Genomic DNA, 45,153 nt, shown 5'->3' with positions numbered 1-45,153 from the left:
CGAATGAACGTCGACAACCTCGCCGACTGGATCGCCACCCGCGGCTACACCTCCTGACCCACCAAACCGCACCACCCACGACAAGGGCCGACCCCCACAAGGGGTCGGCCCTTTCGTCGTCTCCGCCATGATCGCGGTGAGGGCAGGGTCGCGGCGGGGGGCAGGGTCGCGGCGAGGGTCGCTGATCGGGGCGCGGGCAGGGTCGCGGTGGGGCAGCCATACCGCTGGCGCCCCGGCGCGGGGGTCAGTCGATCGGGGCGAGGAACTCCAGGCGGTTGCCGTGCGCGTCCTGCGAGTGGAAGCGACGCATCCCGGGCAGTTCGTCGTCGCCCCAGATGACCGGGTATCCGGCGGCGGCCAGCCGGGCGGCGAGCGCGTCGAGGTCCTGCCTGAGCAGGCCCGGGTGGGCCTTGCGGGCGGGGCGGAAGTCGTCCTCCACGCCCAGGTGCAGTTCGGCGCCATGACCGGTGAACCAGCAGCCACCACGGGCCACGAGCGCAGGCGGCTTGGGCTTCTCGGTCATCCCGAGCACCCCGACGTAGAAGGCCCGGGACGCCTCCTCGGAGCCGCGCGGGCAGGCGAGCTGGACGTGATGGATCATGGTGTTACCTCCTCGTCCCGAACGATGGCACGAGGTTGCGAAGTTAGCAAGACGGACGTACGGTTTTGTTGACGACGAGAATCGGCGGTAAGTGTCCCCTAACCACGGCGGCACCCCGACCGGTGCGACAGACTGCTCAGGACTACTCACGGTCGCTGGTGTGAAGGAGTACGACGTGGCGAGCCTCGACACCTTCGGTGCGAAGACCCAGCTACGCGTCGGAGACGCGAGCTACGAGATTTTCAAGATCAGCAAGGTGGAGGGGCACGAACGGCTCCCCTACAGCCTGAAGATCCTCCTGGAGAACCTGCTCCGGACCGAGGACGGCGCGAACATCACCGCCGACCACATCCGGCAGCTCGGCGGCTGGGATTCCGACGCCGACCCGAGCGTGGAGATCCAGTTCACCCCCGCGCGGGTGCTCATGCAGGACTTCACCGGCGTGCCCTGCGTGGTCGACCTGGCCACCATGCGCGAGGCCGTCCGCGACCTCGGCGGCGACGCCACCAAGGTGAACCCGCTCGCCCCGGCCGAGCTGGTCATCGACCACTCCGTCATCGCCGACCTGTTCGGCCGCGAGGACGCCTTCGAGCGCAACGTCGAGCTGGAGTACGAGCGCAACAAGGAGCGCTACCAGTTCCTGCGTTGGGGCCAGACCGCGTTCAACGAGTTCAAGGTCGTGCCGCCGGGCACCGGCATCGTGCACCAGGTCAACATCGAGTACCTGGCCCGTACGATCATGGAGCGCAACGGCCAGGCGTACCCGGACACGGTGGTCGGCACCGACTCGCACACCACGATGGTCAACGGCCTGGGTGTGCTCGGCTGGGGCGTCGGCGGCATCGAGGCCGAGGCCGCGATGCTCGGCCAGCCGGTCAGCATGCTCATCCCGCGCGTGGTGGGCTTCAAGCTCTCCGGCGAGATGCCGGCCGGCACCACCGCCACCGACCTGGTGCTCACCATCACCGAGATGCTGCGCAAGCACGGCGTGGTCGGCAAGTTCGTCGAGTTCTACGGCCCGGGCGTGAGCGCCGTGCCGCTGGCCAACCGGGCCACCATCGGCAACATGTCCCCTGAGTACGGCTCCACCGTCGCGATCTTCCCGATCGACGCCGAGACCGTCCGCTACCTGGAGCTGACCGGCCGGGACGCCGCGCAGGTCGCCCTCGTCGAGGCGTACGCCAAGGAGCAGGGTCTCTGGCACGACCCGGCGGCCGAGCCGGAGTACTCGGAGCGCCTGGAGCTGGACCTGAGCACCATCGAGCCGTCCCTGGCCGGCCCGAAGCGCCCGCAGGACCGGGTGCCGCTGGGCAACGCCAAGACGCTGTTCCGCTCGGCGCTGACCGACTACGTGGCCGCCGACGAGACCGGCAGCGACGCCGACCCCCGCGGCGGGGTCCGCACCATCCCGCCGCTCGGCGTGCAGGGCCCCGCCGACGAGGCCAGCGCCGAGTCCTTCCCCGCCAGCGACTCCCCGGCCAACGGGGTCAACGATCCGGCCGACGCGCCTCGTGACCTGCAGACCGCAGCGGTCGGTTCCGGCGGCCGGGCCACCAACCCGATCCGGGTCACCAGCGCCGACGGCACCGAGTTCGAGCTGGACCACGGCGCGGTGGTGATCGCGGCGATCACCTCCTGCACCAACACCTCCAACCCGCAGGTGATGATCGGCGCGGCCCTGCTGGCACGCAACGCGGTCGACAAGGGCCTGACCCGCAAGCCGTGGGTGAAGACCACCCTGGCCCCGGGCTCCAAGGTCGTCATGGACTACTACGAGCGGGCCGGCCTCACGCCCTACCTGGAGAAGCTCGGCTTCCACCTGGTGGGCTACGGCTGCACCACCTGCATCGGCAACTCCGGCCCGCTGCCGGAGGAGGTCTCCGCCGCGGTCAACGAGGCCGACCTCGCCGTCGTCTCCGTGCTCTCGGGCAACCGGAACTTCGAGGGCCGGATCAACCCGGACGTCAAGATGAACTACCTGGCGTCCCCGCCGCTGGTGGTCGCGTACGCGCTGGCCGGCACGATGGACATCGACCTGGCCAACGAGCCGATCGGCGAGGACAGCGAGGGCAACCCGGTGTTCCTGCGGGACATCTGGCCGAACACCGCCGAGATCCAGGACGTCATCGCCTCGGCGATCGGCGCCACCGGCTTCAGCGCCGCGTACGCGGACGTCTTCGCCGGTGACGAGCGGTGGCAGTCGCTGCCCACCCCGACCGGGGACACGTTCGCCTGGGCGGGCGAGTCCACCTACGTGCGCAAGCCCCCGTACTTCGAGGGCATGCAGCGGGAGCCGAACGCGGTCGTCGACATCGACGGCGCCCGGGTGCTCGCCAAGCTGGGCGACTCGGTCACCACCGACCACATCTCGCCGGCCGGCTCCATCAAGGCCGATTCGCCTGCCGGGAACTACCTCGCCGAGCACGGCGTGCCGCGCCACGAGTTCAACTCGTACGGCTCCCGCCGGGGCAACCACGAGGTGATGATCCGGGGCACCTTCGCCAACATCCGGCTGCGTAACCAGCTGGTTCCCGGGGTCGAGGGCGGCTTCACGGTCAACCACCTGACCGGCGAGCAGACCTCGATCTACGACGCCTCCGTGGCCTACCAGGAGGCGGGCGTCCCGCTGGTCGTCCTGGCCGGCAAGGAGTACGGCTCCGGCTCGTCGCGCGACTGGGCGGCCAAGGGCACCATGCTGCTCGGCGTCAAGGCGGTCGTCGCCGAGTCGTACGAGCGGATCCACCGCTCGAACCTGATCGGCATGGGCGTGCTCCCCTTGCAGTTCCCGGCCGGCGAGACCGCCGAGTCGCTCGGCCTCACCGGCACGGAGACGTTCTCCGTCGCCGGGGTGACCGCGCTCAACGACGGCGAGACCCCGCGTACGGTCAAGGTCAGCACCGACACCGGCGTCGAGTTCGACGCGGTGGTCCGGATCGACACTCCGGGCGAGGCGGACTACTACCGGCACGGCGGCATCCTGCAGTACGTCCTGCGCCGCATGATCGCCAACTGACGCTCTGAACGAGGAAGGGTCCCGGTGACGCTCCGCGTCACCGGGACCCTTCCTTTTCACTTCGCTCAGGCGGGCGGCGGCGGAGGCAGCCCTGCGGACAGCGTGGTCGCGTCCCGGCTACTCCGCGGCGGCGGCGCGGCGGCGGGCCTCCCGGGTCTTCATGGCGTGCTCCATCAGCGTGATGAGCACCTCCTTGCTCGACTCCCGCTGCCGGGCGTCGCAGAGCAGCACCGGCACCCCCGGGTCGAGGTTGAGCGCCGCCTGCACCTCGTCGAGCCGGTACTTCCGGGCCCCCTCGAAACAGTTGACCGCCACCACGAACGGCGTGCCACGGCCCTCGAAGTAGTCGATCGAGGGGAAGCAGTCGGCCAGCCGGCGGGTGTCGGCCAGCACCACCGCGCCGAGCGCACCGAGCGCCAACTCGTCCCAGACGAACCAGAACCGGTCCTGGCCCGGGGTGCCGAAGAGGTAGAGCACCAGGTCGTCGCTGATGGTGATGCGGCCGAAGTCCATCGCCACCGTGGTGGTCTTCTTGCTCTCCACCCCGGACAGGTCGTCGATGCCGACGCCGGACTCGGTCAACACCTCCTCGGTACGTAACGGGCGCGTCTCGCTGACGGCACCGACCATGGTGGTCTTGCCCACGCCGAAGCCACCCGCGACGAGGATCTTGATCGCGGTGGGCAGTGGCGTCGCTCCCGCCGGCCGCTCAGAGAGCCCGTAGTCCATTGATTACCGCCTCGAAAACGCTGTTGTCGGGAAGGCCGGCCGTGGTGTACGGCTCGCGTACCTGCACCAGGCTGCGGGCCGCCAGGTCACCGAGCAGGACCCGGATGGTGCCCACTGGAAGGTCCAGGTGGGCGGCGATCTCGGCGACGGACTGGATCCGCTGGCAGAGCCCGACGATCGCCAGGTGCTCCGGGCCCAGCCCGACCTCCGTGTTCACGTCCGCGCGGGTCGCCGTCACCAGGGAGATCAGGTCGAACGTGCCGGTGACCGGCCGGGCCCGGCCGCGCGTCACCGCGTACGGGCGCACGACCGGGCCGGCATGGTCATCGACCCACTGGTGCTCCGAGGACTCCCCCTGCACCGTCATCGCGCCTACTTCTCGCCGGTCTGCTGCTCGCCGGTCCGGGATGGCGACGCGACGTACTTGCCGACGCGGGTGACCAGCATCGCCATCTCGTAGGCGATCAGGCCGACGTCGGCGTCCTCGCTGGCGAGGACGGCGAGGCAGGCGTTGCGCCCGGCCGCCGTGACGAACAGGAACGACGACTGCATCTCGATGATGGTCTGCTGCACCTGCCCGCCGCCGAAGCGCTTGCCCGCTCCCCGGGCCAGGCTCTGGATGCCGGCAGCCATGGCCGCCAGGTGTTCGGCGTCGTCCCGGCCGAGCCCTCGCGAGGCGGCCATCAACAGGCCGTCCGTCGAGAGCGCGACCGCGTGGTCGGCCTGCTTCACCCGGCCGACCAGATCATCCAGCAACCACGTCAGGTCGGCACTCGAAGCCGTCTTCTGCGCCACTCGTCGTCCTCTTCTCCCCCGGCTGTTGTCGCCGTGCTCGTCTCTGCTGACCGCCACGCCGCGCGGGTTCCCCGCACGGCGGCGGTGCCGGTCAGGTCGCTTGCAGGTCGTCGCCGGCGTCGGTCTCCTCGCCGGCCTCGGTTCGGCTGTCATCCGTCGCGCCGAGCAGCCGGGCGGCGTCCGTACGGCCGCGCCGGGTGCCGGTCTGGTAGGAGCTCATCATCCGGCGCACCTGCTCCGGCGGGCGCGCCACGTCCTCGTCGTCGTCACCGCTCTCGGCGGTCGCCGGATCGTCGCGAAGCTCCGGCGCGATGCTGGCCTGCCGGACCCGGACCGGCAGGCCCGAGCCGGTGCGCGCCGTCACCTGCCGGGCCGCCGGCGCCGGGCCACCGGTCACCGTGCTCCCGGGCGTGTCCGTCGCGTCGGGCGCCTCCGCCGGCGCGGACCGGAAAGTGGCCACCGGCAGGCCGGTCGGCACGGTCGGGCCGTCCAGGGCGTACTGCTCGGACCCGCTCCGGGGTCGGGTGGGCAGCGGCGCGTCGGGGGCGGGGGCGGTCGTCGGCAGGCTCCGGCCGCGAGAGCGGGTCGGCAGTGCGCCCCCGTCGGCCTCCCCCTCGTCGGCGGGTGCGTCGGAGTCCGGAGCCGGCCGGGGCCGGGGTGCGGGCGCCGGCTCGACCAGCGCCACCGGCGCCGCGCTGAGCGGCTGCTCGACGACGGGCGGCGCCTGGCCGGACGCGCCGGCCACCGGGGCGGCCGCGGGCAGGCCGGCCGGGAACCCGCCGGAGGTGCTCGGATCCTCGCCGTCGGTGGTGACGAGCTCGGCCGGGATCAGTACGACGGCCGTGGTGCCGCCGTACGCGGACTCCTTGAGCTGCACCCGTACGCCGTGCCGCTCGGTCAGCCGGCTCACCACGTAGAGCCCCAGGCGGGAGGCGTTGGCCAGGTTGAGTTCGGACTGGTCGACGATGCGGTGGTTCGCGGCGGCCAGGTCCTCCTCGCTCATGCCCAGGCCGCGGTCCTCGATCTCGATGGCGAAGCCGTTGGACACCATCTGCCCGCGCACCTCCACCGAGGTGTGCGGTGGGGAGAACGACAGGCCGTTCTCGATCAGCTCGGCGAGCAGGTGGATGACGTCGCCGACCGCGCGGCCGGTGAGCGACACCGCGCCGAGGGGCAGCACGTTGACGCGGGTGTAGTCCTCGACCTCGGCGACCGCGCCGCGGACGACGTCGACCATCGGCACATTGCGCCGCCAGGCACGGCCGGGGGTCGAGCCGGACAGCACGATCAGGTTCTCCGCGTTGCGCCGCATCCGGGTGGCCAGGTGGTCGACCCGGAACAGGTCCTCCAGTTCCTCGGCGTCGTGCTCGCGGCGCTCCATGGTGTCGAGCAGGGTGAGCTGGCGGTGCACCAGCGCCTGGGTGCGTCGGGCCAGGCTGAGGAAGACCTCCCGCACGTTGCGGCGCAGCTCGGCCTGCTCGACGGCGGTGCGGATGGCGGTCTCCTGCACGGCGTTGAACGCCTTGCCCACCTGGCCGATCTCGTCGTCGCCGAACTCCAGCGGGGGCGCCTCCTTGGCGACGTCGACCTCCTCGCCGTGGCCGAGCCGCTCGACCACGCCGGGAAGCCGCTCGTTGGCGAGCCGGAACGCGGCCTCGCGCAGCCGCTCCAACTGCTGCACCAGAGCCCGGGCGGTGGTGATCGACACGACGATCGAGGCGATGACGGCGAGCAGGCCCAGGCCGGCGGCCAGCACCAGCCGCAGGACGACGCCGACGGCGATCGGCGCGGCCCGCTCCACGAGCGCGTCGCCGGCCTCGATGATGAAGCGCTGCTGCTCGTCGAGCACCCGGTCGGCCGCCGTACGCCACTCGGACGCCGACACGGGCGGCGCGTCGGCCGTCCGTCCCTGCAGGGCGACCCGGTCCTCGAGGGATCGGAAAGCGGTGTACGCCTCGCCGCCGCGCAGCGCCTCGTAGCGGGACCGGTCGGCGTTGGACAGTTCGGTGCGGGTCTGGCTGTCCAGGTAGCGCTGGGCACCGGCGGCGCGGGCGAAGGCGGCGGTCTCCTCGGGCGTCATCCGGCCCGCGGCGAGGGCGCCGGTGACGAGGGCGTCCTCCTGGGACATGAGTTCGCGGATCCGGACGAGCTGGATCAACGCCGCCGTCTCCTGCGTGAACTTGTCGTCGTCCAGGTTGCCCAGCGACCCGTACATCCGCAGCACCGTGTCGATGAGCTCGGTGTACGCCTGGGTGGCGGCGGCGCGGTCGACCTTGCGGTCCCGGATCGACTCGCGTACGCCGGCGAGCTGGTCGAGCCCGGTGACGACCGCGTCGACCCGCCGCTGGCTCTCCTCGGCCGCCAGGTCCACCCGCCAGCTGCTGACGGACTGCCGGAAGTCGTTGGCGACGCCCTCGGTCCTGCGCCACTGTGCGTCGAGCTGCTCCCGTTCGGCCGCACCCGATCCACCCAGGTACGCCGCGGACGCCCGGCGTTCCGCCTGCAGTTCCAGCACCAGCGGCTCACCCGGCTGGGCGACCTGGGTGTCGAGCACCTGCACCCAGAGGAGACTGACGCCCTCCCGCAGGGTCACCCACGCGGCGAACGCCCACAGCGCGACGAGTGAGGCCAGCAGAGCCACGACTTTCCGGCGCAGATTGGAACTGCGGGAACCCATTGAAACCATCCCTGACGGGGAGCCTGATTCATCCGATCGGCGGTTTCCGCATGGCGCTTCGACCGACCCGGCGCACGGTAGCAGTGTCACGACGATCACTCAAGCAGTCCTGATCATGACCGGTGGTGGTGGACGCCACCGGATCGACGGCTCACCGTCCTGCGTGGTCACTCAGCGAAACCAGGTGCCGCGCCGCGAGCACGGCGGCCCGCACGATGAGCACCGGATGGTAGAGATCCTTGTCATGCCACAGTGGAACGCCGTCGCCGGCCTCGTCCCGGTGGTCGTCGAGGTAGGCGAGCGCCCTGCGCACGACGCCGGCGAGGCCCGGCCGGGGCGGTCGCCCGGTGCCGAGCAACACCTGGAGGGCGTACGCGGTCTCCTCCGGCGTGCCCGCCCAGAGTCCCCACGAGCCGTCGTCGCGCTGGGTGTCCCGCACCCAGTCGGCCGCCCGGTCGAGTCGCCCATCGATCGCGTCGGGCGCGTACCCGGCCAGGCTCGCCGCGACGCTGGCCGTCGCGTAGTACGGCGAGGCGTGCCAGCGGTCCGTCCAGCTGCCGTCGGCGAGCTGGCCGTCGACCAGCCAGCCGGCCACCCGCCGGACCACGTCGGTGTGCGGGCGGCCCGGACGGTGCCGGGCGTGCCAGCCCAGCGCCTCCAGGACGTGGGCGTTCGTGGTGACCGACGCACCGTCCTCGCCCTGCCAGGTGCAGAAGTGCGCGCCCGTGTCGTACGCCAGCAGGCTGTCGGGCGCGACCGGGCGACCGAGCCGCGCCAGCGCGAAGAGGGTGACCGCGGTGGTGTCGGCGTCCGTCGGAAGGCCGGGTGAGGTGGCCGCGCCGGTCGGCCCGAGCGCGGCGGCCAGGCCGGCGGTCAGCTCGGCGGGAACGTCCGCCACCGCGCCGACCCGGGCCAGGCCGCCGAGCACCCAGGCCCGCTCGAACACGGCGATGGGCGTCGTGCACGGCACAGGCCCGCCGCCGGACGTGACGGCCGTCGTCAGGTAGCCCAGCGCGGCCTGGTCCACGCCCGGGCGGGCGGGATCGCCCAGCCAGGCCGCGGTGGCGGCGGGTGAGGCGCCGACGGCGCCGGACACGGGCCGGGCCCGCAGGTGTGTCCGCGCCCGCCCGTCCAGCACCTCGAAGGCGTGCCACAGCTTCTCCGGTACGGGCCCGCCCGTGGCGATGAGCCGCCCGACCGCCTCGGCCCGGTGCCGGGTCATGCCGTACGGCATCGGCAGCGCGGGCACGCGCCACCCCGTCGACGGACCGCCCTCGGCGAGGAGCGTGTCGATCCGGTCGGTCAGGGCGGGCACGATCAGGTCGACGCCCGGCATGTCCGGCACCGGCTCGGCGGCGACCAGCAGCCGGCCCCGCAACGCCGCGAGGCCCCGGTCCGCGGCCGTCGACAGCCGGTGCGCGGCCGGTGCGCCGGCGCGGCCGGGGGCGCGCAGGGCGCTCAGCAGGGCCTCCACCGCGCTCAGGGTCGGCACCAGGCCGTACGCGCCCGGCGCTCCCCACCCGCCGTCGGCGCGCTGGGCGGCCAGCAGGTGACGCAGCCGCTCGGTGTGCCCCGGCAGCCAGGGCGCGTCGCTGACCAGCCGGCCGGTCTCGTAGACCGAGGGCGAGACCGTGCCGGCGGGGCCGGCCAGCATCGCCGCCACCAGCTCACGGCCGGCGACGGCGAGCCCCACACCGCCGACGTCCGGTACGACGACCGGGGCCGCCGTCACGACATCCCCCAGAAGTCGGCCAGCTGGTAGAAGCCGCTGCTGAAGCCGATCTGCCGGGCCAGGTAGTCCGCCTCCCGCGGGCAGGTCGACCGGAGCGGGACGAGCATCCGGCGGCAGGTGTCCACCAGCTCGGCGAGCCGCTGCTCCACCTCGGCGCGGTCGTCGACCAGCAGGAGGGCGTTCAGGTCGCCCCAGCGCAGGTCCCGCTCGTACGTGCCGAGGTCGTTGACGAGGCGCAGGGCGCGCTGCACCTGGTCGCTGACCATGACCAGCTCGTCCAGCCGGGCGAGGGTGGCCTCGTCTCCGGTGTAGAGCCAGTGTGCGACGTTGACGATCGTGCAGGCGTGGTTGTCGGCGTTGTCGAGGTACTCGTCGAGGCTCGGCAGGGACATCCGGCACGAGCCCGTCTTCCACTCCCACTCGCGGGCCATCGCCCGCACCGTCGCGGCCACGCGGTCGCGCCACAGCGGACGGTGCGCCGCGAAGGCGGGTGACGTCGTGAGTTCCCCCTGGAGCGCGGCCAGGTAGGCGCCGAGGTGGTCGTCGGCGGCGGGCGGTTCGCCGTCGGCCACCGCGAGGCAGCGGGTCACGAGCCCGTCGACCTCGTCACGGGAGCGCGCCCGGTGGTCGATCAGCCAGTCGAGGGCGAAGCCCCACAGGACGGTGCGGTTCGCGGCGCGCAGCTGCTCCGCCGTGCACCACGGTGCGCCGAAGGCGATGGCCAGCGAGACGTTGGCGAACAGCATGGTGTCGAACGGGTCGGCGGGAAACAGCTCGGGGTGGGCCGCGGCCGACGCCTGGAGGTCACGTTGGCCGCGTACCGCCAGGCCGCAGATCCGGCCCTGTTCCTGCGCGTCCCGCAGCTCGTCGCGCTCGCCCGCCGCGTCCGGCGACTGGTCGGGGGTCGCCACCGGCATCGTGGTCACACCGGCCTCCGCTCACGGACCGGGGTCAGCGCCATGATCACCGGCCGGCCCGGGCGCAGGGCCGCCGCCAACTGCCTCGATGGCATCCCGGGCTCCCGCAGGCGGAAGCGGTAGCGACTGAGGACCGTGGCCACCACCAGCGGTGCCTCCAGGTTGAACAGGTACATGCCGAGGCACTGGTGCGGGCCGCCGCCGAACGGGAAGTACGCGTACCGGTGGCTGCGTCGCGGCTGGTCGTCGCGGAAGCGATCGGGGTCGAAGGTGTCCGGACGGTCCCAGAGCCGGGCCAGCCGCTGGGTGACGTACGAGCTGACGACGACGATGCTGCCCGCCCTGATCCGGGTGCCGCCGATGACGTCGTCGGCCAGCGCCGTACGGGGCAGCAACCAGCCCGCCGGGTACATCCGCAGCAGCTCGTCCACGACCGACCGGGTGTAGGTGAGCGCCTGCAACTGGTCCCGACTGATCACCCGGTCCGTACCCACCACCTCGTCCAGCTCCGCGTAGAGCCGTTCGGCGATCTCGGGGTTGGCGTCCAGGATCGGCCACAGCCAGGTCAGCACGGCGTAGGTGGTCTCGGTCGCGGTGGCGAACGACGACACCACGTCGTCGCGGACCTGCCGTTCGTCGAGCGGGCGGCCGTGTTCGTCCCGGGCGCGGGCCAGGGCGGCGAGCAGGTCGTCGTCGTCGCGCGGGTTGGCGATCTCCGACCGCACCAGGGGCAGCATGATGTCGTCGACGACGCCGATCGCGCGGCGGAGGGCGCGGTCCCCGGGTACCGGCACGGAGTCCGGCACGAACGGCAGAAGCAGACGCGCGCGCAGCGCGGTCACGATCGTGCCCTGGGCGGCGACGATCCGCAGCTGGTCGGCGAGACTCACCCGATCGGCGAAGAAGACGCTGCTGATCGCCCGGCAGATGACCCGCCCCAGCTCCGTCCCGGCGTCCAGCCACCGGCCCGTGCGGGCAGGCTCGTCGAACTCGTCGACCGCGTCGCTGACCGCGCGGCTCATGGAGTCCACCAGGAGGTCGATGCGCTTGGCGGTGAAGTGCGGCTGCATCCGCGCGCGGCTGGCCCGCCACGCCGGCCCGTCGGAGAGGATCCCGTCGCCGGTGAGCCGCCGCACCGGACGCCAGAGCATGCTCTGCCCGCCGCGGGTGTAGTTGGCCTCGTTGTCGCGCAGGATGTGCTGCACGTGGGCCGGCTCGGTCACCAGGTAGGGGCGGATCGTCCCGAGGTTGAGCCGGAGGATCTCGCCCTCGGCGGAGTCCGCCAGCGCGACGAGTTGGCCCAGGGGGTCGCGCAGCAGACCCGGCAGCATCTTCCACAGTGGAACGGATCGTGCCGCCCGTCCTCGTGGGTCGTCGACATCCCGTTCAGCCATGGCGTCCCGCACCCGTGGCTCCTCCCCTCGGTCAACGCTCCGCTGTGACAGAACGTCATGCGGACTGCTGCCTTGCGTCACGACCCGGGAAGCATGCCATCACCGATCGAGACTCCGCTAGCCACCGTATGAAAATTTTGCTCATGGGAATGCTTGACCATGAAGGATTTCGTGGCGGGATTCACTCCTGAAGGGAGCGCAGGCAGCGCCACTCGGCGTCCACCGGCCGGTACCCGAACCACCCGTTGACCGCCCGCATCGCGTCGTTGCCGGCGTCGTTGAGGGTGGACGCCCACCGGAAGCCCGCCGACCGGGCGGAGCGCAGCGAGGTGTGCTTGACCAGCCGGGCGAGGCCCCGGCCCCGCCACCCGCTCCGGGTGCCCGTCATGCCGGAAAGGTAGCGGTCCACCCCATCGGTCAGCGCGACGCTGAACGCCACCACCACGCCGTCGGCCAGCGCCACCGTGCTGAGCGCCCGGTCCAGGTCCGGCCGGTCCCAGTACGCGGCCCGCCAGTCCGGGTAGCTGATCTCGTCCATCCCGACATCGCCCGGCTCGTCCGCGGCGGCGGCCAGGTCCGCCTCGTACAGCGCGCGCGGGTCGACCAGGTCGGCGGCCGTGGCCAGCCGCACCCCGGCCGGCGGGGCGGGCGCCGCCGGCAGCACCGCCGCCGTCAGGTCCAGGCCCAGGATCACGCCGCGCCGGCCGGGCCGGTAGCCGCGCCGCTCGGCGAAGGCGAGCGACGCCGGCTCGTCGACCACCCGCGCGTACGCCCGGCGCACACCGAGCCCGGCGAGCCGCTCCTCGGCGGCGGCGAGCAGCGCCGACCCGACGCCCCGCCCTCTCCCCTCGGGGCGCACGACCAGGTTGACGAAGCCGAGCCCCGGCTCGGCGCTCTCGTGCAACAGCCCGGTCCGGGCGACGCCGGCGAGCCCGCCGCACACCTCGGCGACGAGGATCTCGAAGCGCTCGGCCGGTTTGCCGGTCGCCTGCCAGGCGAGCAGCTCCGGCGTGACCACCAGGTGGGGCCGGGCGGCGCGAAGCAGGACAGCGACCTGCGTCAGGTCGGAGGGGGCGGCGGCCCGGACGTTGGGAGTCATGGCCGGGCAACCTACCGCAGCGGCGGGCGGGTAGGGCGGCGGTGGAATCCGGGCGCGCCCGCCGCTGCCTGTGCCAGGCTCAGGTCATGGACGACACGACCATCCTGAACCGGATCTCCGAGCTGGTCGACGAGGAGCACCGGTTGCGCGCCGACGCGCAGGCCGGCGAGTCGGGCACCGACGACGCCGCCCGCACCCGGCTGCGCGAGCTGGAGGAGTCCCTCGACCAGTGCTGGGACCTGCTACGTCGGCGGCGGGCCGCCCGGCAGACCCACGGCGACCCGGACAGCCAGGGGATGCGCCCCAAGCCGGAGGTCGAGCGCTACCTGCAGTGACCCGGATCCCGGGCGGCCGGCGCGGGCCGCCCGGGACGCCGGGGTCAGCGGATCCCCGCCTCCCGCAGCAGCAGCGCGGTCAGCACGGCCGGGTCGGCGGTCTCGGCCGGCAGGCCCCGCGCCGCGAACCAGGTGGCGACCACCCGGACGTCGCGGGCCAGGAACTCCGGCCCCTGCGGGTTGGCCACCACGTCGACCACCTGCGGCAGGTCGATCAGCACCAGCCGCCCCGCGTGCACCAGCAGGTTGTACGGCGACAGGTCGCCGTGCGCGAGGCCGGCGCGGGCGAGCACCACGAGGGCGTCGACGAGCTGCCCCCACAGTTCGAGCAGCTCGGCGGCCTCCGGCCGCAGTTGGGCCAGCCGGGGCGCGGCCAGCCCCTCCTCCTGGTCGCCGAGGAACTCCAGCATCAGCTCGGTGCCGCGCACCTGCACCGGGTAGGGAACGGTGATGGTGCCGTACCGGGCGCCGATCTCCCAGAGCCGGGACAGCGCGGCGAACTCGGCCGCCGCCCACTGTCCGGCGATCATCTGCCGGCCGAAGGCGGTGCGGCCGGCCATCGCCCGGTTCTCCCGGGACCGGCGGACCCGGCGTCCCTCCAGGTAGCCGGCGTCGCGGTGGAAGAGCCGGTGCTGGGCGTCGCGGTACCGCTTGACCGCCAGCAGGCAGGACCGGTCGGTGCCGGGCACCGCCCGGCGGACCAGGTGGACGTCCGCCTCCTTGCCGGTCTTGAGCACACCCAGTTCGGTGTCCTTGGCGGCCAGCTCGGTGACCAGCCAGTCCGGGTGGGGCTGCGGGCCGTGCACGGCGTCGTCCCAGGAGGACCAGCGCTCCCCCGTGTCGGGGTCCGGCTCGGCGTCGGGGTCGGCGGGGGCGGGCTCGGCGGACCGGCCCCGCTTCAGGAAGAGCTGTTCGTCGTCGTCGAAGCGGCGCTTGCCGCGGGTACGGCGCTCGCGCGCCGGAAGGTCGTGATCGCGCACTGCGGTGGTGATCCCTTGCTCGAGGCTGATGGAGGCAGGTGGAAGTGACCTGCGAAGACGGCCATGACCGACCCCCTCTCCTCGACCGGGCGCCTGGGCCCGGGTGCACGATGCGCCGACCATGCTCGCGGGCGGCGCCCACCGGGTCAACCGAATTACGCCCACCACCGCCGCTCAGGCGGCGAGCACCGCCGCGACGGCGGCGATCAGGCCGTCCGCCGTTCGGGTGGGCGCGAACCGGCTGTCGACCCAGCTACGCCCCCGGTGCAGCCAGACGCTGGGCAGGCCCACGGCCGCCGCGCCCCCGATGTCCGCCTCCGGGCCGTCGCCGACCACCCAGGCGCCGCGCAGCGGCAGTCGTACCCGCCGGGCGGCCAGCGCGAAGATCCTCGGGTTGGGCTTGCTGACGCCGACCTCCTCGGAGATCACCCAGTCGGCGACGAAGCGGTCCAGCCCGGTACGCCGGATCATGGCCTCCTGCTGCCGGGCCCCGCCGTTGCTGACCACCACGGGCGTCCAGCCGGCCTCGTCGGCGATCCGCAGCGCGCAGGCGACCAGCGGATCGAGCCGGATGCTCGCCAGCACGCCGTCGTGCAGTTCCTCGACCAGGTCGATGGACGGGATCCGCAACCCGTAGCGGTCGCGTACGGCGTCGGCCACGTCCCACCGGTCGGTCAGCCCGTCGGCGTCCATGGACAGCAGCCAGTCGATGTCGGCCGGCGGCGCGCCTATGCCGGCCAGGAAACGCTCCCCCCAAGCGCGGAAGGGACCGACCCGGTCGAGCAGCGTGTTGTCCAAGTCCAGCAGGAGCAACGGCACTCGGGCACCCTACGGGAACCCGACCGCCCAACGACAGTGCCGAGTTGCCGCCCGACGTGCGTCAGGCCGGCAGCGCCGAACGGGTGCCTCCCTGGTCGGGCAGGCGGTCGAGCAGCATGCAGTGGGCCGCCCGGCTCGCCGCGAGGGTCTCCGGGGCGAGCGCGACGACCAGCACGGCCTCGCCGGTGTCCGCGCCCCGGGCCAGCGGCCGGCCCTCCGGGTCGTAGACCGCCGCACCGCCGTTGAACCGCCACGGGTCGGCGCCGCCGACGATGTTGGCGAACACCACGTACATCGTGTTGTCCAGCGCGCGGGCGGCGTAGTAGAGGTCGCGGCGGTGCTCCGAACCGGCCAGGTAGCCGCTCGGGCAGAGGTACCCGTGCGCCCCGTCGGCCGCCGCGGCCCGGCCGTGCTCCGGGAAGCAGCCGTCGTAGCAGATGCCGAGCCCGAGCCGCCAGTCGTCGACGAGCAGGGTGGCGCCCCGGTCGCCGGCGACGAACAGCTCCCGCTCGCCGTTCCAGAGCTGCTGCTTGTCGTACCCGACGCGGACGTCGCCGGCGCGGTCGACCAGCAGGGCGGAGATCGTCCGCCGACCGTCGGGGTGCCGCACGGCCGCGCCGACCACCACGGCGCCCCCGCCGTCGCGGGCCGCCTCGCGCAGCGGGTCCAGCCGCGGGTCGTCGACCGTGGCCGCCGCGTCGGCCGCGACGTCGGTGCCGGCCGGATCGGCCGCGAGCGTCGGCAGGTGGTACGCGGGCAGGAAGAGCTCGGGCAGCACGGTCACCCGGGCGCCTCGCTCCGTGGCGCGGCGGACCAGCCGGGCGGCGCTCGCCGCGTTGCCGGCCACGTCGCCGGGTACGGGCTCGGCCTGCACAGCCGCGACGGTCAACGGTGCGGCGGGGACCGCGACGGCGGTGGGAAGTGGCGTCACGAGGGCGATCATAGACGGGGGCGTGCAGGTCGTCGATCATTCGCGCGGGCGAACCAAGCCGTACGTACGGTTTGCATGGCCGGGGCTGAGGTGTCACGATCGACCCGTGCCCAGAGTAAGCCAGGACCAGCTCGACGCGCGCCGCCAGGAGATCCTCGCCGCCGCGCGGGCGTGTTTCGCCCGGCACGGCTACGAGGGTGCCACCGTGCGCAGGCTCGAGGAGGCCACCCGGCTGTCCCGGGGCGCGATCTTCCACCACTTCCGCGACAAGGACTCGCTCTTCCTGGCCGTCGCCGAGGACGACGCGGCGGCCATGGTGGAGACGGTGGCCCGTAACGGCCTGGTCCAGGTCATGCGGGACCTCCTGGCCCGCGCGGTCTCCCCCGACACCACCGGCTGGCTCGGCAGCCAACTGGAGGTGTCCCGGCGGCTGCGCACCGACCCGGCGTTCGCCAAGCGGTGGGCGGAGCGGTCCGCCGCGATCGCCGAGGCGACCCGCGACCGGCTGGCCCGGCAGCGGGAGGCGGGTGTACTGCGGGAGGACGTGCCGATCGACGTGCTGGCCCAGTTCCTCGAACTCGCCTACGACGGTCTGGTGCTGCACCTGGCGATGGGCCGCCCCGCCGGCGACCTCGACCCGGTGCTCGACCTGGTCGAGGAGGCCGTCCGCCGCCGGTGACCTGCCCGGCCGGCCGACGCCCCTGCTCACCTCGCCTACCGGCCCGCTCACTCGACCCGCGGGCGGGTGGACACGGGCTGGCAGGACTGCCCCACAATTGGGCGGCGATCCCCTCGCCCGACAGGAGCAGCTCATGACCGTCCTCGCCGCACCTGGTGACACCTGGGGCATCCCCGGCCCTGCATTCCTCGGGATCTATCTCCTCGCGGCCGTCCTGGTCATCATCGGCACGGTCGTGCACCGGCTCATGGTCCTCGCCGGCCCCTCGGCACACGACGTGGGCCAGCTCGGCCCGCAGCAGGTCGCCTACCTCAACGGCGGGGAGCAGTTGGCGATCTGTGCCTCGCTCGGCGGGCTGCGCAGCAGCGGGGCGATCGGCATACGGCCGGACCGGCGGCTGGCCACCGGCGGTCCGCTGCCGGCCGGAATGACGCCACTGGACCAGGCGGTCCACTTCGCCGCCAGTCGGAACGCCACCGTCCGGGAACTGCGCCGCGACGAGTGGGTCCGCCGGGCGCTCGACCAGCTCAGGGCCAGTCTCGAGCAGCGCGGGCTCGCGGTCGCACCGGCCCGCCGGGCCGCGCTGCGCCGCGGCGCGTTCCTGCTCTCCGCCCTGCTGGTGGTCGGCTTCGTCCGGATCGTCGCGGGCCTGCTGAACGACCATTCGGTGCTCCTGCTCGTGCTCAGCCAGTTCCCGCTGACCGTGGTCACCATCCTGCTGCACCGGGTGCCCTGGCGCACCCGCGCCGCCACCCTGGCGCTACGGGACCTGCGCCGGCAGCACACCTACCTCGCACCCGCTTCGGCCCCCGCCTACGCCACCTACGGCGCGGCAGGCGCCGCGATGGGAGTCGCCTTGTTCGGCACCGCCTCGCTGTGGGCGATGGATCCCGGTTTCGCCGCCCAGGCCGAGATCCAGCGACAGGCGACCAGCAGCAGCGGCGGTTCCTCCTGCGGCGGGGGCAGCTCGTGCGGCGGGGACGGCGGGGGTGGCGGGTGCGGCGGCGGATGCGGCGGTGGGTGCGGCGGATGACCGGGCCACACGGCGTGGGCATCGGCTGGCGTCCGGAGATCGCCGGATTCGTCGCCGACCTGCCCGGGCTGCGCTTCGTGGAGGTGGTCGCGGAGGGCGTCACCGCGACGGGGCCGCTGCCCGACGGGCTCGCCGCGCTGCGGGAACGCGGCGTCACGGTCGTACCGCACGGCGTGCGGCTCTCCCTCGGCGGCGCCGAGCCGGTCGACCCGGCGCGGGTCGCGCACCTCGGCGCGGTGGCGGAGCTGCTCGGGGCGCCGCTGGTCAGCGAGCACATCGCCTTCGTCCGGGCCGGCGGCGTCGAGGCAGGGCACCTGCTGCCGCTGCCCCGCAGCCGGGAGGCGGTCGACGCGGTCTGCGCCAACGTCGCCCGAGTGCAGGCCGAACTGCCGGTGCCGATCGCGCTGGAACCGATCGCGGCCCTGTTCGACTGGCCCGACGACGAGCTGGACGAGGCCGACTTCCTCACCGAGATCCTTGACCGCACCGGCGCGTTCCTGCTGCTGGACATCGCCAACGTGTACGCCAACGCCCGCAACCGGGGCACCGACCCGACCGCGCTGCTCGACCGGCTGCCGCTGGACCGGGTCTCCTACGTGCACGTCGCGGGCGGCACCGACCACGGCGGCTACTACCACGACACACACACCGATCCGGTGCCCGCTGCGGTGCTGGACCTGCTGCGCGAGCTGTGCGCCCGCCACCGGCCGCCAGCGCTCCTGCTGGAACGCGACGGGCACTACCCGCCCGCCCCGGTGCTCCGCGCCGAGTTGGACGCCCTCGCCGCCGCGTCCGGTTTTCCGGTGGTGACGTGAGCGACGGCCTGGCCGAGCGGCAGGCGGCGCTGGTGGCGGCACTGGTGGCCGGCGGCCCGGTTCCGCCAGGCTTCGACCCGGCGGCGCTGGCCGCCGCCGGCACCGCGCTGCTGCGCAAGCGCGCCGGAGAGGTGGCCCGGCACTGGCCGCTGCTCGCCGCCGCCCTCGGGCCCCAGTGGCCGGCGACCTTCGCCCAATGGGCGGCGGGGCGGCCGACCGGGGGCTCGCTGCGCGACGGCTGGGACCTGGCCCGCGACCTGCGCGACCGGGGCTCACTGCCACCGCTGGGCGCGGAGGAGCTGGCCACGCGCGAGGCCACCGACCGCTACGACGGGCACGGGCCGCCGCGCCCACGCCGGCTGCCGGGCTGGGGGCGCGCCGGCGGCGCCGTCGCGATCCAGGTCGCCGGTCGCGTACGCCTGCTGCGTCCCGCCCGCCGCTGACCGGAGCACGCTGGCCGGCCCGAGGGCCCCGCTGGCGGATCCGGCCGGGTGCGGCAGGATCGACAACATGGATCTCGGACTGACCGATCGGGTGTACGTACTCACCGGCGCCTCCCGGGGGCTGGGCTACGCGACCGCGGAGTGCCTCGTCGCCGACGGCGCCCGCGTCGTGCTCTCCGCCCGCGACGCCGACGCGGTGACCGCCGCCGCGCAGCGCCTCGGCGGGCCGGAGCGGGCCGTCGGGTTGACCGCCGACCTGGCCGACCCGGAGACGCCGGAGCGCCTCGTGGCGGCGGCCCGGGAACACTTCGGACGGCTGGACGGGGCACTGGTCTCGGTCGGCGGGCCACCACCGGGCAACGCCGCCTCGGTCAGCGACGCGCAGTGGCGCCACTCCTTCGAGACGGTCTTCCTCGGCACCGTCCGCATGGTCCGTACCGTCGCCGGCCACCTGGCCGAGGGCGAGGGTGGCGCGGTCGGGCTGGTCCTGTCCACCTCGGTCCGCAGCCCGGTTCCCGGCCTGGGCATCTCCAACGCCCTGCGGCCCGGCCTCGCGGGGATGGCCAAGGACGTCGCCGACGAGTACGGGCCCCGGGGCGTGCGGGTGGTCGGTCTGCTGCCCGGGCGGATCATGACCGACCGCAACGTGGAGCTCTTCGCCGCCACCGGCGACCCCGAGCGGGCCCGGGCGGAGGCCGAGGCGGCCATCCCGCTGCGCCGCATCGGCGCCCCGGCCGAGTTCGGCCGGGTGGCCGCGTTCGTGCTCTCCCCCGCCGCCAGCTACCTGACCGGCGTCACCGTGCCGGTCGACGGCGGCGTGCTGCGGGGCCTTTGATGGCCGCGCCCGCCGGTGGGCCGGGCCGCGGCGCTCGCGCCGGAGGGCGGGCGCGGGCTGCGGACGGGGCGGGCCGGCACCCTCGCCCGACCCGGGAGGAACTCGCCGCGGCGGCGGAGCGCACCATTGCCGACGTCGTCGCACCCGACCTGGACGTGCTGTTCGTCGGGATCAACCCGGGCCTGTGGTCGGCGGCGACCGGGTGGCACTTCGCCCGGCCGGGCAACCGGTTCTGGCCCGCACTGCACCGGGGCGGGTTCACGCCCCGGTTGCTGCACCCCAGCGAGCAGGACGGGCTGCCGGGGTACGGCCTGGGCATCACCAACATGGTCGCGCGGGCCAGTGCACGGGCCGACGAGCTGACCGCGGCCGAGTTGGTCGAGGGGGCGGAGATCCTCGCCGGCAAGGTCGAGCGGTACCGCCCCCGGTGGGTCGCCGTGGTGGGGGTGACCGCGTACCGGATCGGGTTCGCCCGGCCGAAGGCGGCCTTCGGCCCGCAGCCGGAGCCCCTCGCCGGCGCCCGCCTCTGGGTGCTGCCCAACCCCAGCGGCCTGAACGCGCACTTCACGCCCGAGACGCTCGGGGCCGCGTTCGGCGAGTTGCGGGCGGCGGTCGCCGCGAGCTGAGAAGTCAGTTGGCCGCGGCGGGTGGCAGGGCCTCGTCGGCGAGGTAGGGCCGAAGCGGCGGCACGGCCACCGGCTCGGGGCCGGTCGCGTCGACGTACGGGGTGGGCGAGTCGGCGACCGCGAACTGGGTGCGGTAGAGCTCGGCGTAGAGCCCGCCCACGGCCACCAACTCCTCGTGCCGCCCCCGCTCGACGATCCGCCCGTCGTCGAGCACCAGGATCTGGTCGGCGTCGCGGACCGTCGAGAGCCGGTGCGCGATCACCAGCGCGGTACGCCCGGTCAGCGCCACCGACAGCGCCCGCTGCACCGCTGCCTCGCTCTCCGAGTCGAGGTGGGCGGTCGCCTCGTCGAGGATCACGATCGACGGGGCCTTGAGCAGCAGCCGGGCGATGGCGATGCGCTGCTTCTCGCCACCGGAGAAGCGGTAGCCGCGCTCGCCGACGAGGGTGTCCAGCCCGTCCGGCAGCGACCGGACCAGGTCGGCGACCTGCGCCCCGGCCAGGGCCGCCCAGATCTCGTCGTCGGTGGCGCCCGGCTTGGCATAGCGCAGGTTCTCGGCGATGGTCTCGTGGAACAGGTGCGAATCCTGGGTGACCACGCCGATCTCGTCGCGCAGCGAGTCGAGCGTGGCGTCGCGGACGTCGACCCCGCCGACCAGCACCCGCCCGTCGGTGACGTCGTAGATGCGGGAGATCAGCATGGACAGCGTCGACTTGCCGGCGCCGGAGGGGCCGACCAGCGCCACCATCTGCCCCGGCTCGACCGCGAACGAGACGCCCTTGAGCACGGGCTCGTTGACCGTACGGTCGAGCGCGGCGACCTCCTCCAGGGAGGCGAGCGAGATCTCGGCGGCGCTGGGGTAGCGGAACCGGACGCCGCGGAACTCGACCCGACCGCTGGCCCGGGGCACCGGCACGGCGTCGGGCTTCTCCTCGATCGTCGGCGTCAGGTCGAGCACCTCGAAGACCCGGTCGAAGGAGACCAGCGCGCTCATCACGTCGACCCGGACGTTGGACAGCGCGGTCAGCGGGCCGTAGAGGCGGGTGAGCAGCAGGGCGAGGGTCACCACGGTGCCGGCGCTGACGTTGCCGGTTACCGCGAGCCAGCCGCCGAGGCCGTAGGTGAGGGCCTGGGCCAGCGAGGCGACCAGCAGCATCGCCACGAAGAAGGTCCGCGAGTACATCGCGGACTGGATGCCGATGTCGCGGACCCGCTCGGCCCGTGCGGCGAACCGGCGCGCCTCCACCTCGGGCTGGCCGAAGAGCTTCACCAGCAACGCGCCCGACACGCCGAACCGCTCGGTCATCGTCGCGTTCATCTTGGCGTCGAGGTTGTACGACTCGCGGGTGATCTCGGCGAGCCGCTTGCCGACCCGGCGGGCCGGGATGATGAAGACCGGCAGCAGCACCAGCGAGAGCGCGGTGATCTGCCAGGAGAGGGTGAACATCACCGCGGCGGTGAGCACGAGCTGGATGACGTTGCTGACCACCCCGGACAGCGTCGAGGTGAACGCCCGCTGCGCGCCGAGCACGTCGTTGTTGAGCCGGCTGACCAGCGCACCGGTCTGGGTGCGGGTGAAGAACTGCAGCGGCATCCGCTGAACGTGGTCGTAGACCCGGGTGCGCAGGTCGAGGATGATGCCCTCGCCGATGCGGGCCGAATACCACCGCTGGGCCAGGGAGAGCAGCGCGTCGAGCACCGCGAGCCCGGCGATCACGAGCGCCAGCCGGACCACGACGCTGCCGGCGTCGGTGCCACCCCGGCTGATCGTGTCGATCACGTCACCGGCGAGCACCGGGGTGGCGACGCCGATGACCGCGGCCAGCACCACGGTGACCAGGAAGACGACGATGTCCCGGCGGTAGGGCCGGGCGAAGGCCACGATCCGGCGGGCGACCCCGCGCTTGAGGCGGTGGGTGGAGATCTCGTCGCGGTTGCGCATCGACCGGAGCATGCTCCAGCCGGCCACGCCGCCGCCGGACATCGAGCCTGACACGTTCACCTCCGGGTCGTCGGGTTGACCGCACCGTCAGGTCAATTCTCCCGACGACTCTGACAACCTCGTTCGCGATCCGGATCTTCCCGAACGGTCCCTGCTACTCTCCCCGGCCGGCGAGGTCGCGCAGCCGGCGGGTCTGCGCCTCCCGCTCGGCCCGCTGCTGGTCGGCGGCGGACCGGTTGGTGGCCCCGGCCAGCAGGGCCTTGATCTCCACCACCGCGTTGCGGTTGTTGGCCAGCAGCCCGGCGGTCAGGTCACGCACCGCGGCGTCCAGGTCGGCGTTCGGCACCACCAGGGTGGCCAGGCCGATCCGGTCCGCCTCGGCGGCGTCCATCCGCCGGCCGGTGGCGCAGATCTCCAGCGCGCGGCTGTAGCCGACCAGGTCGACCAGGCGACCGGTGCCGGCGAGATCCGGGACCAGGCCGAGCGTCACCTCGGCCATGGAGAGCTTCGCGTCCTCGGCGAGCACCCGCAGGTCGCAGGCGAGGGCCAACTGGAAGCCGGCGCCGATCGCGTGCCCCTGCACGGCGGCGATCGTCACGACGTCCGGGCGGTGCAGCCAGGTGAAGCCGCCCTGGTATTCCGCGATCCGGTCGGCGCACTCCTGCTCGGACATGGTGGCCAGTTCGGCGAACGAACCCGGGCCTGAGGCGCCGGCGACCGACAGGTCGAGGCCGGCGGAGAACGCCCGCCCCTCGCCGCGCAGGACCACGACGCGTACGTCGCCGGGGAGGTCCCGGGAGAAGTCGCTCATCGCGCGCCACATCGCCGGGGTCTGCGCGTTGAGCACGTCGGGCCGGCACAACGTGACCGTCGCGACCGGCCCGTCGCATTCCAGCCGGACCCCGGTCGCCTCGGCGGTCACCGAGCGATCCGGGGAGCGGCGCTGACGGACGACGATGCTGGGCGGGTCACGCCTTTTTGCGGCGTCGGGCGCCGCCACGCTGCCGCAGCTGAACCCCGGACTCGGTGAGCACCCGGTGGATGAACCCGTACGAACGGCCGGTCGAGGCCGCGAGCGCGCGGATGCTCTCACCCGAGGTGTACCGCTTTACCAGGTCCTTGGCGAGCGTCTGACGCTCGGCTCCGACGATCCGGCGACCCTTCTCAGTGCTGGTGGCTGTGCCAGTGGCTGCCATGCTGTGTCCTCACGTCCCAGACTGTGCGGTTCGGATACGGTCCCACCTATTAGACCGTCTCGAACGATCATGCGCCAGATATCAACTCTTCGCCAACCGACACGCTACGCGATGTCAGCTTCCCGATAGATTGACCTTTCTCCCCCGCCTGAAGCATGGGATTCCCGCCCTGGCCCGCTGCCCTTTCGGCGGGCCGGGACGGGTCAGGCGAGTTCGACGAGTTCGAGCAGGTCGTCGCTCCAGGCGTCCTCGTCGCCGTCGGGCAGCAGGATGGCGCGGTCGGGCTTGAGCGCCATGACCGCGCCGGGGTCGTGGGTGACCAGCACGATCGCGCCCGGATAGCGGGCGATGGCGTCGAGCACCTGTTCCCGGCTGACCGGGTCGAGGTTGTTCGTCGGCTCGTCGAGCAGCAGCACGTTCGCCCCGGAGCAGACCAGGGTGGCCAGCGCGAGCCGGGTCTTCTCACCGCCGGAGAGCACCCCGGCCGGCTTGTCGACGTCGTCGCCGGAGAACAGGAACGCCCCGAGGATCTTGCGCAGGTCGGTGTCGGTCTGCTCGATGGCGGCGCTGCGCATGTGGTCCAGCACCGTCCGGTCCACGTCGAGCGTCTCGTGCTCCTGCGCGTAGTAGCCGAGCCGCAGGCCGTGGCCGGCGTGCACCCCGCCGGTGTCGGGCTCCAGCAGACCGCCGAGCATCCGCAGCAGGGTGGTCTTGCCGGCGCCGTTGAGCCCCAGGATGGCGACCCGGGAGCCCCGGTCGACCGCCACGTTGACGTCGGTGAAGATCTCCAGCGAGCCGTACGACTTCGACAGGCCGGTCGCGGTGAGGGGCGTCTTGCCGCACGGGGCCGGGCTCGGGAAGCGCACCTTCGCCACCCGGTCGGCGACACGCACCTCCTCCAGACCGGAGATCAGCTTCTCGGCCCGCCGGGCCATGTTCTGCGCGGCGACGGTCTTGGTGGCCTTGGCCCGCATCTTGTCGGCCTGCGCCATCAGCGCGCCGGCCTTCTTCTCGGCGTTGGCCCGTTCCCGGCGGCGGCGCCGCTCGTCGGTCTCGCGGGCCTCCAGGTACGCCTTCCAGCCCAGGTTGTAGACGTCGACCACGGAGCGGGTGGCGTCGAGGAACCACACCTTGTTGACCACCGACTCCAGCAGCGAGCCGTCGTGGGAGATCACGATCAGGCCGCCCTTGTGGTTGGCGAGGAAGCTGCGCAGCCAGGTGATCGAGTCGGCGTCGAGGTGGTTGGTCGGCTCGTCGAGCAGCAGGATGCCGCCGCCGTTCTCGCCCGCGTCGCGGAACAGGATCCGGGCCAGCTCGATGCGGCGGCGCTGACCGCCGGAGAGCGTGCCGATGGTCTGGGCGAGCGCCCGGTCCGGCAGGCCGAGGTTGGCGCAGATCCGGGCGGCCTCGGCCTCGGCCGCGTACCCGCCGAGGGAGGCGAACTGGTCCTCCAGCGCGCCGTAGCGACGGACCAGCCTGTCGTCGGCGCCGTCGGCGAGCTTGGCCTCGATCTCCTTCATCTGGGCCATCAGCACGTCCAGGCCCCGGGCGGAGAGGACCCGGTCGCGGCCGGTGACCTCCAGGTCGCCCGTGCGCGGGTCCTGTGGGAGGTAGCCGATGGCGCTGCGCCGATCGAGCTGCCCGGCGTACGGCTGGCCCTCGCCGGCGAGCACCTTGAGCGTGGTGGTCTTGCCGGCGCCGTTGCGGCCGACCAGGCCGATCCGGTCACCCGGCTGCACCCGCAGGGTGGTGTCGGACAGCAGGATCCGGGCGCCGGCGCGCAGTTCCAGGCCGGTGGCAGTGATCATGTCGGAGGACTCGCTCTCGGGGTCTGGAAGGGCTGACTCAGGGCACGCGAAAGCGCCGGCGAGCACGAGGCCCGTCGGCGCGGGGCGGTTCAGCCTTCGCAGAGCAGCACGGCGCCAAGTGTACCGGGCGCCGCCCGGCCTCCTCTCCGGATTACCGACCAAGATCATCGGGTACCGGAACGCCGTCCGGACCCGGTCCGGTACCGCAACCACCAAAACGGATCAAACGGTGATCGGGGTAGACATGGAGCTGAACCAGAACGCGCGGGTCGATACCAGCCAGGTGGACGACCGGCGAGGATCCGGCGGGGGCGGCGGCCTGGGCGGCATCCCCATCCCGATCGGTGGCGGCCGGGGCGGCATCGTCGGCATCGTCGTCGCCGTGCTCGTCGCGCTCGTCGGCGGCGGCCTCGGCCTGAACGCGGCCACCAACGGCGGCGACGAGCCGCAGGGCGACAACACGTCACTGGCGCAGAAGTGCTCCGCCGACGACGCGCTCCAGCAGCTCGACTGCCGCAACGCGCTCTACGTCAACTCCATCCAGGCGTACTGGCAGAAGGCCCTGCCCGAGGCGTTCGGCGAGCGGTACCGTCCGTCCCGGACGGTCTTCTTCAGCCAGGGCGTCAACACCGCCTGCGGGCAGGCCGACTCCGGCGTCGGCCCGTTCTACTGCCCCGCCGACGACCTCGTCTACATCGACCTCACCTTCTACCAGGTGCTCGCCCGGCAGCTCGGGGCCGAGGGCGAGTTCGCCCAGCCGTACGTGCTCGCCCACGAGTACGGCCACCACGTGCAGGACCTGCTCGGCACCGAGGCCCAGATGCGCCGCCAGCAGCAGCGCGACCCGGACAACGCGAACGCGCTCTCGGTGAAGCTGGAACTGCAGGCCGACTGTTACGCCGGCGCCTGGGCGAAGAACGCCACCGGCACCGCCGACTCCGGCGGCCAGAAGATCTTCACCAGCATCAGCGAACAGGACATCCAGCAGGCCGTCGACACCGCCGAGAAGATCGGTGACGACGCCATCTCCGATCGGGCCAACCGGCCGGTGAACCCGGACGAGTTCACCCACGGCTCCTCCGCCCAGCGCAAGGAGTGGTTCACCCGGGGCTACACCACCGGCGACCCGAAGTCGTGCGACACCTTCAGCGGGGCGCTGTGACGGCGGCGGGCCGGGCGCGCTGACCGCCTCCACGCGCAGGCACGCTACGGGCCCGGCCGTTGCGGTGACCGGGCCCGTAGCGTGCGGTGGAGCGGGGTTTCAGACCCGCTGCCAGAGCGCCGGCACGTTGGGCGGCTCCCAACCCGGCTGCGCGGTGTGGCCCTGCAGGCAGCGGTAGGACGCGCCGCCGTAGGTCACCGTCGCCCCGGCGGCGTACGCGGTACCGACCTGCCACGTGCCACCCGGCGGGTTGCTGGTCGAGGTGGGCGTGGGGGTCGGCCCGGGGCCACCGGCGGTGACCAGGGTCAGCCCGTACGCCGCCAGGATCGCGTTGACCGGCTGGAAGTACATGGTCCCGCCGGTGCTGCAGTTGCCGGAGCCACCCGAGGTGACACCCTGGGCCTGGTCGCCGGAGATCCACGAACCGCCGGAGTCGCCGGGCTCGGCGCAGGCGTTGCTCCGGGTGAGCCCGCTCACGGTGCCCTCCGGATAGGTCACCGAGGCGTTCTTCTGCTGGATGGTGCCGCAGCGCCACCCGGTGGTGGAACCGGACCGGCAGACCGCCGCGCCCACGGCGGCCTCGGTGCTGCCCGCCACCGACACGGTCCCGCCCCGGTAGTCGTTCACCAGGCCACGCGGGGTGTTACCGGCGTCCACCTGCACCCAGGCATAGTCCCGGCCGGGGAACGTGGAGCCGCGTACCGTGCCGCCCGGCTGCGAGGTGCGGGCCCCGACCCGTCCGCAGTGTCCGGCGGTGACGAAACCGCCGTTCACCGAGAACCCGACCGAGCAGCGGCTGCTGCCGGTGTAGTAGGCGTTGCCGCCGATCACGTCGGCGTACGGCTTCGGGGTCTCCGTGCTGACCTGGACGCGCAGCGCACCGGCCGGCAGCCCGGCGGCGGCGGCGAAGGACCGGGCCGCGGCCACGCCGCCGTCCCGGGCGAGGACCACGACGGCGTTGCCGGGAAGGTCGGCGTACCAGCCGACGACGGCGGCCGGCGCGGCGGCGGCCTTGCGGTTCAGCCGGTCGACCGCCCCTTCCAGGGCACGTTCGCTGTGCGTCACCGGCACCGGGACCGCGCCGAGGTTGCGCACCGACTCGGCGTCGGCGGCGCTGGTGACGCCGACCGAGACGGCGGCGCCACCGTCAGCGACCCAGGTGCCGCCGTAGCGGGCGCCGAGGGTGTCCCGCAGCACCTGCTGCACCCGGCCGGCCCGGTCGTCGACGTCGAGGCGGGCGCGGGCCTGGGCCGGGGTCAGCCGCAGGTCCCGTTGCAGGGCGGCGAACATCTCGGGGGCCACCCCGTCGGGGGCGGCGGCCGGGGCGGCGGGCGCGGGGGCGGGTTCGGCACTGGCCTGGGCGGTCAGGGCCACGGTCAGCACCAGGGCAGCGGAACTCAGGGTAGTCAGCGCCACGGTGGCTGTTCTTCGGAGCATGGGGGTCTCCTCGCGGTCAGGACAATGTGGAGGATCGGAGCGACCGGGTGCGAACAGGCACGCAGTGCCATGGAACAGCCGCCTCACCGGTGCGCTACTAGAGAGAAAACAATTGTTGTTAACTCTGTTGCCATCACCGTAGGTTAGACATCTGACGGCGTCAATACAGGTGTCGATCAATCAGAGTCCGCCCACGTCAGCGCAGGGAGCTGCCCGTGTCCCCGTCGCGCCCGCCCGATCCGGCCGCCCGCCGGACCCCGTCCGTCCGATCACGACCGGCCGTCGTCGGCGCTCCGCCAGCGCTGCCCCGGCACACCCTGACGGTGCCCGCGCCGGACGACGTGCCCTTCGCCGTCGGCACCTTCGACGAGCTCGGCCCGCTGTCCCGCGCCGCCTTCCCGCACCGGCACACCTTCTACGAGCTGGTGTACGTGACCCACGGCCGGGCGTCGCACGTCATCGACCTCGAGACCCACCCCGTCCGGCCGCCGCACCTGTTCGTCGTCACGCCCGGCCAGGTGCACCACTGGCGCGACCAGCGCGACCTACGGGGACACGTCCTGCTCTGCGCCGCCGAGTTCCTGCTGACCTTCCCGGCGGACCGCGACGCGCTGCACCGCTCGGGCCACCGCTCCTGGCGCCCCCGCGACGCCGCCCAGGCGAGGAGGATCGCCACCCTGCTGCGCTGGGCGACCGCCGAGCACCGCCGGGGCGGACCGGGCCGGGGAAGCACCCTGCGGGCCTACCTGCACCTCCTGCTCACCGAGGTGCTCAGGTCCCGCCCCACGGAGCCGGCCACCGGCCCCTCTCCCGACGCCGGCACCCGCAACCACCGGGCCGCTGCGATAGCCCGTCGCTTCGAGGAGCTGCTCGCCGAGCCGGACCTCGTCGGCGAGCCACCCCGCGCGTACGCCCGCCGGATCGGCGTGTCGGTGCGCCACCTCAACGACGCGGTGCCGCTGGCCACCGGAACCACCCCGGCCCGAATGATCCGCCGCGCCCGGGTGCTGGAGGCGAAACGGCTGCTGACCCGTACCGACCTCACCGTGGCCACGATCGCCGACCGGCTCGGGTTCGCCGACCCCGCGTACTTCTGCCGCTTCTTCCGTCGCGAGGCCGGCGACTCCCCCGGCGCGTTCCGGCGACACGGTGGAAAACACCACGATCCCGCCCTCCCACACATCGACGCACCCTGACGCCTGTCAATACCGTCGAGTCGCCAGCCGCGCCGGCCCGCCCCCGTCTCCGGGACCGCACGGGCCGGCCGGGCCAGGACATCCGTCCCCACGAGGAGGAACGTCATGAACGGTGCAGGCAGCGACGTACAGGAGCCAGACGACCCCCGCCCGCACAGCGGCGTGACACGCAAGAGCGTGCTGAGGGCGGCGGCGCTGGCCCTGCCCGCTCCGTTCCTCGTCGCCGGGGCCGCACAGGCGATGGGTACGACGGCGGGCGACCCGGCTTCGCCGCCGCCCCTCACCCCGTACTGCGACGACGGCGACGACCCGACGCCGCCGCAGATGGAGGGTCCCTACTTCAAGCCGAACTCACCGCGGCGCGCCTCGCTCGTCGAGTCCACCACCGTCGGCACCCGGCTCACCGTCATCGGTCACGTGTTCGGGCTGGACTGCCGGCCGCTCCCCAACGTGCTGCTGGACTTCTGGCAGGCGGACGCCAACGGCGGGTACGACAACGCCGGCTACCGCCTGCGCGGTCACCAGTTCACCGACGCCTCGGGCGCGTACCGGCTCAGCACGATCGTGCCGGGGCTCTACCCGGGACGTACGCGGCACATCCACGTCAAGGCGCAGGCGCCCAACCGGCCGGTGCTCACCACCCAGCTGTACTTCCCCAACGAGCCCCGCAACAACACCGACCCGATCTTCGACCCCGCCCTGGTGATGGCGGTGCGGTCGGTGAGCGGCGGCCGGGAGGCGAGCTTCGACTTCGTCCTCAACGTGACCTCGGGACCCACGCCCACCCCGACCGCCAGCACACCCGGTGGGACCTGGGCAGCCGGCACCCTCTACTCCGCCGGCGCCCGGGTCACCTACGGCAACGTCGGATACCGCTGCCTCCAGACACACACCGCCCAGACCGGCTGGGAACCGCCGAACGCGCCCGCGCTCTGGGCCCGGGACTGAGGCGGAACCATAACGGACCGGTCGCCCGTCCTGCCGTGGATGGCGGACGGGCGACCGGTCGTCCACGTACGCGACGAGGGCGCGGGCCGACGGCCCACGGCAGATCCGGTCGCACGTCCGCCCGGGGCTCAGCGCGCGGCGCGGAGCGCGGCGACCCGTTCACCGAGCCGCTCCACCTGGTGCAGCCCGTCGCGGAGCAGGTCGAGCGCGTCCCCGGGCCTCCCCCACTGGTCCAACCGCTGCGCCAGCAGCAGCACCACCGCCGCCAGCTCCCGGCGCCGCCCGGCCGCCCGGTAGCCGTCGGCCGCCGCCCGCAGGTGCCGCTCCGCGCCGGGCCGGTCGCCGGCATCGTCCCGCAGCAGGCCGCGTACCCGGTTCGCGCGGGCCAGCACCGCGTCGTCGCCCAGGTCGGTGGCGTCGCACAGCAGCGCCTCCGCACGCTCCGGCTGGCCCAGCGCGTGGTAGACCTCGGCCAACTCCACCCCGATCTCCAGGGCCAGCGTCGGGTGCCCGGTATCCGCCAGCGCGGTGTGTGCCGTCGCCAGGTCGGCGAGTGCGCCGGCCAGGTCGCCGGCCGCCCGCCGCCCCTGGCCCCGGGCCCGGTGGCAGCACGCCAACTGCACCCTCATGGCGACCTGCCGGGCCGCCTGACGGGCCTGTTCCGCGGCGACGGCGGCCTCCGCCGTCCGTCCCGAGGCGAGCAACGAGCCCGCGACGGTCAGGTGCAGATGGGCCACCCGGGCCGGCTCGGCCAGCACCGCCAGGGCCAGGGCCTGCCCGGCGGCCTCCGCGGCCGCCTCCTCCTCGCCGAGCGCGACGTGGCAGAGCGCCAGCTCCGCGTGCAGGGTCAGCAGCGTCGACGGGTCCGGAAATCCGTCCCGCGTCAGCGCGTCCCGCGCCTCGGTGAGCAGGTAGCGGGCGTACCGGGGATCGCCCGCGTGGTACACCACCGCGGCGCGGCCGGCCGCCGCCTCGGCCCGGACGTGCCCGGCCGCCCCGGCCAGCAGCGCCTCCGCCCGGTCCACCTCGGCCGACGCGGCGGCAGAATCGTCGCTGTGCAACGCGACCCCGGCCAGGCCGAGCCGGGCACGTGCCTCCAGGACTCGGTCGTCCAGCTCGGCGGCGGCCACGGCCACCTCCCGGCAGACGGCGGACGCCTCGTCGGTGGACCCGGCCAGGTCCGCGCCGACCAGCCGGAGTCGCAGGCGCACCACGTCGGCCGGCGAACGGCCGGTGGTCAGGTCCGCCGGCGTGACCCCGAGCCGTTCGGCGAAGTGGGCGACGGCGTCGGCGGAGGGCACCCGGCGACCGCCCTCCACCGCGGAGACGTAGGCCGCCGTGTACCGGGGCTCGGCCAGGGCACGCTGGGTCAACCCCCGGGCCGCCCGCAGCCGCTGGAGACGCACACCCAGCCCGTCCGCCGTCCCGTCCGCCACGACACGCTCCGGGCCGGTCACGACAGGCGCTCCGCCGCACGCAGGCCACGCCGCAGCACCGCCGCCGCCTCGGCCCGCTCCGCCCGGGCCAGCAACAGCTCGGCGAGATGGCGGCAGGTGATCACCACGTCCCCCATCAGCCCGGCCCGCTCGTACCGGTCGACCGCGCGCAGCAGCAGCCGCCGTGCCTGGTCGCCGTCGCCCTGGGCGGCCCGCACCAGCCCGCGTACCCGGTCGGCCTCGGCCATGATCTCCCGATGATCGCTGGCGGCCGCCGCCCGGGCGGCCTCCTCGGCCAGCTCCCCCGCCTCGGTCAGGGCGCCCTCCCGCCGGCGCGCCTCGGCCAGTTCCAGGGTCGCCCCGGCGTGGTCGAGCACCGCGCCGACGGCGCCCAGCATCTCCCGGGCACGGCGCAACTCCGTCGCCGCCTCCCCCGGCCGCCCGGCCCGCAGCAGCACGTAGCCACGGGCCCAGTGGCACAGGGCCACCTCACGGGTGAGCCCCAGCTCGGTGTAGCCGCGGCCGGCCTCGCGCAGGTGCCGGTCCGCCTCGTCCAGCTCGCCGTCGCGGCGCAACTGCCCGGCGATGGCGTGGAACTGCGCCACCCACTCCCCGTTGGTCACCCGGGCGAGCAGGGGCGTCACCTCCCGCTCCAACCGCCGGGCCCGGTCGCGCCAGCTCAGTTCGAGGAACGTGTACATCAGCGCGTTGGTCAGCCGCAGCTCGGCGTCGGGATCCACCGGCGGGGCCGCCCGCAGGGCCCGCAGCCCGCCCTCGAGGATCGCCACCGCCCGCGGCGCGTCCCCGGTGACCAGCAGGCAGTACGCCTGCCGGGCCAGCACCGCCGCGCGCAGCGCCGGGGACCCTTCGGACAGCTCGTCGGCCAGTTCGTCGTACCGGGCGGCGGCCTCCTCGGTCAGCCCACGGTGCAGGTGGGCCTCCGCCAGGTGGTAGCCCGCCCAGCCGGCCAGTTCGGACAGTCGGTAGCGCTCCGCCCGGCCGCGTGTCCCGGTCAGCACCCGCTCGGCGGCGTCCAACCGGCCCGCCGAAAGGTCCCGGCGGGCCGTCGCCAGCTCGGCGGCGAGCTGAGCCGAAGCGTTCGCCGGCCGGCCGTAGCGCAGGTCGTCGACCGGCAGCCCGAGCCGGTCCGCGAAGTAGGCCAGCGCCTCGGGGCTGGGCGCCCGGGCGCCGGACTCCACGGCACCCAGGAACGCCCGGGTGTAACGGGAGCCGACGATCTGCTGCTGGGTCAGGCCCCGGGCCACCCGCAGCCGCCGGATCCGGTCGCCCAGACTCTCCAGGGCCAGGTCGTCGCGGGCGGTGTCGCGGTGCGCGCCGGTGGCGTCGGCGGATGGCGGGGGCCCGTCGCTTCTGGCACCGGGCACGGCGACGTCGGCCGCAGCCGTCTCCGCCATCCTGGCTCCCTCCACCCTCGCGCTCAGCCTAGTGCGTCCGCCGGCCGGCGGCCGCGCCCGACCGGCGCCACCCCCGCAGAGCCGCCGTGGCCCGGGTCAGGACGGTTCGGGATCGCGTACCAGGACCCGGACCGTGTGGGCCGCCGCGATCGCGCCGACCAGCACGGCGTGCCGGGGCTCGGGCACGTCCAGCAGCCGGTCGGCGCGCAGCGCCGCCAGCGGGGCGAGCCGCCGGTCGGCGAGCACGGTGTCCACCGCCCGCCGGTCGCCGCCGCAGACCAGCGCGCTCAGGGACGGCACCTCCGGCAGCAGCAGCCGTACGGCGAGATCGGCCGCGTCGCCCAATGCCGCCTTCGCCTGGTTGTCGCGCCGCCGGGCGAAGCGCTGCTGGGACCAGCCCCCGGCGGCGGTACGTCCCTGCACGTAGCTGGTGTCCACCTTGGAGACCACCAGCTTCTCCCCCGCCGCGACGCCCACCGCCACCGCGCCCTTGCGGGCGAGCAGCAGGCCGATCCGGCGCGGGGTGGTCGCGGCGGCCACGAAGCCGGGCACGTCCGAGGTGGCCGGCGCGCCGGGCGGGGTGTGCAGCGCGGCGGTCGCGCCGTCCGGGGCGGCGAGCAGCAGCCCGTACGCCTGGACGGTGATGGTGGGCGGGCCGTGCCGGTCGGCGAAGCCCTCGACCCACCGGGCGACCCGGCCCGGTGCCACCTCGACCCATCGACCGCCGCCTACTGCCGGTCTGCCGGCCACGGCAACCTCCCTTGTGGTGTCGCAACGTCGAACGGCTCAGCCACGGAGCAACCGCCAGGTCGCCAGCGCTGTCTGCGCCGCGTCTGCCGGGGCCTGCGCGGCCGTCCAGCTCGCGATGACGCCGGTGAGGGCGCCGGCGAGGTAGGCGGCGTGGACGTCCACCGGCACGTCGTGCAGGTGCGGGGGGCGGGCCCGCGCCTCGAAACTGCGCCGCAGCTCCGCGGCGAGCCGGTCCCGCAGCCCTGCGGCGAAGCGGGCACTGCCGTGCGGGGACAGCATCCGACGGTAGAGGACCGCGTTGGCGGCGACGTCGTCGAAGAGGTCACGGAGCGGCTGCGGCACCTCGTCGCGCGGCGCGTCCAGCGGACAGAGCGCCGCGGCACGCGCCACCTGGGTAACCGCCTCGTCCATCGCGTCCGCCACCAGTGCGTCCAGGTCAGGAAAGTGGAGGTAGGTGGTCGCGCGGTTGACCCCGGCCCGCTTGGCGACCTCGGCGATCGTGATGGCGCCCAGCTCCCGCTCGGCGGCCAGTTCGAGGACCGCCGCCCGCAGTCGGGCCCGGGTCCGCCGCGCACGGGGGTCGGAGGATCTCACGGAGCCACTATACGACACGCGTCGCTTAAACGACACACGTCGTGTAACTTGTCGGCCATGCGAATCGAGCTCTGGGCCGACGTCGTCTGCGCGTGGGCGTACATCGGCAAGCGGCGGCTGGAGCGGGCACTGGCATCCTGGACGGGCGAGCCGGTCGACATCGTCTGGCGGCCGTTCCGGATCGACCCCTCCGCCCCCGTCCCGGCCGAACCGCTGGCGGAGGCGCTGCGCGACCCGATGGTGGACGCCGCGCTCCAGCAGTGCGCGCCGGAGCTCACGCCCGGCAAGAACCGGGAGCGGGTCTCCCGCATCGCGGCGGCCGAAGGCCTCGGTCCCCGCTGGGGGGCAGGCTGGCGGGCCAGCAGCCACGATGCCCACCGGCTCATCGCCCTCGCCCACGAGGCCGGCGGTACGCGACTACAGGGCGCGGTGGCCGAAGAGGTCATGAGGGCCCACTTCGTCGACGCGCGGGACATCAGCCTCCCGGCGGTGCTGGACGACGTCGCCCGGAGCGCGGGGTTCCCCGAGGGCAGCGGACTGCTCGCCGACGGCGGAGGTGACGCCGCCGTGCGGGAACTCCTGCTGCGGGGCCGGGCCGCAGGTGTGGCGACCTCCCCGACGTTCGTGGCGAACGGCGAGGCACTGCGCGGGGCGCAGCCCCCGGAGGTGATCCACGCCTTCCTGTCCGGGGCAGCACGACTCAGCCCGCGGCAACTGCCCGAGGAGGTCGAACGGTTCCGCCACGCCGAGGCGCTGCTGGATCTCGGCGATCCCCTGGGCGCCCTCACCCTGCTCCAGCCCCTGCTCGACAGCCACGGCGACGATCGCGGCACGCAACTGCTCGCCGCGCGGGCGTACTTCCACTCCGCCCAGCTCAACCGGGCCCTGCGGGTCCTCGAGCCGCTCGTGACGGCGGCGCCGGACGACTCGTACGCGCGGTTGTTGCTCGGACGCACGCTCCAGCGGCAGGGCGACGCCCGGCGCGCCGCCCCCCACCTGCGCCTGGCGGCAGCCATGTCCCCCCACTACGCCGCCTGAACCGGCGCACCGACGACAGGCCTCATCGCGGCAGCACCATGGCGATCGCGAGCGCCGCGATGAGGCCGCTGGAGACCAGCGCGGTGACACGTCGCCCGCGGGGCCCGGTCAGCGCCCGACCGACGAGGCTGCCCCCGCCGGCGATCAGCAACTGCCAACTGGCCGACGCGACGAAGGCCCCGGCCACGAAGAGCAGTGCGTCGGCCGCACCCGGGTCCGCGTCGCGCTGCCGGCCGATCACCAGTGCGGCGAAGTAGACGACCGTGGCCGGGTTGAGCAGGGTCAGCGCGAGCACGCCGGCGAAGGCCCGGGTCGGGGTGTCCAGGCCCCGGCGTTCGCCAGCAGCCCCCGTCGCGGCGCGGGGACGCAGGGCCCGCCAGAGGCCATGGCCGGCGAGGACGAGCAGCACGCCTGCGGCGGCCAGCCGCAACGGCCCGGCGACCGGGGCGATCAGCCCGGCGACGGCGGCCCCACCGAGGGCGGCCACGGCGGCGTAGAGCCCGTCGGCCACGGCCACTCCGAGAGCGGCGGCGGCACCGACCCGGAACGACGTACGGGCGGTCAGCCCGAGAATGAGGATCGCGATGGCGCCGACCGGTATCGCCACGCCGTAGCCGGCGACCAGGCCGGCCAGGAACGAGGCCGTCACGACGGCGGGCGGTAGGTCGGGACGGACGCCGGCATGGTCCGCTGTCGACGCGCGGCGGTGGCCGCACGGACGGGGACCTGCAACGGGTACGTCTCGATCATGCGGTCATCGTGGGCCACCCGCCCGCGCCGGTCCACCGGGTTTCCCGCCAGTGACCGGGTCGCTGTCGCCGACGTCCCGATCGTCGGGAACCCGGCGTCGAGTGGATCTTGCGGCATGTGCGTCGCGAGCCGGGCGCTGGCACAATGGCCCGCCTGTCCCGGCCCCTGCCAGGAGTGAGGTCACGATGACCGAGGAGCACATCCAGCCCAACGAGACCACCGTGCCGCTGCTGCACTGCGTGTCCGCGGAGGAGACCCTTGCCTTCTGGCGGGCGCTCGACTTTCAGGTGACCTACGAGCAGACGAAGCCGTACCTGTACCTGGCCTTCCGCTGGAGCGGGTTCGACCTGCACTACGGCGGCGCGCCGAGCGCCGCGGACCCGTCGGCCGAGAACACCGGTGGTTGCCTGGTGATGGTCGACGCGGTCGCGCCCTACCACGCGGCGTTCAGCGAGGCGATGCGCCGCACGTACGGCAAGGTCCTCGCCAAGGGGCAGCCCCGGATGACCCGCTACCGGCCCGGCGCCTCACGGTTCACCGTCGTCGATCCGTCGGGAAACACGATCATCTTCATCCAGCGGGACGAGCCGACGGAGCTGGAGTACGGCGGCTCGAAACGGTTGCGGGGGCTGGCCCGTGTCCTCGACAACGCCCGGATCCTGCGGGAGTTCAAGGACGACGACCGGGCCGCCTGGCGGGCACTCAACTCCGGGCTGCGCCGGCACGGCGAGACCGCGCCGGCCGTCGAGCAGGCGCTGGCACTGGCCGCGCTGATCGAGCTGTCGGTCGCGCTGGACGAGCCGGAGCGGGTGTCCGAGTGGGGGCCCCGCCTCCAGCCGCTCCCGTTGAGCGCGCCGGAGCGTGACCGGGTACGACGTTCCGTCGCCGACCCCGCCGTCCTCGCGCCCTGGCTGCCCTGAGCCAGCTCCACGGGGACGCGTCGAGCGCGCCACCCGAGGTGTGGGCGGCGCGCTCGACGGTGGACCGGGTTCGTCCGGTCAGACGTTGAAGCCGAGGGAACGGAGCTGGTCGCGCCCCTCGTCGGTGATCTTGTCCGGCCCCCACGGCGGGAGCCACACCCAGTTGATCCGCATGTCGTCGACCAGGCCGCCGCCCGGGCCGGTGGTCAGCGCCTGCCGGGCCTGGTCCTCGATCACGTCGGTCAGCGGGCACGCCGCCGAGGTCAGCGTCATGTCCAGGGTGGCCACGTTGTCGTCGCCGACGTGCACGCCGTACACCAGGCCGAGGTCGACCACGTTGATGCCCAGCTCGGGGTCGACGACGTCCTTCATCGCCTCCTCGATGTCGGCGACGGCGGCCTTGCCCCGGGCCGCCGGCGTACCGTTCTCGGCCGGCGCGGCGGCGGCAGCGGCCGGGGCGGTTTCGCCCTCGGTCGCCGGGGTCGCCGCGGTGGCGGTGTCCTCGCTACTCATGCCTCAACCTCCGTCGGGCTCACGCCCACGCCGGCGCGTGCCGCGGCGTCCTTGAACGCCATCCACGGCAACAGCGCGCACTTGACCCGGGCGGGGTAGCGGGCGACGCCCGCGAACGCGACCCCGTCACCGAGCACGTCCTCGTCCGGCGTGACCTGGCCACGGCCGGACATCAACTCGACGAACGCCTCGTGCACCCGGAACGCGTCGCCCGCGCCCCGGCCCACCAGCAGCTCGTGCAGCACGCTCGCCGACGCCTGGCTGATCGAGCAGCCCTGCCCGTCGTACGAGACGTCCTGCAGCACGTCGCCGTCGGTCGCCACCCTGACGGTGACCTCGTCACCGCAGGTCGGGTTGACGTGGTGCGCCTCGGCGACCCGGGCGCCCGTGGCGTCCGCGTCGCGCAGGCCGCGACCGTGCGGGTGCTTGTAGTGGTCCAGGATGATCTCCTGGTAAAGAGATTCAAGCTGCATCGGGCTGAACTCCCGTCGATCCGCGGGCTCCTGCGTCGCCGCTCACTCGAACACCTTCCGCACCTGCTCCAGGCCCGTCACCAGGGCGTCGATCTCCTCGGTGGTGGTGTAGAGGTAGAACGAGGCCCGCGTCATGGCCGGCACGCCGTACCGGGTGCACACCGGCTTGGCGCAGTGGTGGCCGACGCGCACCTGCACGCCGAGCGAGTCGAGCACCTGCCCGACGTCGTGCGGGTGGATGTCGCCGAGCGCGAACGAGATCGTCCCGCCCCGGCCCACCGGCACGGTCGGCCCGAAGATCCGCAGGCCGGGCACGGTGGCGAGGGCGTCGAGCGCGTACGCCGTCAGCTCCTTCTCGTGCCACTGGACGGCCCGCATCCCGATGCCGGTTAGGTAGTCGACGGCCGCGCCGAGCGCGACCGCCTCGGCGATCGGCGGGGTGCCCGCCTCGAACCGGGCCGGCGGCGCGGCGAACGTCGACCGGGCCATGGTGACCGTCTCGATCATCGAACCGCCGCCCAGCACCGGCGGCATCGCGGCCAGCAGCTCACCCCGGCCCCAGAGCACGCCGATGCCGGTGGGGCCGCACATCTTGTGCCCGGTGAAGACGATGAAGTCGGCGTCGTGGTCGACCACGTCCATCGGCATGTGCGGCACCGACTGGGAGCAGTCGAGCAGCAGCAGCGCCCCCACCTCGCGGACCCGCGCGGTGATCCGCGCGGTGGCGTTGACCGTGCCGAGGATGTTGGACATGTGCACCAGCGAGACGATCTTCGTCCGCTCGGTGACCAGGTCCTCCAGCCCCGACTCGTCCAGGCGCCCCTGGTCGGTGACCGGGAACCAGCGCAGGGTCGCGCCGGTGCGCTCGCAGAGCAGCTGCCACGGGACGATGTTCGAGTGGTGCTCCATCTCGGAGATCACCACCTCGTCACCGGGGCCGAGCCGGAACCTCTCGTCGGCGTCGGGCCGCAGCGACGCGTTGGAGAACGCGTACGCCACGATGTTGATCGCCTCGGTGGAGTTCTTGGTGAACACCACCTCGTCCACGCTCGGCGCGTTGATGAACGCGGCGATCTTCGCCCGCGCGCCCTCGTACGCCTCGGTGGCCTCGGTGCCCAGGGTGTGCACCGAGCGGGACACGTTGGCGTTGTGCATCGCGTAGTGCTCGCCGAGCACGTCGAGCACCTGCCGCGGCTTGTGCGAGGTGTTGGCGCTGTCGAGGTAGACCAGCCGGTGTCCGTTGACCTCCCGGTCGAGGATCGGGAAGTCGGCGCGCACCTTCGCCACGTCGAAACGCGGCTCGTCGTCGTACTGCGGCATCCCCGACGGGATCGCGATGGAAGTCATGTAGACCGGCCCACCCATTCTCCGAGAGGACTCAGGCCCGCGCCGCGCCGGCCCCGGCGGCGTACCGCTCGTAGCCCTCCGCCTCGAGCTTGTCGGCGAGCTCCGGGCCGCCCTGCTCGACGATCCGGCCGGCGACGAAGACGTGCACGAAGTCCGGCTTGATGTAGCGCAGGATCCGGGTGTAGTGGGTGATCAGCAGCATCCCCGTGTCGCCGGTGTCGCGGACCCGGTTCACGCCCTCGCTGACCACCCGCAGCGCGTCCACGTCGAGGCCGGAGTCGGTCTCGTCGAGGATGGCGATCTTCGGCTTGAGCAGCTCCAGCTGCACGATCTCGTGCCGCTTCTTCTCGCCGCCGGAGAAGCCCTCGTTGACGTTGCGCTGGGCGAACGCCGGGTCCATCTGGAGGCGCTCCATGGCCCCGCGCAGCTCGCCACCCCAGGTGCGCAGCTTGGGCGCCTCGCCGTCGATGGCGGTCTTGGCGGTACGCAGGAAGTTCGCCACCGAGACGCCGGGGACCTCGACCGGGTACTGCATGGCCAGGAAGAGGCCGGCGCGGGCCCGCTCGTCGACGGAGAGGGCCAGCACGTCCTCGCCGTCGAGGGTCACCGTGCCGCCGGTGATCTCGTACTTGGGGTGGCCGGCGATCGAGTAGGCCAGGGTGGACTTGCCCGAGCCGTTCGGGCCCATGATCGCGTGGGTCTCCCCCGACCGCACGGTCAGGTCGACACCGGCCAGGATCGGCTTGAGCTCACCCTCGGGCAGCTTGACCGACACCTTCAGGTCGCGGATCTCCAGGGTGCTCATTATCGGGTCACTCCATTGCTCGGCGTCGGGCGGCCGTCGTCGCCCACGGGAAGGTAGATGTCGCCGTCGCGGACTTCGACGGGATAGACGGGAACGGGTTCGGTGGCGGGCAGCCCGGTCGGCTCGCCGGTCCTCAGGTCGAAACGGGATCCGTGCAGCCAGCATTCCAGCGTGCAGCCCTCGACCTCCCCCTCGGAGAGGGCGACCGCGGCGTGCGAGCACTCGTCGTAGATGGCGTAGAAGGCGCCGTCCTCGCCGTGCACCAGCGCGATCGGGGTGCCGTCGACGTCCGCGCTGACCACGCTGCCCTTCGGCACGTCCTCGGCGGAGCAGAGCCGGATCATCAGGCGCCCGCCTTGGCGAGCCGGGCCTCGATGGCGTCCTCCAGCCGCTCGCGCAACGACTCGACCGGGATCTTGTTGATCAGCTCGGCGAAGAAACCACGGACCACCAGACGCCGCGCCTCGGCCTCCGGGATGCCCCGGGCCATCAGGTAGAACAGCTGCTCGTCGTCGAAGCGGCCGGTCGCGCTCGCGTGCCCGGCGCCGGCGATCTCGCCGGTCTCGATCTCCAGGTTGGGTACGGAGTCCGCCCGCGCGCCGTCGGTCAGCAGCAGGTTCCGGTTGATCTCGTACGTGTCGGTGCCGGTCGCCTCGGCACGGATCAGCACGTCACCCACCCAGACGGTGCGCGCGCTCTCGCCCTGCAGGGCGCCGCGGTAGCCGACGTAGCTGCGGCAGTCCGGCACGGTGTGGTCGACCAGCTGGCGGTGCTCCAGGTGCTGCCCGGAGTCGGCGAAGTAGAGGCCGTACAGCTCGGCCTCGCCGCCCCGTTCGGTGTACTCCACCGAGGTGTACTGCCGGACCAGGTCGCCGCCGAGGGAAACCTGGACGTGCACCACCCTGGCGTCCCGGCCCAGCCTGATCTTCAGGTGCTGGGCCTGCACCGCGTCGGCGTCCCACCCGGCGACGGTGACCAGGGTCAGCTTCGCCCCGTCGGCCACCGCCACCTCGACGTTGTCGGCCAGCGTGGCCGAGCCGACGTGCTCCAGCACCAGGGTCGCCTCGGCGAACCGGCCGATCTCGACGAAGGTGTGCCCGAAGGCCACGCCCTCGGCGCCGTCGCCGGCCACCTTCAGGCTGACCGGCGCCGCCACCACCGTCGAGGGATCCACCTGGACCAGCAGCGCCTGCCCGGCCCCGCCGTGGGCCAGCGCGCTGACCCGGTCGATCGGGGTGAGCACGCTGCCCACCCGCGGGTCGTCGGAGTCGATCCGCCCGACGCTGACGCCCTCGGGCAGGTCGCCGTACTCGTGGCGGACCGTGCCGGTGGGGGCCTGCGCCGCACCGACCAGCCCGCGCAGCCGCTTGAGCGGGGTGAAGCGCCACTCCTCCTCCAGGCCGGTGAGGGCCGGGAAGTCGGCGACGTCGTACGAGCGGAGCGCCTGCGACTTGGTGCTGGGCGGCGCGGAAGCCTGGGTAGTCATCTCTTCCTTGGTCTGTTCTGCGATTGGTCGGAGGGTCGGTCGGGCTGGTCGCGACGCGGCGCGACGGTCCGGGCCGCGCGAGGACCGGGCGGGGTCAGCCGACCGCGCCCTCCATCTGGAGCTCGATCAGGCGGTTGAGCTCCAGGGCGTACTCCATCGGGAGCTCCTTGGCGATCGGCTCGATGAAGCCGCGCACGATCATCGCCATCGCCTCGTCCTCGCTCAGGCCCCGGCTCATCAGGTAGAAGAGCTGGTCGTCGCTGATCTTGGAGACGGTGGCCTCGTGCCCCATCGACACGTCGTCCTCGCGGATGTCGACGTACGGGTAGGTGTCCGAGCGGGAGATGGTGTCGACCAGCAGGGCGTCGCACTTGACCGTGCTCCGGCTGCTGTGCGAACCCTCCAGCACCTGCACCAGGCCGCGGTACGACGTGCGGCCACCGCCCCGGGCGATCGACTTGGAGATGATGGTGCTGCTGGTGTGCGGCGCGGCGTGCACCATCTTGGCGCCCGCGTCCTGGTGCTGGCCCTCGCCGGCCATGGCCACCGAGAGCACCTCGCCCTTGGCGTGCTCGCCGGTCATGTAGACCGCCGGGTACTTCATGGTGACCTTGGAGCCGATGTTGCCGTCGACCCACTCCATGGTCGCGCCCTCGTGGCACACGGCGCGCTTGGTGACCAGGTTGTAGACGTTGTTCGACCAGTTCTGGATGGTCGTGTAACGGCACCGGGCGTTCTTCTTGACGATGATCTCCACGACCGCGCTGTGCAGCGAGTCGGAGGAGTACAGCGGCGCGGTGCAGCCCTCGACGTAGTGCACGTACGCGCCCTCGTCGACGATGATCAGCGTCCGCTCGAACTGGCCCATGTTCTCGGTGTTGATCCGGAAGTAGGCCTGCAACGGGATCTCCACGTGCACGCCCTTCGGCACGTAGATGAACGAGCCGCCGGACCACACGGAGGTGTTCAGCGCGGCGAACTTGTTGTCGCCGACCGGGATCACCGTGCCGAAGTACTCCTTGAAGACGTCCTCGTGCTCCCGCAGCGCCGTGTCGGTGTCGAGGAAGATGACGCCCTGCTCCTCGAGGTCCTCACGGATCTTGTGGTAGACGACCTCGGACTCGTACTGCGCCGCGACACCGGCGACCAGCCGCTGCTTCTCCGCCTCGGGGATGCCCAGCCGGTCGTAGGTGTTCTTGATGTCCTCGGGCAGGTCCTCCCAGCTGGTGGCCTGCTTCTCCGTGGACCGCACGAAGTACTTGATGTTGTCGAAGTCGATCCCGGTGAGGTCGGCGCCCCAGGCCGGCATCGGCTTGCGGTCGAACAGCCGCAGGCCCTTGAGCCGCAGGTCGAGCATCCAGGCCGGCTCGCTCTTCTTGGCCGAGATGTCCCGCACCACCGCCTCGTTGAGGCCGCGCTGGGCGACCGCCCCGGCAACGTCGGGGTCGGCCCAGCCGTACTCGTAGCGACCCAGGGCGGCGAGCTGCTCTTCCTGGGTCAGGGGCTGGACGATCTGCTCGGTCATCTATCTGTCCTCACAGTGGAGACGGTCTTTCCGGACTGACGCCCCGGCTGGGCCGGGATGTGCGTGGTGCACACCCCGTCGCCGTGCGCGATGGTGGCCAGGCGCTGCACGTGGGTGCCGACCAGGCGGGAGATCACCGCGGTCTCGGCCTCGCACAGCTGGGGGAACTCGGCGGCCACGTGGGCCACCGGGCAGTGGTGCTGACAGAGCTGACCACCGGAGGCGATCGTGGACGCGTTCGCAGCGTAACCCTCGGCGGTCAGCGCACCGGCGAGTGCCTCGGCCCGCGCGAGCGGGTCGTCGCCGGCGTCCTCCATGGCGGCCCGGCAGCGGGTCTCCAGGGCGGCGACCTGATCCGCGGCGAACGCCTCGACCGCCGGCGAGCCGCCGTTCCGGGCGATCCAGCGCAGCGCGGCGGTGGCCATGTTGTCGTAGTGGTGGGTGCCGCAGCGGCCCCGGGCCGCGTCGGTCAGCACGAACACCTTCGCCGGCCGGCCCCGGCCACGGTGGCCGCGGACGGTCTGCTCGCGGGCGAGCACGTCACCGTCGGCGAGCATCGCGTCGAGGTGCCGGCGGATCGCGGCCGGGCTGAGCCCGAGCGCCGAGCCGAGCTGCGCGGCGGTGGTCGCACCCCGTTCCAGCAAGAGCTGGGTGACCCGGTCACGGGTGGAGAGATCCGCGACGGACGCGGACCGGCCGGCGGCCGGGGCGGCCACCGGCTGGAGCCCGGAGAGCGCCGCCGCGTTTTTCACAACGCCAACGTTACGTAATTCGCCCGGGGCCCGCAAACCCGGGCCCCGGTGATCCGAACCACCGCACGGGCGGAGTCACCCGATCGTGCTCAACTACGGTGCGTAGGATTTGCGCCGTGATGCGATCCGTCCGGTTCCCGGTCTCCACCGCCCTGCTGCGCCGTCTCGCGCTCGCCTCGATCATCGCGAACGTGGGCATCGTCGTCACCGGCGGGGCCGTCCGGCTCACGAGTTCGGGCCTCGGCTGCCCCACCTGGCCCCGGTGCACCGACGAGTCGTACGTGGCGACCGCCGAGATGGGCATCAACGGGGCGATCGAGTTCGGCAACCGCCTGCTCACCTTCGCGGTCGGCATCATCGCGCTGGCGGTGCTGGTGGCCGTGCTGCTGCACCGCCCCCGGCGCCGGGAACTGGTCCCACTCGCGGTCGCCGTGCTCTTCGGCATCCCGGCCCAGGCGATCGTCGGCGGCATCACCGTGCTCACCAACCTCAACCCGTGGGTGGTCGGCCTGCACTTCCTCGCCTCGATGCTGGTGATCGCCGCCGCGTACGCGCTGTGGCGGCGGGTCAAGGACCCGGCGGGTCCGGCGGTGGCCGTCGTGCCCGCCCCGCTGCGGACCCTGGCCGCGCTCACCACCGTCGTCAGCGCGGCCGTGCTGGTGATCGGCACCTGGGTGACCGGCAGCGGCCCGCACGCCGGCGACCACGGCGCCGCCCGCAACGGGCTCGACCCGGAGACGATCTCCCAGGTGCATGCCGACAGCGTCTTTCTGCTGATCGGCCTGTCCGTCGCGCTGGTCTTCGCCTTCCGCGCGGTCGGCGCGCAGCGGGCTGCCCGGGCCGCGGTGGTGCTGGTCGCGGTCGAGCTGGGCCAGGGTCTGATCGGCTTCGTGCAGTACTTCACGAACCTGCCGGCGCTACTGGTGGGCGCACACATGCTGGGCTCCTGCCTGGTCCTGCTGGCCACCCTCTCGGTCCAGTGGTCGACCCGCGAACGCCACCCGGTCGGGCCGGCCCCGACCCCGCAGCCCGCCGACCGGGCCGTCCCCGTCGCCGCCTGACGGAACGACTCCGCCCCGAGCGGGCGCAGCGGGACGGCCCTCGTGGCCGTCGGCGCGGGGGGGCGGGGGGGGCGCCCGGCGGCGGCGCCGCCCCGCCAGCTCGGCCGGTGAATCGCCCGGGGCGGGGCAACGGGGACGCGGCGGGA

General features: G+C 73.4%; 44 protein-coding genes. 14 read left to right on the top strand and 30 right to left on the bottom strand.

Annotated elements, in window-relative coordinates; all coding sequences use genetic code 11:
* Window positions 1-244: 244 nt before the first annotated feature.
* Window positions 245-601, bottom strand: coding sequence for a VOC family protein (locus tag AB0D32_RS30725; RefSeq protein WP_357097699.1), 357 nt, complete (start codon window positions 599-601; stop codon window positions 245-247).
* Window positions 602-761: 160 nt separating this feature from the next.
* On the opposite strand from AB0D32_RS30725, the gene AB0D32_RS30720 reads away from it, so the two are divergent.
* Window positions 762-3,614, top strand: a complete 2,853-nt coding sequence (locus AB0D32_RS30720; protein WP_357097697.1) for an aconitate hydratase — start codon at window positions 762-764, stop codon at window positions 3,612-3,614.
* Between the two features lie 117 nt (window positions 3,615-3,731).
* On the opposite strand, the gene AB0D32_RS30715 is transcribed toward AB0D32_RS30720, so the two are convergent.
* The 8 genes from AB0D32_RS30715 to AB0D32_RS30680 form a co-directional block, all read right to left on the bottom strand.
* The gene (locus AB0D32_RS30715; RefSeq protein WP_357097695.1) at window positions 3,732-4,343 is read right to left on the bottom strand and encodes an ATP/GTP-binding protein; all 612 of its coding nucleotides are present in this window, start codon (window positions 4,341-4,343) and stop codon (window positions 3,732-3,734) included.
* Window positions 4,324-4,710, bottom strand: a complete 387-nt coding sequence (locus tag AB0D32_RS30710) for a DUF742 domain-containing protein (protein WP_357097693.1) — start codon at window positions 4,708-4,710, stop codon at window positions 4,324-4,326. The genes AB0D32_RS30715 and AB0D32_RS30710 overlap by 20 nt, the downstream gene beginning before the upstream one ends.
* Window positions 4,711-4,715: 5 nt before the next feature.
* Window positions 4,716-5,138, bottom strand: coding sequence for a roadblock/LC7 domain-containing protein (locus AB0D32_RS30705; RefSeq protein WP_091629996.1), 423 nt, complete (start codon window positions 5,136-5,138; stop codon window positions 4,716-4,718).
* Between the two features lie 91 nt (window positions 5,139-5,229).
* The gene (locus AB0D32_RS30700; RefSeq protein WP_357097691.1) at window positions 5,230-7,815 is read right to left on the bottom strand and encodes a nitrate- and nitrite sensing domain-containing protein; all 2,586 of its coding nucleotides are present in this window, start codon (window positions 7,813-7,815) and stop codon (window positions 5,230-5,232) included.
* A 151-nt stretch (window positions 7,816-7,966) separates the two neighbouring features.
* Complete coding sequence (locus AB0D32_RS30695) at window positions 7,967-9,547, bottom strand: prenyltransferase/squalene oxidase repeat-containing protein (RefSeq protein WP_357097689.1); 1,581 nt, start codon at window positions 9,545-9,547, stop codon at window positions 7,967-7,969.
* Window positions 9,544-10,464, bottom strand: a complete 921-nt coding sequence (locus AB0D32_RS30690; RefSeq protein ID WP_357097706.1) for a terpene synthase family protein — start codon at window positions 10,462-10,464, stop codon at window positions 9,544-9,546. The genes AB0D32_RS30695 and AB0D32_RS30690 overlap by 4 nt, the downstream gene beginning before the upstream one ends.
* A gap of 5 nt (window positions 10,465-10,469) precedes the next feature.
* Window positions 10,470-11,858: a cytochrome P450 gene (locus AB0D32_RS30685; RefSeq protein ID WP_357097687.1), complete on the bottom strand. Its 1,389-nt coding sequence runs from the start codon at window positions 11,856-11,858 to the stop codon at window positions 10,470-10,472.
* 181 nt (window positions 11,859-12,039) lie between these two features.
* Window positions 12,040-12,957 carry a GNAT family N-acetyltransferase gene (locus tag AB0D32_RS30680; protein WP_357097685.1) on the bottom strand — a complete coding sequence of 306 codons (918 nt, stop codon included), beginning with the start codon at window positions 12,955-12,957 and terminating at the stop codon, window positions 12,040-12,042.
* Between the two features lie 86 nt (window positions 12,958-13,043).
* Between AB0D32_RS30680 and AB0D32_RS30675 the strand changes: the two genes are divergently transcribed.
* Entirely contained in the window at window positions 13,044-13,292 is a 249-nt protein-coding gene (locus AB0D32_RS30675; protein ID WP_357097683.1) for a DUF2630 family protein, read from the top strand.
* Window positions 13,293-13,336: 44 nt separating this feature from the next.
* Here the strand turns inward: AB0D32_RS30675 and AB0D32_RS30670 are convergent, their stop codons facing one another.
* From AB0D32_RS30670 to AB0D32_RS30660, 3 genes are all read right to left on the bottom strand, one after another.
* Window positions 13,337-14,272: an RIO1 family regulatory kinase/ATPase gene (locus AB0D32_RS30670; RefSeq protein ID WP_357097681.1), complete on the bottom strand. Its 936-nt coding sequence runs from the start codon at window positions 14,270-14,272 to the stop codon at window positions 13,337-13,339.
* A gap of 174 nt (window positions 14,273-14,446) precedes the next feature.
* A complete protein-coding gene (locus tag AB0D32_RS30665) occupies window positions 14,447-15,091 on the bottom strand; it encodes an HAD family hydrolase (protein ID WP_357097679.1) in 645 nt (214 codons plus the stop codon).
* Window positions 15,092-15,152: 61 nt separating this feature from the next.
* Window positions 15,153-16,022, bottom strand: a complete 870-nt coding sequence (locus AB0D32_RS30660) for a carbon-nitrogen hydrolase family protein (protein ID WP_357097677.1) — start codon at window positions 16,020-16,022, stop codon at window positions 15,153-15,155.
* Between the two features lie 106 nt (window positions 16,023-16,128).
* Between AB0D32_RS30660 and AB0D32_RS30655 the strand changes: the two genes are divergently transcribed.
* The 6 genes from AB0D32_RS30655 to mug all read left to right on the top strand — a co-directional run bounded on the left by AB0D32_RS30655 (window position 16,129) and on the right by mug (window position 20,453).
* The gene (locus AB0D32_RS30655; RefSeq protein WP_357097675.1) at window positions 16,129-16,701 is read left to right on the top strand and encodes a helix-turn-helix domain-containing protein; all 573 of its coding nucleotides are present in this window, start codon (window positions 16,129-16,131) and stop codon (window positions 16,699-16,701) included.
* 133 nt (window positions 16,702-16,834) lie between these two features.
* Window positions 16,835-17,734, top strand: a complete 900-nt coding sequence (locus AB0D32_RS30650; RefSeq protein ID WP_357097673.1) for a TIGR04222 domain-containing membrane protein — start codon at window positions 16,835-16,837, stop codon at window positions 17,732-17,734.
* Window positions 17,731-18,549: a DUF692 domain-containing protein gene (locus AB0D32_RS30645; RefSeq protein WP_357097671.1), complete on the top strand. Its 819-nt coding sequence runs from the start codon at window positions 17,731-17,733 to the stop codon at window positions 18,547-18,549. Before AB0D32_RS30650 ends, AB0D32_RS30645 begins: the two co-directional genes overlap by 4 nt.
* Entirely contained in the window at window positions 18,546-18,992 is a 447-nt protein-coding gene (locus AB0D32_RS30640) for a hypothetical protein (RefSeq protein ID WP_357097669.1), read from the top strand. Before AB0D32_RS30645 ends, AB0D32_RS30640 begins: the two co-directional genes overlap by 4 nt.
* Window positions 18,993-19,059: 67 nt before the next feature.
* Window positions 19,060-19,827, top strand: a complete 768-nt coding sequence (locus AB0D32_RS30635; protein ID WP_357097667.1) for an SDR family oxidoreductase — start codon at window positions 19,060-19,062, stop codon at window positions 19,825-19,827.
* Window positions 19,827-20,453, top strand: a complete 627-nt coding sequence (mug, locus tag AB0D32_RS30630) for a G/U mismatch-specific DNA glycosylase (RefSeq protein WP_357097665.1) — start codon at window positions 19,827-19,829, stop codon at window positions 20,451-20,453. Before AB0D32_RS30635 ends, mug begins: the two co-directional genes overlap by 1 nt.
* Before the next feature lie 4 nt (window positions 20,454-20,457).
* On the opposite strand, the gene AB0D32_RS30625 is transcribed toward mug, so the two are convergent.
* The 4 genes from AB0D32_RS30625 to AB0D32_RS30610 all read right to left on the bottom strand — a co-directional run bounded on the left by AB0D32_RS30625 (window position 20,458) and on the right by AB0D32_RS30610 (window position 25,399).
* Window positions 20,458-22,437, bottom strand: coding sequence for an ABC transporter ATP-binding protein (locus AB0D32_RS30625; RefSeq protein WP_357097704.1), 1,980 nt, complete (start codon window positions 22,435-22,437; stop codon window positions 20,458-20,460).
* Window positions 22,438-22,549: 112 nt separating this feature from the next.
* Window positions 22,550-23,317 carry an enoyl-CoA hydratase/isomerase family protein gene (locus AB0D32_RS30620; protein WP_357097663.1) on the bottom strand — a complete coding sequence of 256 codons (768 nt, stop codon included), beginning with the start codon at window positions 23,315-23,317 and terminating at the stop codon, window positions 22,550-22,552.
* Between the two features lie 46 nt (window positions 23,318-23,363).
* Window positions 23,364-23,591, bottom strand: coding sequence for a helix-turn-helix domain-containing protein (locus tag AB0D32_RS30615; protein ID WP_007462679.1), 228 nt, complete (start codon window positions 23,589-23,591; stop codon window positions 23,364-23,366).
* Between the two features lie 203 nt (window positions 23,592-23,794).
* Complete coding sequence (locus tag AB0D32_RS30610) at window positions 23,795-25,399, bottom strand: ABC-F family ATP-binding cassette domain-containing protein (RefSeq protein WP_357097660.1); 1,605 nt, start codon at window positions 25,397-25,399, stop codon at window positions 23,795-23,797.
* Window positions 25,400-25,643: 244 nt separating this feature from the next.
* Here AB0D32_RS30610 and AB0D32_RS30605 point away from each other — a divergent pair, with 244 nt between their 5' ends.
* Window positions 25,644-26,561 carry a neutral zinc metallopeptidase gene (locus AB0D32_RS30605; protein ID WP_357097702.1) on the top strand — a complete coding sequence of 306 codons (918 nt, stop codon included), beginning with the start codon at window positions 25,644-25,646 and terminating at the stop codon, window positions 26,559-26,561.
* A gap of 99 nt (window positions 26,562-26,660) precedes the next feature.
* On the opposite strand, the gene AB0D32_RS30600 is transcribed toward AB0D32_RS30605, so the two are convergent.
* Window positions 26,661-27,998 carry a carbohydrate-binding protein gene (locus tag AB0D32_RS30600; protein ID WP_357097658.1) on the bottom strand — a complete coding sequence of 446 codons (1,338 nt, stop codon included), beginning with the start codon at window positions 27,996-27,998 and terminating at the stop codon, window positions 26,661-26,663.
* Between the two features lie 215 nt (window positions 27,999-28,213).
* Here AB0D32_RS30600 and AB0D32_RS30595 point away from each other — a divergent pair, with 215 nt between their 5' ends.
* Complete coding sequence (locus AB0D32_RS30595; RefSeq protein ID WP_357097656.1) at window positions 28,214-29,194, top strand: helix-turn-helix domain-containing protein; 981 nt, start codon at window positions 28,214-28,216, stop codon at window positions 29,192-29,194.
* A gap of 105 nt (window positions 29,195-29,299) precedes the next feature.
* Window positions 29,300-30,142 (top strand): carbohydrate-binding protein, encoded by an 843-nt coding sequence (locus AB0D32_RS30590; protein WP_357097654.1) that lies wholly within the window; start codon window positions 29,300-29,302, stop codon window positions 30,140-30,142.
* A gap of 128 nt (window positions 30,143-30,270) precedes the next feature.
* On the opposite strand, the gene AB0D32_RS30585 is transcribed toward AB0D32_RS30590, so the two are convergent.
* From AB0D32_RS30585 to AB0D32_RS30570, 4 genes are all read right to left on the bottom strand, one after another.
* Window positions 30,271-31,599 carry a helix-turn-helix transcriptional regulator gene (locus AB0D32_RS30585; protein ID WP_357097652.1) on the bottom strand — a complete coding sequence of 443 codons (1,329 nt, stop codon included), beginning with the start codon at window positions 31,597-31,599 and terminating at the stop codon, window positions 30,271-30,273.
* Window positions 31,596-32,993 carry a helix-turn-helix transcriptional regulator gene (locus tag AB0D32_RS30580; RefSeq protein WP_357097649.1) on the bottom strand — a complete coding sequence of 466 codons (1,398 nt, stop codon included), beginning with the start codon at window positions 32,991-32,993 and terminating at the stop codon, window positions 31,596-31,598. The genes AB0D32_RS30585 and AB0D32_RS30580 overlap by 4 nt, the downstream gene beginning before the upstream one ends.
* Before the next feature lie 96 nt (window positions 32,994-33,089).
* Window positions 33,090-33,743, bottom strand: coding sequence for an acVLRF1 family peptidyl-tRNA hydrolase (locus AB0D32_RS30575; protein ID WP_357097647.1), 654 nt, complete (start codon window positions 33,741-33,743; stop codon window positions 33,090-33,092).
* Window positions 33,744-33,779: 36 nt separating this feature from the next.
* The gene (locus AB0D32_RS30570; RefSeq protein ID WP_357097645.1) at window positions 33,780-34,337 is read right to left on the bottom strand and encodes a TetR/AcrR family transcriptional regulator; all 558 of its coding nucleotides are present in this window, start codon (window positions 34,335-34,337) and stop codon (window positions 33,780-33,782) included.
* A 57-nt stretch (window positions 34,338-34,394) separates the two neighbouring features.
* Here AB0D32_RS30570 and AB0D32_RS30565 point away from each other — a divergent pair, with 57 nt between their 5' ends.
* Window positions 34,395-35,375, top strand: a complete 981-nt coding sequence (locus tag AB0D32_RS30565) for a DsbA family protein (RefSeq protein WP_357097643.1) — start codon at window positions 34,395-34,397, stop codon at window positions 35,373-35,375.
* A gap of 22 nt (window positions 35,376-35,397) precedes the next feature.
* On the opposite strand, the gene AB0D32_RS30560 is transcribed toward AB0D32_RS30565, so the two are convergent.
* On the bottom strand, window positions 35,398-36,024 hold the full coding sequence (locus AB0D32_RS30560) for a LysE family transporter (protein WP_357097641.1): 627 nt from the start codon (window positions 36,022-36,024) through the stop codon (window positions 35,398-35,400).
* Between the two features lie 286 nt (window positions 36,025-36,310).
* Between AB0D32_RS30560 and AB0D32_RS30555 the strand changes: the two genes are divergently transcribed.
* Window positions 36,311-37,045 (top strand): glyoxalase, encoded by a 735-nt coding sequence (locus AB0D32_RS30555; protein WP_357097639.1) that lies wholly within the window; start codon window positions 36,311-36,313, stop codon window positions 37,043-37,045.
* A gap of 78 nt (window positions 37,046-37,123) precedes the next feature.
* On the opposite strand, the gene AB0D32_RS30550 is transcribed toward AB0D32_RS30555, so the two are convergent.
* The 8 genes from AB0D32_RS30550 to AB0D32_RS30515 all read right to left on the bottom strand — a co-directional run bounded on the left by AB0D32_RS30550 (window position 37,124) and on the right by AB0D32_RS30515 (window position 43,946).
* A complete protein-coding gene (locus AB0D32_RS30550) occupies window positions 37,124-37,558 on the bottom strand; it encodes a metal-sulfur cluster assembly factor (RefSeq protein ID WP_357097636.1) in 435 nt (144 codons plus the stop codon).
* Complete coding sequence (sufU, locus tag AB0D32_RS30545; RefSeq protein ID WP_357097634.1) at window positions 37,555-38,031, bottom strand: Fe-S cluster assembly sulfur transfer protein SufU; 477 nt, start codon at window positions 38,029-38,031, stop codon at window positions 37,555-37,557. The genes AB0D32_RS30550 and sufU overlap by 4 nt, the downstream gene beginning before the upstream one ends.
* Before the next feature lie 42 nt (window positions 38,032-38,073).
* On the bottom strand, window positions 38,074-39,378 hold the full coding sequence (locus AB0D32_RS30540; RefSeq protein ID WP_357097631.1) for a cysteine desulfurase: 1,305 nt from the start codon (window positions 39,376-39,378) through the stop codon (window positions 38,074-38,076).
* A gap of 31 nt (window positions 39,379-39,409) precedes the next feature.
* A complete protein-coding gene (gene sufC / locus AB0D32_RS30535) occupies window positions 39,410-40,183 on the bottom strand; it encodes a Fe-S cluster assembly ATPase SufC (protein WP_357097629.1) in 774 nt (257 codons plus the stop codon).
* Window positions 40,183-40,527 carry a non-heme iron oxygenase ferredoxin subunit gene (locus AB0D32_RS30530; RefSeq protein ID WP_357097627.1) on the bottom strand — a complete coding sequence of 115 codons (345 nt, stop codon included), beginning with the start codon at window positions 40,525-40,527 and terminating at the stop codon, window positions 40,183-40,185. Before AB0D32_RS30530 ends, sufC begins: the two co-directional genes overlap by 1 nt.
* A complete protein-coding gene (gene sufD, locus AB0D32_RS30525) occupies window positions 40,527-41,669 on the bottom strand; it encodes a Fe-S cluster assembly protein SufD (protein ID WP_357097625.1) in 1,143 nt (380 codons plus the stop codon). The genes AB0D32_RS30530 and sufD overlap by 1 nt, the downstream gene beginning before the upstream one ends.
* A gap of 94 nt (window positions 41,670-41,763) precedes the next feature.
* The gene (gene sufB, locus AB0D32_RS30520; RefSeq protein WP_357097623.1) at window positions 41,764-43,194 is read right to left on the bottom strand and encodes a Fe-S cluster assembly protein SufB; all 1,431 of its coding nucleotides are present in this window, start codon (window positions 43,192-43,194) and stop codon (window positions 41,764-41,766) included.
* Window positions 43,191-43,946 (bottom strand): transcriptional regulator, encoded by a 756-nt coding sequence (locus AB0D32_RS30515; RefSeq protein WP_357097621.1) that lies wholly within the window; start codon window positions 43,944-43,946, stop codon window positions 43,191-43,193. Before AB0D32_RS30515 ends, sufB begins: the two co-directional genes overlap by 4 nt.
* Before the next feature lie 98 nt (window positions 43,947-44,044).
* Here AB0D32_RS30515 and AB0D32_RS30510 point away from each other — a divergent pair, with 98 nt between their 5' ends.
* Entirely contained in the window at window positions 44,045-45,007 is a 963-nt protein-coding gene (locus AB0D32_RS30510; protein ID WP_357097619.1) for a COX15/CtaA family protein, read from the top strand.
* Window positions 45,008-45,153: the final 146 nt, after the last annotated feature.

The organism is Micromonospora sp. NPDC048170 (assembly GCF_040652795.1).
Classification (GTDB): Bacteria; Actinomycetota; Actinomycetes; order Mycobacteriales; family Micromonosporaceae; genus Micromonospora.
The sequence above is the reverse complement of the archived record's forward strand: the minus strand, read 5'-3'. Positions and strand labels throughout refer to the sequence as shown.

What these genes read in the sequence shown, in the direction of transcription:
- AB0D32_RS30725 (WP_357097699.1), bottom strand. Translation starts at nt 601, where the DNA reads ATGATCCATCACGTCCAGCTCGCCTGCCCGCGCGGCTCCGAGGAGGCG.
- AB0D32_RS30715 (WP_357097695.1), bottom strand. Translation starts at nt 4,343, where the DNA reads ATGGACTACGGGCTCTCTGAGCGGCCGGCGGGAGCGACGCCACTGCCC.
- AB0D32_RS30710 (WP_357097693.1), bottom strand. Translation starts at nt 4,710, where the DNA reads ATGACGGTGCAGGGGGAGTCCTCGGAGCACCAGTGGGTCGATGACCAT.
- AB0D32_RS30700 (WP_357097691.1), bottom strand. Translation starts at nt 7,815, where the DNA reads ATGGGTTCCCGCAGTTCCAATCTGCGCCGGAAAGTCGTGGCTCTGCTG.
- AB0D32_RS30690 (WP_357097706.1), bottom strand. Translation starts at nt 10,464, where the DNA reads ATGCCGGTGGCGACCCCCGACCAGTCGCCGGACGCGGCGGGCGAGCGC.
- AB0D32_RS30685 (WP_357097687.1), bottom strand. Translation starts at nt 11,858, where the DNA reads ATGGCTGAACGGGATGTCGACGACCCACGAGGACGGGCGGCACGATCC.
- AB0D32_RS30680 (WP_357097685.1), bottom strand. Translation starts at nt 12,957, where the DNA reads ATGACTCCCAACGTCCGGGCCGCCGCCCCCTCCGACCTGACGCAGGTC.
- AB0D32_RS30675 (WP_357097683.1), top strand. Translation starts at nt 13,044, where the DNA reads ATGGACGACACGACCATCCTGAACCGGATCTCCGAGCTGGTCGACGAG.
- AB0D32_RS30650 (WP_357097673.1), top strand. Translation starts at nt 16,835, where the DNA reads ATGACCGTCCTCGCCGCACCTGGTGACACCTGGGGCATCCCCGGCCCT.
- AB0D32_RS30645 (WP_357097671.1), top strand. Translation starts at nt 17,731, where the DNA reads ATGACCGGGCCACACGGCGTGGGCATCGGCTGGCGTCCGGAGATCGCC.
- AB0D32_RS30635 (WP_357097667.1), top strand. Translation starts at nt 19,060, where the DNA reads ATGGATCTCGGACTGACCGATCGGGTGTACGTACTCACCGGCGCCTCC.
- mug (WP_357097665.1), top strand. Translation starts at nt 19,827, where the DNA reads ATGGCCGCGCCCGCCGGTGGGCCGGGCCGCGGCGCTCGCGCCGGAGGG.
- AB0D32_RS30625 (WP_357097704.1), bottom strand. Translation starts at nt 22,437, where the DNA reads ATGTCCGGCGGCGGCGTGGCCGGCTGGAGCATGCTCCGGTCGATGCGC.
- AB0D32_RS30615 (WP_007462679.1), bottom strand. Translation starts at nt 23,591, where the DNA reads ATGGCAGCCACTGGCACAGCCACCAGCACTGAGAAGGGTCGCCGGATC.
- AB0D32_RS30610 (WP_357097660.1), bottom strand. Translation starts at nt 25,399, where the DNA reads ATGATCACTGCCACCGGCCTGGAACTGCGCGCCGGCGCCCGGATCCTG.
- AB0D32_RS30605 (WP_357097702.1), top strand. Translation starts at nt 25,644, where the DNA reads ATGGAGCTGAACCAGAACGCGCGGGTCGATACCAGCCAGGTGGACGAC.
- AB0D32_RS30600 (WP_357097658.1), bottom strand. Translation starts at nt 27,998, where the DNA reads ATGCTCCGAAGAACAGCCACCGTGGCGCTGACTACCCTGAGTTCCGCT.
- AB0D32_RS30590 (WP_357097654.1), top strand. Translation starts at nt 29,300, where the DNA reads ATGAACGGTGCAGGCAGCGACGTACAGGAGCCAGACGACCCCCGCCCG.
- AB0D32_RS30580 (WP_357097649.1), bottom strand. Translation starts at nt 32,993, where the DNA reads ATGGCGGAGACGGCTGCGGCCGACGTCGCCGTGCCCGGTGCCAGAAGC.
- AB0D32_RS30565 (WP_357097643.1), top strand. Translation starts at nt 34,395, where the DNA reads ATGCGAATCGAGCTCTGGGCCGACGTCGTCTGCGCGTGGGCGTACATC.
- AB0D32_RS30555 (WP_357097639.1), top strand. Translation starts at nt 36,311, where the DNA reads ATGACCGAGGAGCACATCCAGCCCAACGAGACCACCGTGCCGCTGCTG.
- AB0D32_RS30550 (WP_357097636.1), bottom strand. Translation starts at nt 37,558, where the DNA reads ATGAGTAGCGAGGACACCGCCACCGCGGCGACCCCGGCGACCGAGGGC.
- sufU (WP_357097634.1), bottom strand. Translation starts at nt 38,031, where the DNA reads ATGCAGCTTGAATCTCTTTACCAGGAGATCATCCTGGACCACTACAAG.
- AB0D32_RS30540 (WP_357097631.1), bottom strand. Translation starts at nt 39,378, where the DNA reads ATGACTTCCATCGCGATCCCGTCGGGGATGCCGCAGTACGACGACGAG.
- sufC (WP_357097629.1), bottom strand. Translation starts at nt 40,183, where the DNA reads ATGAGCACCCTGGAGATCCGCGACCTGAAGGTGTCGGTCAAGCTGCCC.
- AB0D32_RS30530 (WP_357097627.1), bottom strand. Translation starts at nt 40,527, where the DNA reads ATGATCCGGCTCTGCTCCGCCGAGGACGTGCCGAAGGGCAGCGTGGTC.
- sufD (WP_357097625.1), bottom strand. Translation starts at nt 41,669, where the DNA reads ATGACTACCCAGGCTTCCGCGCCGCCCAGCACCAAGTCGCAGGCGCTC.
- sufB (WP_357097623.1), bottom strand. Translation starts at nt 43,194, where the DNA reads ATGACCGAGCAGATCGTCCAGCCCCTGACCCAGGAAGAGCAGCTCGCC.